Here is a 57,671-nt window from a genome sequence, read left to right as displayed (position 1 = left end):
CACAATTAGATCTGAAACTCCCTTTTCGTTCTTAATAGGACCAGCTAGCAGCCTTGCAATCATGTTCTCACCCGCTACTTCCCAATTAATTATGGAGAGGGAAAGCTTTCGCTCTCCCTCTTTGTTTTATGAACCCGGCTTATAGCCATAAGAACGCGTCTCAGTTTTCAAATTCTCATAGCCATTCTTTATGGTATTGTTCATACCGCTAGGGCCTAAAAACATCCATGTGCATATTCCGATAACGATAATCGCAGTAATGATAATTATTACAGGCTTGTCCATCTCTTAATTACGGCGCCGTGTGACCGGCTCCTGGAGCCGTTCCACCGCTATAATCAAAGGTGGCAACTTTTGAATGAACCTTAGAAGCCCCGCTATCGACACTGCTGCCTAGACCATTCGGGTTATTGAAAGCCCAAAAAAGAAGTCCAATTCCGATCACCACAATAATAAAAATTCCAATTGCCTTGTCAATCATCAGCAAAAACCTCCTTATTTTGTCGCTTCTACAATCTTGTCTTTGACATTCCTTCCACCTTGATCGAGCCCAGGCCCTATTCCATTTGGATTGTTGAAAACCCAGAATGTAAGCCCAATAACAATAATGCACACAACGATGATTGTAATGATTTTCTCCACTGGATCCCCCCTTAAAATATTTGCTGAATAGTCGCTTGGAAACTCATATACCAAGGCAACAGACAGAGAATGCCCGTTACTAAGAAAGGTATCAAAATGACAAAGGTTACACGCAAAGGCGAGGCTTCAATCTTCTTTTTCACTTGAAAATCTCGCATGGTATCAATATTGCGAATCTGTTGGTGAAATAAGTTGATGATTTTATCCTCTGGCGCGTTCCAGCTAGCCAATAATGTATTGGTCAATGGAAGGACTTCATTGATGCCAATCTGTTCTCCAAACTGGTTAATGGCAGCTCTTGGATTGTTCATCCAATCAATGAGCATCTCGTCTACATAAGGCTTGAGGACCTTGCAGGTCCTCCCCGCCCGACGTATTGCATAATAAAGGGGAATTTTATCAGTCATGCAAACAATTAAGCGATGTGAGAACTTAACAATTTCTTCTGCTAATACCTCTCGGCGCTGTCGAGCAAGCATGACTAGAAAGAGAGGGGGCGCCGCATAGGAGAGCAACACGATAACGATAAAGGGAATGATGGGAAAGTTGGTCACATACCCATTCAAACTATTTCTTAGTTCGTACAGCACGAACATTAATAGGATGGTTACCAGCGGCAATGCAAGACGTAGCATATTGTAATGAAACACTTGCATCCCGAACGGATTACCGGCGGTTTTTAATCTTCGTGCGACTTTATAATTAGATTTTCTGACATTTTCTCGAGTTACAGCAGTCGCGTACTTTTCTTGAAAGAGTTGCCTCCTTTTAATCCTCGTAGATGGAATCCTAAGCCTTCTCTTTAACTTGACGGAAAACAACATCGAATACACAATTAAACCTACGCCTACGGAAAAGCCAACGCCAATAAGCACAGATACCATTCATTACTCACCTGCTCATAATTTTTTTCGTCCCATGTACATCGCTCCTATAAACGATATGAAGAGAACGAAGACAGACAACGTGATGATGTTAACCCCGGTTGACGTGTGAAAGTAAAAATCGTAATTCTCCGGATCCATTCTTATATTGAAGTAAACAACAAATGCTGCTAAGCCAATCATGATAAAGGTTCCATACTTGTAAGCCGTCAATAAGGTCAACCGTTTTTCCTCGTTGTATTCGGAGTTTTGCATTTCACCAATCAACTTAAACAGCGAGGGAGTAATGTTGACCCCGGTATCTACGTGTGTAATGATGATGTCCGCGAAATAATGGGCCCAATCGTTCCCAACACGGTCAGCAAACTGAATCAGTGCTTTTTCTGGCCTTTCTCCAGTCTGCAAATCCATAATAAGGCGATTCCACTCATTGGAGATTTCGAATGGTATTGTACGTGCTGCCTTGTAGATAGCACTTTCTAAGTTCTCAGCCTCAGTAAAATATCCAATAAAGTTTTGTACGGTGGGAATCATGACAGATGCCATCGCTATCGTCTTCTTCTGAAATCGTGACCAGCACCAAAGAAGCGGAACGGTACCAAATAACAAGGCAATGATGATGTCATATCCAGGCGCCGGCATCATTTTAAAGCTTACGATGAAGACAAAAAACGTGATGAGTAAACATAAGGCCAAAATGTAGGTTGCAGGTATTGAAACCTCTGCCACGCTCAGGTAATCGTTAAGCTTCATCATGACCGGATGATATCGTGATGCATGGCCTTCCTTAGTATGGTATCGACCATTATTCTTACGCTTTTGGTAAAATCGGCTTCGCTTCATGACAAGAAATCCGACCATTAGCCTGCCGACAATTGGTTCAACGATAAATATGACGCCAATGATAAAAGCGGCCAGAAATGCGAAATTAATCAGTTGCATCCGTATAGCCCCAATGCCGTGAACTCTTCAGCCGATGCACCATAGCTCATCATGTGCTCCATCAGTTCATGACTAATCTTGTGTTCCGTCCTTACCCAATCGTTTTTTTCTGCTTTCCATTCATATAATGGGCGCATGATAATGTCTCCGTTTTCGGTGGGTACGACCTCTGTGATTTCTGTCATCACGCGAAGATTTTTTCGTTCATTCACTTTGACAAATCGCTGATAAATGACAATGTTGAATGCACGGCCAATGCGGTTCTTGAGAAGGTTGTCATCATGTGTTCGCCCATCTTGCTTAACCATGTCCATGATGTCCGTGATAATCATGCTCCGATATTTTGAGTGAAGGGACACCATGGTATCATGTCCGCGTAATGCAGCCTGTACAGCTTGAGAAGCCTCAGGACCTCGAACTTCGCCAATGATTATGCGATCTGGACTTAAACGAAGAAGCGGTAAAAATGCATCCTCCATTGATATTCCTAGTTCAGGAACCGCTTGATATGGCACAATGTTACGGCCTGGAAGACGCTCATCTAACCGCATCTCCATTTCTGTTTCCAGGGAGAGCACACGTTCAAGGACTGGTATTTCCTTGGCAAGTGCGTACAATGTAGTCGTTTTACCGGTTTTAGTTCCCCCAGCTACGATAATAGATGCATGATATTTTACAAACAGGGAAAGCAGCATTGCCATAGCCGTATTCAGCGTACCACGATCAACCAACGTAGAATGCAACTCTGGATCCCGAAGGATGAAATTCCGAATTGCAATTGTCGGAAAGGCTGAATACGGAGACTGCGTCATTGTAAGCCGTGCTTTATTGAACATATAGGTATGACAGATTGGATGCTGCTCGTTGATACGAGCTCGGCCGTACAGTGCAAGCCTTTCCTGAAGACGAATAACCTGATCCATGTTGTTAAACACCCGTGGAAACTTAACTGATACTCCATCTCGCATGATGTATATGTCAATTCCGTTTACTTGGACTTCTTCGATCTCTTTTCCCTTATATAAGTCCTCAATGTAGCCAGCGCCAACCGTGAGGGCAAAGACCGCTTCAGGTAAACTCATTCGTTCTTGTAGCTCGCCAAGCGAAGCATAAAGCATATGATCATAGATGATCTGCTTTATAATCGATTTCACGCGCTCTTGCGCAATTGGATTGCCGAGGCCGGCTTGATGAATCATTTCCTTGTGTTCGTCCTGCTCTTCCGCCGTTCCATCTGTTTTCTTCAATTGATCCTGCACAATCTTCACAACTTCCTCGAGCGTTCGATGCTGATAACCTCGTATGGAGGCTGTTTTTCTCTTATCTTCTTTTTCCTTTTGAAGGTGCTCAACTATGCTGAAATTAATTCGCTGTGGACGGGGCGGCAATGTTGAAACCCGAATCATGGTCTTCCCTCCTATCCAAATAGTTTGAATAGTTTTCGTTTACCTCTTAGCGCTGATTTACTGTCGGTATGTAACGGCAGGAGTTCAATCTTCGCTTTTTTTGCAATCCATGCTGTTAATTGAAGAACATTTTCTCTAAATCCAGCAACATCATTGTCCGAGTTAAGATAAAGGGGTTGACCATAATTAATTGCCTTAATGCCAGCACCCTTTTCAACGTTCTGGACTCGGGTGACGATCTTAGCCCCCACTGCTTTCTCAATTCCGAATCCGTCCAACGCATTTTTATTGTCTCGATTGACGACTAAGTGGAAATCCGATTCCTTTAGGCCATAGTGCTGCCAAACGCTGTTGTACCAATCATTCCAGGATGATTGATAACTCGTTACAATTGGCTGTACCACAATTAGACGGTCATCGGCTTCTTTAATACATTTCAAGGTCGCTGCCTGATCAGGAAACGTGTGTACGTCTGTGATTATCAAATCAAACGTCTTTTTCGCAATGAACAAGAAGTGACTAATTTCCTCGATTGTAATTTTTTCAGCCCATTCGCGACGTTGAATACCGGTGAGAATATATAGATTTGACACATTTTTGAGCTGATCGCACACCTTGAGGAGAGATGTCTGTTCGAGCGTCCCCGATCCACAATCCGCTTGGATCATTTGATAGCCTTTATCAGATTGAAGGTTAAGATGGTCCCTTACTTCAGGACTCTTGAGATTAAAATCTACAAGAAGGACCTTCTTTTCCGGCATTCTCTGTGCTGCACAAATGGCGGTAGAAATTGCGATCGTTGTAGCACCGTCCTTAGGGGAGGCGGCCATTATGGTTATTAGGCGTCCACTGCTATCTGTATGTCCAGGTTGCTTTGTTCCATGGCTATAAAGTCGATTGCTCACCTCATCTGCGATTTCTTTTGCTGTCAGCCCGTTTGGTAGGAGGGAAATACAGAGGTCGATACTAAGGCGTTTAATGATCTCCTTATACAGCGAATCTGTTGTCTCTGCAATTAATACAACAATTCGTGTCTTTGCATTCACGGACATTTTTATTAAGCTCATCCATTCCCAGGGATATTCTGAACGGAAAATATCCTCTTGAACAAACAGAAAATCAAGATCGTTTCCTGACTTGTTAAGTGCTTTCTTTAATTCCTGTTCGTTGAAAGCGAAGTCCGCTTCATCACTTTTCAAAATGATTTCACCAATGGATTCAGACAATGCAGGCTTTGTTGTTGCAATCGTAATCTTCACCTTGAAACTCCTCCTTAATGACTCTCCTGATTTGAAGGAAGAGTGGAATTCGTTAAGTTTCCAGTAGTAGAGGAGTCTTTTGTCGTCTGCTCTACCAACGGTTCCTTTGCTTCACTTTGCAAGCTGGTAATTGTACCAAATGAACTCAATGTATTGGGGAGACCTAACCGGATCGTCCCCTCTTTTGTTCCGGCCGCAAAGGTTTGATACTCTTCCGGTGACATGATAAATGTAATATACGCGGGTACTCCCGTCGCGGTCTGACGATAATGATCCGCGCTTGCCTCGTCACGGTGTGCAGCACTACCTGGGAGCGATATTGGACCACCTAAGTCTGCATCGATTATTTCATTGCCTTCTGTATCTTTTACATAAGCTACGGTAAGATCGTTTAATAATTGCTTTGTGTAAACTTTGGTGAACACAGCCGAAGGCTCCACAGATAGGACAGCTTGCTGCTGAGCCTCGCTTATTTCATGACCACTAACATCTAACACCTTTGGCTGCGCATACTCCACCCATGCCACCACTTTATCCCCACGACGCACCATGTTATTTACCGCACCAACAAAATCAATATTGAAGCCGATATATTCGTCTTCTCCGGAAGGGTAAAGCTTGTCCTCTCCGATCTTCCACGAAAGGAATTCCTCAGTCTCCCCGATTGGTATTAAAGCTCTTTTTCCGATAATCTGACTCTGCTCGACGATCGCGTTATCCATATGTTGAACTGTCGGTATCGACACTTCACGTATCATGCTTGATGTAATAAGTTGGCCTTGTTGTATCATTTTTACCGGCTTCCATGTTTGCATCGTCGTTACATCGGTCTCGATACTATTCATGTATTTCCAAAACCCGATTGAACACCCTACTACAATCAACAGGCCAATTGCGCCGGAGATCCATTTCCGATTCATAACCTACTCCTTTCAGTTATTCAATTGTCTGCAAGGCTTCATCTTCGGGCGTTTTCAATTGAGAGAAGATCCCCTTCAGCTTCGCCTTTAAGCCATGATGTTGTTTCAGTAATGCATATATTTCCTTAGCCATTACTGCTCTTGCCATCGGCTTAAACGGTGAGAATAGCGTGCTTTTGAGTTTGAAGTCATCCCACGCAAGTTTCCCATCCCATGCCAGCTTAATCACAGTACTACCGAGATCCGGAATCAGCGAAAGAGTCGGCAACATTACTGCTTCCCTCCATTCGCTTTGCTTAATGTAGCAGGTCCATTTGTTGCCGATTACTTTCATGGGTTTTCCAGGGTATTCAATTCTTAGTTCGTCGATATGTTGAAGACGGTGATTTAATTGCACAGGATCCCCATCTGTGACTATCCAAATTTCATCTGACATGCTCAAAATCTGTTTGCAGCGTGGCTCTTGGTAATGTGATGAGATGTCACAGAGTGCAACAGGAAATCGCTTTGCTGCTATTAAGAGCTTCATCGTTTGTTCGTCTGTCCAATTCTCAGTTGGTCGTACATTGGCTGGGATCCAATTAACGCCTTGGGAGAGCCACGATTTGTCGTTTGATATGTATCCATTCTTCTGAACTTGCTCCGCCCAGGACTTCCATTCTTTTGGAGCATTCATATCACCGTGCAAAAGCTCGAAGTAGGTTGAACCAATACTCGACAATACTGGTTCAAATACCGCAACTGGCACCTTGTTTTCTCCAAGCATTCTTGCGAAGTTGGAGGTAACGAAAGTTGCACCAGCTCGAGGGTACAAGCTAAGAACAGAAATTAAAATGGAATTAAAATGCACAGGTACATGAATCGTAACAATTCTCTCTTCGATAATGATGCGTTCTTTTATTTTCTGCAGCTTTACTTTCTGCTCTTCTGCTGTACTATTCTTTTTTTTGGTTTTCGCTTGTTGGGGCTTTACAAGAGAATCTATAGGTTCCTCAACAAGACGGTTATCATTTGCTATTAAGCTATTTTCTGAAACTACATCATCTTCTCGGTCTATACTCCAGGGTTCATTCGTTTCTGCTACGGGAAGCGGAGCATCCTCGTCATTTTTCTGGAGGCTCGGCTGAGCTTCAACCTCCTCAGCACCGATATAATCATCGTTCTCAACGAACATGGTTGGGATTTCTGAAATGTGCGGAACCTGGAGTAAATGCTTCCTAGGTATATGATCTACTGTTAGTCCTCGTAAACTCGCTTCAAGCAAGTCGGCGTCTAATTCATCAAAACTTATGCAGACGTTACCTTCTGCCTCAAGCAGCAAAATTAAATCGTCCTTGGTTCTGTAATGAATAAATAGGAATACTGTTCCCGGAGATTCATGACGAACAGATCGATATATTCTTTGGAAGGATTCATCGGATTGAACAACTGTTTCGGGAATGATAATAACATCCGCTGGTGAATCGAGTGAGCTCCATTGAGGAATAAAGAAGTCCAACGACTCTATACTCCGTATCACTCTTCCGTATTCAGCAAGCTCCTCGATAACCCATTCTTCAAAATCAGTATCATCATAAACAAGAAATAAACGATAGCTCATGATTTCACCTGCCCGCATACACTCATATATTAATTAATATACTAATACGTTACTATAGGATTCTGTTCTCCTCTTTTCTTTTGCCGCCCGGAGTGGAGGTCTCGACAGGAAGATTTACTACTAAGAGTAAATAGAATTTATTATCCTGTAAAATAAGATCCGCGAGTCCGCTACCAAGTCGCTCAAAAGAACCTTGCCTGTATTCGACTACACGAAACGGAACTTCAATACGTTTTTCAAAAGTAGCTATAGAAACGTGGTTCATCCATTTAAAAGCAAGTGATCGAGAATCATAAACGACTGATGTAAGTTCTCCGAACCTCATTACTGCATTGAATCCCGATTTGTACGAATCGACAACCTTTCCTATGGCGCGAACTACCATCTGAGAAGGCATCGAATATTCTTCTCGAATGTCGTAATAGCATTGCTTCGAAAGTCTGACTTTACTTCGATGTGTCCTTGTTCGGAACCCTATCTCGCTGATGTGATTACACACTAGGTTGAAACGGGACATTACATTGGTAAGTGTATCATGCTGATGTACATCAGTTAGAAGTTGCAGTTTCATCGTATGAAGCACGCTGGCGGCACTCCTCCCTTCCATCATCGCAAATCGTAATAAATCTTCTGGTTCTCATTGAAGACAAAAAATCCATTTCGTAAATCAACAGTTTCATCGAGCAAGTCTTTATCGGTTACAAACCAAATTCGACCCTTTAGATTCTCCTGCTCAGCAATTTTGCTTGCAAGCAAAGCTCTTTCATCAGAGGATACCAAAACAACGATTGTTGTGTCTCTCTCCTCACTGGTAAAGTACTCCTTAAAGAATCTGGCTTGAAAACGTATTGTTTTTAACCACTTCTCATCTTCTCGCTGACACAGAAGATAAAACGGCATTTCTTTGCCTTTCGGATTACGTAGGACAAACCGAGCGGTTGGAATTACAAGGGCTTCCTTTCGTTTTAATGAAGGATGGAATTCAAAATGAACAAGCTCAAATTGTTCTTTTAACTGGATGTATAGTTCATTCGTGATAACATAACGCATTCGATATATCATGGTGGTTGTTTTTGGGTTACGCGGATCTCGCTGTCCAACCATTATGCCATATTTATATTTAAGTATATCTGCACCGCTATCTCCTAGTTCATAAATGCTTGGTCTATTCTTCTCTGGCAACGAGTAGCTGCTCCACTGGGTTTTTCGTAGTAATCCGTATTTGATAAGACGGTTAATTCGATCACGAACAGATTTCCCCCTATCTACATCAGGAAAAAACAAGCGTTCAATTTGCTTCAGTACAAGCCAGCGATGTACGAATACAAATCGGACAAGCTCAATATCACGTTCTGTTATCCAGTTTCTTTCGATTTTTTCGACAATATAATAATATTCGTGTTTTGGCAGCTTACTCTGGTTTGTAATGAATGCATAAGGGTCATCCCATGCTGGCTGTTCAGGAACCGCTGCATTGCTGTGCGGGCTTATGATTGGCGAAACATTAATGTCCATCAGCTTTCCCCTTTCGTTAGATCTCGTATGGAAAATCTACAATTTTAGACCCAATTCTGCGCTTGTCAGCATTTATATTTTTAATACGTACCGACACTCTCTTTCCCACGAGAATTCCGTCTTTAGGCATTTTATTTGCTGGCGGAAACCAAGCAAGTGATTCAATCCCCGGTGCGAGCTTAATGAAAATCCCAACGTTTTGAACGCAACTTGTTATAATGCCAGTATAAAAATTTTCTACTCCATATTTTTCGTGGATTCTGCTCCATGGATCTTCGAGAAGTTCTTTTCTGGATACACGGACATGATGATTATCACGATCAATGAAAGTGATTTTGACTGTAAGCTCAGTTCCAAGTGGTACAAGGGCTTTACCACTAACTGTCCAATCGTGCTCATAGTCTTGGATAGCTAGGACGCAGATAACGCCTTTTATACGGATGTAGATGCGCTCATTCTCAAATCCGGAGACTTCACCGGTAACAATGTGATTCAACTCAACTGTAGACCAGAATTCCTCTTGCAGTTCATCAATTGCTTGTACACGAGAAAGAAGTACAATTCCTTTCTCTTCATCAAACACATTAACCTTCGTGTCATCCTGTCCTAGCTTTGTGACATCAAGAACCATGAAGTCAATTTTGTGGCCAAGAAAACCAACGAGTGAGCTGTACTTCCTGCGATCGAATTGATCCTCGTAAATTAACCCTTTAAGTCCATAATTCAGTTCTACAACTGCACATTGCATATTCTTCCCAAATGGTGAGTGATTCTCAATACCAATAACCATGCCTTGATGGAGCATTCTCCGACGGGCAGACGTTCTATATTCTTGCATTGGGCTGGTTAGTAATGGTCCATTCATCTACTTGCCTCCTCACGTCTAAATGAGATAGTTTCGAACCGACTTTGCAACGGCTGTGGCATTGAAGCCTGGGTGAGTCAGAACGGAATTTAGCCCTTGAATTAAGTTCAACGTTTCATGTCCCATTTCAGACTCATTCCCCATCTTTGTCAGTATCATATTGAATAATAAACTAATATATATACTAATATACTACTATACGACAATGGGATTGAGAAGGACTATTTTATCCGTCAAGTGCCCCGCTGTCTTGCTGCTTTTCCATGCTTTAATTCTATCAAGTGGCAACTCCTGTGGTTCTATCTTCAATATTAGATTTCTTAGTCGTTCATAATTGAAATTAATATCGCAAATTTGTTTCAAACAGATGATAACCGAGTCATCGTAAAAGCTCGTAGCGTCCATTACTTGATCAAACTAAATGAGCTAAAATTTATTTTGCATGAAGCATTCCATTTCCTCTTCTAGGTGGCTATATAGTTCTGATAAACCTTTTGAATCATTCTTAGACACACCTATGACGGGGTTGAGGATTGCCAAAACATGAGGCTCTGGTAGATTGTTATGGATCTGATATTAACTAATCCATCGCAGTAATCTTCCGGACAAACAATGACTCTTTGTGTTTCTACATCGAGCTAGTATCGAAATTGAGACTAAAGATCCGGTCGTGAAAATTGAGAATCAACTGCTCACCATCCTCGTTGCATTCGTCTGCAATTATGTCCGGATAACCATAATGCTGAAGACCGTTCGTTTGAACATACAGAATGTTCCCATCATCAAGATCAGTTGTAGCTACCGGTAACAACGATGGATCAAAGAATTGTCTCACATTGATTCCCTCCTTCCGGAACTTTAATCTGATTCTACTCAAGACTATTTGAAGCACATAATGTTTCGAGAAAATATCTTGTGTATTTTTGACGATATTCTTCAATAGACTTACACCAAAAAAAGAGGTGGTAGCCCACCATTCTCCATATTGCTGCGGTTATCCGAACTCGATTTCAAGCCGTTCAATAATTGGCACATTTTTTTTTACTGTTTTTATTAAGCGAGTCAATTCCATTCTGGCCAAGTCTATTGCGTTTTCCCTTGCTTCCTCAAGAGTATCGCCGATAACACCAAGACGTAATTCAGGGATATAAACGGAATAATTTCTGTCACTTTGATTACCTTCAAATAGCAAAGTAATTAACACTTTGTTCGAAATTTTTGCTGCTGTTTGCATTTTCAATCTTCCTCTCCATGTTAATTTTGGGTCATTATAACCATTTAACGATATAAAGCACCGTATTGACTAATTCAAATGTACTATTTTTAGTACAGTGGAATTGTACTACGACGTATATAACCGGTCAACATTTTTCTTCCAATTCAGCCTCTATTCGACATTTACAGACAACTTCAATCTTTTCTTCGACAATGCGTCTTCTCTAATTCCCATTTAATCACTGGATAAACTTTATAATCATGCTATATTTTTATTAAGAGGTTGTATGCAGATTGGGCAAACTGCGTGAAAGCGCAGGACGCAAAACCACGGGTCTAAAGATTTTTTCTATGATAGCCGGGTTGCCAACTCTCGCCTAAACCTAAATTAAAGGTGGATATTCCAGTGAGCACAAACAAAATCGGGTCCCATCTTGAATCACTCAGAATCGAACGCAAATTAAGTCTTAGAAAAGCTGCCGAAAAAAGCAGGTTAAGTCATGGCTATATTCGCGATGTCGAGCTGGGAGAAAAACGATGTAATGGAGAGGGAACCGAAATCATTCCCCGCCCTCAAACCCTTAGGAAATTCGCGGAAGCCTACGACGCTGACTTCAATGAATTAATGAGAATTGCTGGGCATGTTGACGATCCCCAGCATTCGCCAAACAAACCTAACTGCATTATTGAAATCAGTCTTGATGATGTCCTGTATGTCCATGTTGACGAGAATAATCAAGTTCAAGTCCATCTTCTCGAACAAGTCTATTATGAAATTATGCATTTGCATGAGTACATGTTGCTTGAGGAGCGATTAGAGAACTCGGACTTTATTCGAGTTAATGTAGGTACCTATGTAAACCTAAGAAGGGTTTATTCTTATGATGAAAAAAATAACCGTATCTTTTTTGATCAAAGAAAGGCCGGTAAATTCGTCGAAATTGCATGGTTAAGGGCAAAGTTATTGAAAATGCTAATTGAGAATGCTGTTGCACGTAATAATGAAAATTCGATCGAATATAAAATCGAAACTAATCAATCCCGTTCGTTATTCATTCGTTCAACAGAGGATTAGGAATAAGGACTACTGTATCTCAAGTCGATAGGATTCTACGAATAGTGTTAAGTTCTCAATGATCATCGAAGCTGTCACTAGGTAAAATGAAAATTCGTTTGGCAATATGATATAGAGGAATCCTAAAGATGATAAGAAGATTAAAATCGAAACACATAATCTACTTAATCCCTGTCCATGTTTGGCCATAATTCTAGGACTTGCTAAGAAGGTAAAATGAATTTTGTTTTTTATCAGTACATTACTCACAGTTGTTAATATGAATGTATTGATTAATTCTTCAACAACCCTGCTTGTAGGATCTCCATAATGAAAAGTTAATGACTGTACTAAGAAGCCAAGACCGCACGTAATGGCCGAGATCTGTATTGCATCCCTGATCTTTCTCCTTGACAAGTAAATTACTGTAACCACCATTGAGCAGATTATTATTGGCCCAATAGCTTTCATATTGTAGACATCAAAAGTTAATGTAGTTACAATCCCAAGGAACGTACACATATACCATATCTACTCCAACCCAGGATGCAAAGTACTCCATATAAGGAGAACTCCATTACAATCCCCCTATTCCATGCTTGTTAAGATCGTTATTTTTAATTAATAATAGTGTAATTATCGACTATTGAGATATGATCTTGAACAACTCTCTGATTTAACTTAATGGAATAAGGTATACTGCAGACTTCAACAGGATATCATTGTTGTATGTCAATTAATAATTCAATGTGATACTATATTAGTTAATTGAGTAACAATCGTAAAGGAGTGCAATGAGTTATGTCTATTGACTTTGAAATCGAAGGCACGCTACAGCCTTACTTGGAAAAAATGATCAGTAACTTGCCTAATGGCCCAAAATTGGTTATGCAGGCATTGTCCAAAAAGGATTATAATAAAGAGGATCTTTCTTTAAAAGCAAGAGTCAGAAGGGGCGAGCTAAACTTCGCCGTTTGTTGGCTTGAAGCTCTAGGGTTTGCTGAATTTAACTCCTCCGGCAGACAAAAATTATATAGTCTCACTCCTCTTGGCCTTGCTGCCTTTGAGAAATTCAATGAATTATTTATGGACATTACTGAGGATGAAGATGCTGATTAACATCAAATTCAACCATAATAAATAATGAAGCCGATGTCTTAGACATCGGCTTTTTTCAATGTTCATCCTGAGTTTCGAGCAGCATCAGCACGCTGGGCAAGTTTCTCTTCAAGATCGTTTAGTGCCCGATTCTTTGATGCCAATAGTGTCCCAGTTTTAACAATTGTTTCGTCTTCTACTACTTTAACTTTACCTTGAGCCACCTTTGGCGTTTCATCATCTTCACTATCCCATGCTGAACTCCTAATCATATTTGGACCAGTTTGCGACTCCTCTCCCCCACTGCTCGTTTCTTTAGCTGCTCTCTTCCCTTTTTCCTTTATCTGATCCAATCGATTTTTGGAACTCTCACTTCGGTCTGGCCCCCCACTTTTGGATAGAACTGTACGCTCTTTTGCTGAACCTACCATCTCGGAATTGCAGGGTTCTACATTTGGTTGATTTGATTCTTCAAGTGGCTCGAATAGTTTTCTTGGCAATGGATAAATCAGACCAATCACTGGTTCCATTCTTACGTTGTTGTGAACGCCTCTAAATAGACATTCACCTGGTTCACCTGTCTCTGGATTGTATCCTTTTAATCCTGTAATCTCGCTCGGCATTACTCGATAACGTTTCTCTTCCTTAAGCTGAGTTTTAAACCCCGTGACCGACATTTCATCGGTTCCGCTACTCTGGCCAATTTTATAATCCTCACCAATCATATCTGCATAATACTCTGCGTCCTCATTATCGAGGCCTGCCAAAATGAATTTCTGAACCGCATTTTGTTTAACCATTCCTCCGAGTCTTTCACTAACATCAGTCAATTGGACATTTCCTTGATGAATGACATTTACATACACTTCAAACTCACGTGCCATCTCCAGAAAAGTTGAAAATTCTTCATCTGCAAACATTTCGATCTCATCTACGGTCAGTTGATGCGGACGTACATTTTCAGTCAAATTTCTTCTGAAGGTACTTGCACGCAATAGATTTAGGAACAGCCTTCCTACAGTGTAGGTTAAAGTCTGCAACTTTCCATATGCACCATTTACTAAGATGACCTCACCATTACGTAACGCATCATCGATATTAAAAGTAGATTTACCACAGAAGATTCGTTGGACGTATTTGCTTTCTGTTAACTCACTTAGATAATCGTATAATCCCGAGTACGTTTGCATAGCATGTTCTTGCAACTTGCCCCCACTCGCCATGTTTCTTGTGTATTCAAGAAGCAATGGAACCTCTGTCTCACGTCCGATAAATTCAGACATGATCTCAGCTCGATAGTCATCATTTATCGGTTGAATCAGTCTATTCAAATGATTGTATGTGCAATCATTTCCCAAAACGATCTTTAGTGCCTTGATACCAATACGCAACAATTGCGTCGACCGACTTTTAAAATATTGTTCTGGATCCGGACCTAAATAGCCGTGAAAGGCAGAGACATTTGCCTCAATCATCGGTTCAATGTCTTCTCCTTCAGGCACAAAGAATGGGTTGAGGCAATCAGTCAATGAATACTCTGGATCTAGTCTTCTATATGGCCTACCGGTCCGATCCATGAAGTTTGCCATTCTTTTTATGAACGAACCTTTCGGCTCTAGAATTGTGGTACCCATAAAATCATTTAGAACATCTTGAGTAACGAGTGTAGTTGCAAGAAGCGTTTTACCAGCACCTGTTCCACCTATCGTTTGTTGATGCTGCGCCCGGTCCCCTCTGTTAAGAACAATCAGTTCACTCCCTCGATATTTAGTAGGTACTGTATGAAAAAGTTCAAGTTTACACTCTTCAGAATAATATCTCAGATGACTTAATGAACCTTTCTTACTTAAGTCGATCTTATCAAGTGTGGCAAAGCCTCCATTCAAGATCCCATTCCATTTACTTAATTTTAATTGACTAGAAGTGTTAATGTTGAGTGTTGATTCCTCAGCTGCTTTAGATAATTTATAAAACACTGTTGACCGTATGTTAATTTGCAATGTATAGAACAATGTCAATGCGACTGAACCAAAAAAGAGGATATACGCAATGGTGAGCCCTAGCCATCCTTGTACATAGTGCATAATTATTTGTCCGGCTGCCAGTACACTTAGTGAATTTAAAAACGTTTGAATAACGGGCTTTGAATACTTACTTTTGAAAATAAGTGGGGATGAATAAATGATATGCCCTAAAAAGCATGAAATAAGGAGCGGAATCGCACGATAAAATACTGGCTCCCCTACCCCATAGAACAAATCCTGGTATTTACCCACTAACCACAAAAAACATAAGATTAAAATCGTCAGAACGCTTATTGCTTGCATGTTCCATATCGCGTTTTTATTTGCTGAATCCATTGCATATCGTCGCACCTGAATGAAAATATTTTTGAACATGAACGCAATCACATGCCCTATTGCTGACAATATTCCTCCAATAACCATGCCTATGTATCTCAATTGTCCCGCTCCTTTTATCAGTATATTAATTTACTAGTATATTAATATATAATAATAGTCCTTGTCATTGTTTGACTTCATTCCCATGTGGCGCTATTCGCTCCACCTCTATTTAATAGGTATTTGTGGTGTACAAACTGTCGATCTTACACTTCTTGTATATAACATGTCGTATACTAAATGTAGTTTATTGAATACAAAATAAATATATGTAGTACACTGATTATAGAATATACGCCACCTGTCTTAAACATCTAAAACACTGAATGTAGTCTGTATAATACTTGATAGAAACATATAGTATACCGTATGTGAGATGTGAAAAACAATTTCTGCACATATTAACTACTTAAAATAGGGTGTATAATATATAAAATAAACATGTTATAGACATAATATCCTCATTGCAGTAATTATTGCGGAATTGTTGTCAACTGAATGTATTATGTTTTCTACAAGTAGCAGTTTTGACTTGGTATTGCTTCGGTGTTTTTCCGCTCAGAAATCGGCTTGTCCACTACATGTGATGACATTATCGCTGTAATTGTGTATGATTGACGTACAAGTATTCTACAAATAAACCACAAACTACTTGTGGTAGACATTTTATAGAGGAGGAGAGTCATTGGAGCTTGAAAAAGCGTGGAAAATTTCGGAATTTGCTAAATTGATAGAAGGCAATCATCACAATACAATCAATCAATGGTTCATTGCATTGGAAGAAAAGAGAATCCATTACGTTAATCGCATTCTTGGGGAAAAGGTTTATGATGAAAAAGACCTTGAAATCGGAAGATACATTAGTGAAGGTAGAGCCAAAAAGTATAACCTACAATTAATATTCGATCAGCTTCCAGATGTTTTTGAGTTACGACCATTTCCGTTAGATTGGGGAACAGGGGAGGGAGGATTAGTCGATCTCGAAGCCATAAGACGGCAAATGGAGGCTACCTTCGAAGAGAAGTTTCAGAAAGCCCAAATTGAAATTCGCAATGAGGTTGTATCCGCTGCTACACAACTCTTGGAAGAACATCGTAAATCGCTACCTGCACCGAAATCCGACGAAGAGATCCGCCTTGAAAAAATTAATGAAAAGATGTCTCGAATGAGGATTGAATGGAAATTAGAAGAAAAGGCCATTGAGGAATGGTCAAAGCTGCCGGAAAATGAACGAATGAAGCGCGTTGGGCTCTTCAGAAAAGACGAGGATTTGGGAAAAAGGTCTACGTTTATCCGTCAGTATGTTCAAGAAAACATGGAGGCGGCTTTAAAAGAGGAATATGGTGTTAACTAGGGACGCACTTGTTGCGTCTCTTTTCTTTATCACAAACAAGACGTTAATAACATGAGTTCACCATATGTACTCCTTATTAATAACATATATATAAAGGTAAACCAAAATTGTACTCAAGTTTGTACGGAGGCTCAATATAATTATAATTTAATCAATCCTTAGTTATAACTTTATATTAATTGGTTCCAACCAAAACGAGCAGAAGATTCATCATAATAGCCCTGATAGTTTAATATCAGAGAGTTTTTGACAAATACGTTACGTTGTTCAAACCGATGGGCAGCTGCTAAACGCTTTTTACCAACTTTCGTTCAGGTGAAGATAGACGATGTGAGTCGCCATCGCTTCAACGTTGACGGCCGCATTACCAAAACGAATAGAACAGAGAGTGAGCCCAGAGCACATATCATCAAGGGAATCCGTAACAGATATCAATACCGGCGGCAATGCCCTAAATATGACGCCCGGGAAACTAGCTATTGAGCTCACAGTTTTATCAGCGAGAGTCCGACACGACTATCAGTACCAGCCACAGTGCCTTATTAGTTGTGCGGCTGTAGAACTGAACATAGATCTCACGGTTGTATCAACAGGGAGACAATATGTTCGTGACAGATGCCAGGACTTAAACTTAAAGGCCATTACGATGTCCGTTACGACGAAACTAAGTGTAGGGCTTCGACAAAGGAGGGAGGAAACAGCGGAAAGAGGGAGAGGCGTTGAACGGCGTATACCTTCGCTGCAATGAACACGATCACGGTACCTGTAAACCCAATTTGGATCTGAGCAATTGAGCGCACGATATATACCAGATAGGAGTCACTCTAGGTTCGCAACGCATGCCAGCAAATCTACAAGGCCATTATGATCCCGCTGCGAAATAAGAAGATGACGACTGAGCCATTCGTTCTTTAACAGGGGAGAGATACTCCGCTACGCATCCTTCGCTTTAACTTTCACCGCACACTACTGGTCACTCCATTGATGATATTTGAGTACGCTGTAAGCGCACAGGCATTCTCGCTACGAGCTACGCGAAACCGAGCATATAATCCCCATAAAGTAATAGAAGAACCCAACATCACTGAAGTGCACCCTTGGATAAACATCCTCGTGTTATGCCGATGAAAACGATAGGGTTTTTTTATAGCGATAATGGGTCGGCCGTTTAACGTATAACCTGGAGACAAAGAAGAAAGCGATTGAACTGGGATTGCAAGGGATGACGAAGCAGAAGGTGGCGGAGGAAAGAATCGTCGATGTGGGCCGACTGAAGGCGTGGATGCGCCATACAACCAGATGGAGGAGAGGAGTTAGGACTCTTAGATACACGGGGGAAACGAGAAACATTCCAAATATGGATCGCTATGTTCGAAGGGTGGAAATGGAGAATGCCATCCTCGATACGTTTTCAAAAGCGTTTGAAAAAGAGAAAGACGTGACGGGGCTGATCGTTCACAGCGACCAGGGATCCGCGTACATGTCCTACGACTACCTCGACATGCTGCCATTTGTTGGCGCCGGAAAGCTTTTTCTATCATCTTAAGAGGGAAGGACTCTTACCTTAACATATCCGATCCTTCAAGAAAGCACAAAGCTGAATTGAAACGTTCATACACTTTTACAAACGATCTTAACGAAAGTAAAACAAACTGACTTCGGTGAAGTACCGAAATCAGTTTACAGGGTAGGGTTTTATTTCATTGTCGACGACGGGGTGTTGACCAATCATTGGGGATCCTTTATTCAGTTTGCATATGAACTCGTAACGTCTGCACCAAAAACTTTCTTTGCCGGTCTTGGGCTAGATCCTGGTGCAACCGTCTGTTTGTCAATCGGGGTATTGTCCGAGCTTTTAGGTTCAAAATCATTTTTTATCACGGAGTCATCATTGCCTGTAACAAGATCCGTGCCTTCAGAAAGTTCATGCTCATGTAGTGAGAACGTATCGACACCACTCACCTCAGGTTCAGTAGTAAGTCGTGTGGTGCGTTCCGCAGAAGTTATCTCTTGTTCCTTTAAATCCGGCTGCAGGTCAATTTGAGTAGCCCCGGGTCCTGATAACACGTTCATGGATTTCAGCGTTTCAACCGTACGATGTTGTGGAATAAAATGCTGCAGATTCCTTAGACCGTTTTCAGCGATTTCTTTTTGTATCAGATAACGGATTGAATCACTATACACGCTTTGCAGATTCAACCATTGTAAGACGCTGGTTTCTTCATCTTCACGCAGTTTCATGACTATTGGTTTACCGGGGACCGCTTTTGTTTTTGTTTTTTTCAAAAAGTTCACCCCCAAGTGAAATCGTTATGATCATGATACTTATTGCTCTTTAGCAGCTGCAATTTGCTTTTTGGTTTTTTCTGCGATCGGAGCTGCTACAGTAACTGCTTGGGATTTTAACGCCTTATAAATATCGCTGCGAACAAAGAAATCAAGGCCTTCGGCATTTAACGTCACAGCATATTTAGCTGGGACGTAGAAGAGCTGAATTCGGGAATCGTCACAAAGCTGTTTCAGTTTTGGTTCCAGGTAATCTCGCATCAAGATGCTTCCACCGCCATAAACAGGAACGATGTCGATTTCATTTGCACCGATTTTCAGAATCTGATCTGCAATGTGCTTAAGGATTTGATTGACCTGATTTTCACAGTGCGGCCTGAAAGCTGATAGAGCCTCTGGCAAGAACTTATGTTTCCGACCAGAATATTGGCTTCTCAGGATATCACTGTATTGTTGACGAGAAAGAGAATTAAAAACATGAGGTGCAAGATCCAGAAGATCATCGATCGAATCTGCAATAGCATGTCCAACACCGTGATTTACACCACTGCAAAAATCCTTATCGACCGAATCTCCTCTTGTAAATGGGTCATCGAGCGTTCCGTCACCCAGGTCAACATGAAGAAGGTTTTTTCCATCAAGATAGCTGCCATCTGTATCGGCAGGGAGGTCATAGATCTTCGCGAATTCACTGAACAGATCATTCTCGCTAGACGCTGGGTTATAGCCGCCAGTTCTCCAATCACCATTTTGGTCCATCTGTAATGCAAAGACCGGCGGCGTTCCTTCTTGAAGAATATGAACGTATTCAAACTTAATTTTAACATCCACTTTCTTCGTCAAACCAAGATGGACGGAAACTGTATGTGTATCATCCATGAATTTTTTCTTCATGGTATCAATATTTGCTGGCATGTGTTGTTTAACTGGGAGGGCAGTGGCCATGTCAACGGTCAATTCAATTTCGTTGACATTTGAACCATTCCGATTTGCTTCTTCAACAGCTTGTGCTGCCAATACGGCCAAGGAGCTCACGTATGGAACCTCTTGATCAGATTTGGCGTTGTTGCCCTTCACATACAAGCTCGTAACGTTTTCACCATATGTCTTCAGAGCATGACGGCCGACCGCATACATATTCGTCCGAACGGCGCCAGAGATGATTGACACTACCATGTTATCGTAAATGTTCGAGAGGTTTTTCTTTACATCTAAATCATCATCAGACCAAGGATTTTTGCCAGCTACAGCAAAAACATTTGGTTGAGCAATCAAGACTCCATTTACGTAAGCATCTAATTCAGAGTTACCAAAATCAAAACCTGCATTAGAGTGGAGTTTCAGTTTCATTCTATTTCCTCCCGAGGATAAAATATCATTCTGTCAAAATTGTATTCCTTTTTTAAATCAGAGTCAAACTAAATAAGTATGAAGGTAAAACTGAATTATAACGTCATTTATATTCGGTATTAATAAGTTGAGTAATTGTTTCTCTCCTGGGTCCTTGTGCTTCGTCATTGAGGCTCATAATCCACGGTCATAATTCCACAATTCCACTTTTCCGGCTAATTCGTTGCCGAACCAAGGCAGCCTATATTAAGATAATTTCTGAATCTGGAATATCCATACAAGCTTTATCCAAGGCGGCTTACCACCCGTAAGAGAGGAGGGCTCATTTTTGTAACCATCTGACAATTTTATAAGGTTCCAATGTGTTTCAATATCTCAATCAGAATGAGTCTACACCGTGTTTAATAATGCGTTTCGTCCTTGCTTACACAATAAAGGTTTTATCGTGCAGAACATTGCAGCCATTAATCTTAATGATCTTCTAAAAAACGTAGCTATCTCAAATACTCACCCGAGTCATGAAATCACGACTAATACGAAATGTTTGTGGTATGAAAATGACTTCCGTCGCCATGAATCCGAAAGGAGTGGAGGCCTTTGAAGGGAGAACTGGAACATGTCCCTACAAGTGGAGAAGGTAAGAAACGAAAGGTTCGTACGCCTGGTGAATCGTCGTTTGGTTCTGTTGTTGATCGATTAAGTTCGAGAGATTGGCGGTTCCTAATCGATCTCTACATTTGCAGATGCATGCCAATCTCGGTTGCTGTTGAACACTACTTCTGGAGTAACCCCGTGGATGATCCGAATTATGCCAGATCCTCAAGAGATAAACAGGAGGAGATGCATGCTAAAAGTTTGAAATCAGCCAAACTTCGAACACAACGGAAACTCTTTGATCTTTACGCTAAGGGTGTTTTGGAAAAGTCTAATGCACTTCCCGATGAACTAGATAAAGCGCCTAAACTTAGGACAAGGGTGAAAGGGGAGACTTGGTATTATTTGACCACCCGGGGACTAAGACTTGTAGAGATGAGGATTGGCGTATTAGAGGAGTCCAAGCTCTCGAAACTCGAGCTCGATCTAGAACGGGCAAAGAAAGAACACTTCTGGGAGCTGGCCAAAGTGTATCTTGAACTGAAATACAACCAGTTGGAGCAAATCGGTGCGAAGCAATTTATCGATTGGGATTGGTATCCCTCACTTTCGATCTTGGGAAACAAGGACTTTTATATCGAGGTGCGACCAGATGCTGTCTTTAGATTGGACGAGCAAGTGTTCTACATCGAACTCGACCGATCTACAGAACCCGTGCAGCGATCTCCATTCGTCAGCGCCAGGAACCAGCAGGTATCGATTGAAAACAAGCTGCAGCGCTACAAGCAAGTCATGCATTATAAGGATGCGCCCCTTATCCAAAAGAACGGCATAATTGCCTTTATAGTCCCAGAAGCGAGATATGAGGCTCGTCTGAATAACATTAGAGCGGCAGCAAAGACGGTATTTAAGGGATTCGATACGCAAGTATTCGTTGGCCGCACCATTGGCGATGTATTATCGCAACGATTCGCCGCGGCAGGGAGGAAGGATGGTTAAGTGCATATAAACAAAGTGAAGACGTAACAGAATAAGGTTATGGATTTATTAAGCCTACAAATTTACCAATAGTCGTATATTAATTAGTATAGTGATATGTTATATTATTGATCATCTAATAAGCTGATTTCTATTCTGAGAGGAGGTGAGCGATTGCGTAAAAACATGAAGGTCGTCTTCATAAGTGTTGGAGCGTTACTTGCCTTAATCATGGCGGTGCTAATGATTCGGGATCCGGCACCAAGGGATGAACAACATTCCACGGAAATTGAAAGACCAGTGACAACGTCAAAGCCCGCTCCTGAGGACGGTACCCCCAAAGAAATGGACGGTTCACATCAGTTCGTTGCCGGAATCATAGATGATGCATCCCATGCTGTAGTTGACAAAGCACCGGGTGTCTGGAGCCGAATGGTGGATTATTGGAACTGGTTGATGGAGTTTGATGCTAAATATGCAATCATATTAATTCTCGTGGGAGTAATGGTTGTAGGCGTCCTCATCAACGGTAATAGCGCGAGCAAGAGCAAACGCAAAACACACTAGGTAGGTGATAAAGGTTTGCCGTTATTAAAGAAAAAGAATACGACCGATGACGATTTATCGGAGGAGAAACAAGAACTCAAGAAAAAGAAACAACTTAAACCGAAGAAAGACAAATCAAATAGGCCGCGAGCGCCAAAAGCAATGGCCGGTAAGAAAGTTTTACGTATGTTCTTTTGGGTATTCGCAAGCCTACTGCTCTTGAAAGGTGCTATCGCTTTTGCGCAAGGTAACCGGACAGTTAATCAGACAATCGTTGAAGGAAACACAACACCTGTCATCTCGGATTCCGTTAAGGGCTTTGCGGCTGACTTCGCGACGGAATACTTCTCTTGGGATGCAAAATTCGTTAACGACCGGACAACGCGACTAGCCAGCTTTATTAAGGGGATTGATCCTGCTATGGGATTAAATAGTCTTGACGTTAAAGGTTCAAGCAAAGTCACCTCCGCCGAAATATATGACACCCATCAACTTGATGCAAATCATGTGGATGTGACGGTTGTTGTTTGGCGTGACGTTCAACAACTCCCGGATCAATTGCTCGATGCACAAGGAAAAGCGGTGATGCCGCCCATCTTGAAAAAGAAGACGTACATGGTTGTCCCCGTTACGTTGGCGCAGGAAGGACCCGTCATACAATCCTACCCACGATTCGTTTCTGAACAACCACGAGGGGAGACGGTAGACGACACGTCGATGGGAAAGCTAGTCGGAAACGAAGAGCTAGTAGTGAAAAGCAAGGAGCTCGCTGATAGTTACTTACGGTCATGGTATGAAGGGAATGCGGGCCAGCTTCGTTACTTCTACTCGGACAGTGTCAAAGCGCCAAATGAAATGAAAAAGTCCGAATTCACGTATCAAAGCCTCGATAAGCTGTCTGTGTATGAGCTACCGTCTGGGCTAGCCGAGCTGACAAAGTACCGAATCGAGGTGATTGTTCTGGTAAATAGCGATATGGGTGAACCTTTCGCTAACTCCTGGAACCTTGAGGTTGTTCAACAAGAGGGCCGCTTGTATGTGCTCTCAGATGGCATCACGCCTACAACAGATTCGCTAAGTCATACCGCCGAGAAGGATCCTCTCGCTTCTGAAGATCGGGATGATGCATCCAGTGACAACCTAGATGGACCAACAACAGACGAATAGTTGTATATTAGTATATTGATTAATATGTATTGATGAATCGAAGGGAGATCCAAAAGAATGAAACCCACTAAAGCACAATTAGCTCTCCGTATTGTCGTGCTTTCCTTAACGATTTTTGTCATTATTGCTCCTGTAGCATTTGCTGAAACGCCGGGAGAAAAGCTGGGGCGTTCCATTACCACGAACGTTAACGCCTTAATTCCGGCTGTTCTCGGCATTATTGCGGTCTTTTTCCTGATTAGCCGTGACTGGTTCAAGATGATTAGCGCATTTGCCATCGCATTGGTTGTAGCTGTTTTTATGAACTGGACCTGGGTAGGGAATATCGCTACAAAACTCTACAACGCCTTCATCGCTTAAGCCATGACCGAGAAGAACGAAACGCCCCGTGTCACCGTGTCAAATTATACGCGGATTTGGAACCTTGATTTTGTCATTTACGCGTTAGAAGGGAAGAAGCTGCCGATTCCGGCCAATCTGAAGGTCGTCGGTATCTTCTTCGTATGCGAGTTCATTTTCTGGATGCTTGGAAAAACCATCTTCTTCTTTCTGCCATTTGCGTACAACCATATTCTGTTCCCAATCGGAGCCACCTGGCTCATCGCAAAGCAGAAGCTGGATGGAAAGGCACCACACAAATGGCTGCTGGGAATGATCTTCTACTGGATGCGCCCTAAGCGGCTCCATCGGTACCGGAAATTCGAGCACTTAAAGCGTTATACGTATGGAAGCAAGGTTGTGTATCGCAAGGAGAGGGAGCGTGCTTAGCGCGCTCCTCTTTTTACTAGGAGGTTTGGACATTGGCGATAACCGTTAAAAAGAAAGTCAGCAAGGTGAAAATCGAATTCCCGATTGGCTACTTTGAGGGGAATCTCATCTTTAATCACGATAAATCCGTATGGGCCATCTATGAAATTGATACATTCGTTTATGATCACCTAAGTGATCAGCAAAAAATTGATAAACTGATTGCGCATACCTCATTTCTAACGCTGCTCACCGATCGTTTTCATATTCTTTGGCTGCCTCGCACCCATGACATAACCGAACACCACAGCCGCCTCAAAGAACGGCTTCAAGGCCCATTAAGAAATTGGAGCAAAAAATTCATTAACACCCTGGACAGTTATTTAAACGAACGATATAACGCGGTATCCGGAACCAATAATGCGGATTACCGTGCCTTTATTGCCGTTTACCTCCCCAAGAATGAAGCGAAGGACCTCGTGGATCAACTGGGGACCATTGCAAGCGAAGTGAAGAAACTTTTTTTACATCCGAAGCGAACGATTGAACATTTTACTGGCCTCAATGAACCAGAGGTTTTTGAACACGAGTGGCAAGCCTACACCATCAAAGAGAGGCAAATCTTTGATCGTCTCTCGCGAAAACTGAAAGTCGAGCGGGTCGACCACGAAAAAATCGAATGGTTGATTAAGCGAAATTTCTGGTGGGGGATCGCGGAGCCTACCCTTCGTTCATCCGACATCGATGGCTGGAGTCCGAAGAAGACAAAAGGGCTGCGAGGCGGACTTAAAACCTTCCTATACGATCCCCGCCAAGTCCTTACGCTCACCGAAGGTGACATCGATACCAGCCGTGCACGCCGGGTTACGATAACCCAGCCACATGATGGAGAGGACAAGAAAATTCATCATGCGTACCTTGCCCTCTCAGATCTTCCGGACAATATGGACCACCCTGGCAGCGAATGGCTGTACAGCGCCGCAACCTTACCGTTTCCGGTTCAAATGAGTATTAAAGTCGACGTCCTAGAGTCCAGGGATGCCATCAAGAAGCTCAGTCGCAAGAAAATGGATATCGATAACCAGGTCAAGAATATCAACGAAGCCCATGCTCAGGTTCCGCTCGATCTTCAGGAAAAGCAAGAAAAGGCGTTGTACTTAGAAGATGAGTACAAGAAGCGAAAGAACCCGACGTTCGTTACGCATGTCTCGTTTGGGCTATACCATGCCGACCTCAATATGCTGAAAAGTAACGTGAAGATTTTTCAGGACCACTTCCGCGATATGGGAAACATTCAAATTGAATTGCCTGCCGGCGACCAGTGGCTCTTATTCAACGACTTTATCCCGGGCTCTCCCCGTTACGTATCCGATTATATTCAGCGGATACCGCCTGAGACGCTTGCTGCCGGCATGATTGGGGCCACTCAAAGCTTGGGAGACGGGAAAGGGCTTTATATTGGCACAACCGGATCGAACCAAAATCCGGTCTATGTGGATCTCCGTCATGCCAGTCAGATTAACCGCTCGCCTTCGTTTAGCATTACAGGTACATTGGGCGGTGGTAAATCGGTACTCTTAAACTTGCTTGGCTATCAAAACACGATTAACGGCGGCAAGACCTTGATGTTCGATCCAAAAGGCGAACGATCGCATTGGCCGGACATGCTGCCCGAACTCAAAGGTCATATTCAAGTCGCCACCCTTTCATCGGCACCAGAGGATGTCGGTAAGCTCGATCCGTTCGTCATGCTGAAGAACATTGAAGACGCTAAGGAAGCCGCCATGGACATCCTGGCCTATCTCAGTTCGGTCAAGACGGACACGATCGGATACAGTTACATTTCCCAGTCAGTCATGCGCGTCGCCTCTGAGCCTAAGCCCTATCTCACCAAGTGTATTGACGTCCTCCGTACAATGGGCGAGACGCGCCATGAGGCAGCAGTCATTGCGGAGGTTCTGCATAGCTTTGCAGATTTGTCATTCGCAAAGCTGCTCTTCGGCAAGGGGGACCATAAATCGATTAACATGGATTTCGCCATGAATATTCTCCAGGTTCAGAACTTGAAGATGCCGCCCGTCGAGAAACCGCCGGCCAACTATTCCTTAATCGAGAAGATGTCGATTGCAACCATGTACTCGATTGGTAGTTTCATGGATTCCTTTATCTACTTCGACCGAGGTGTCTTCACGCTTGCCAATATGGACGAAGCCTGGGCTATTCTAGCCACGCAAATAGGCAAGGAAATGGCGAACCGCGTCATCCGGACGGGACGCTCCTTGAATGGTGGACTTGGCATTGCAACGCAAAATGCGACCGATATGGCCGGTGACCTCGCCGGGAATATCGGCATGAAATTTGCCTTCCGAGATCAAGACAGGGAGAAAATAAACAACACGTTAGCCTATTTCGGCTTAGAACGCACGCAGGATAACATTGATTTGATTCGAAACCTAGAGAATGGGCAATGTCTCATGCAGGACATCTATGGCCGAGTTGGCGTGCTTTCGGTCGATGTGGTGTTTCAGCATCTTTTCGATTGTTTCGATACGAGACCGCCTGAAACAGCGGAGGGAGAAGAGGTGCCTGAAGAGGAACATGAATTTTCCATCCTAGCGCGATTTGCGCAGTATCAGGCGGAAGCGGGAGGGGAGGATCCGCATGATCTCGATGATGCAGATGCCGAGGATTCGGATGATTAACCTCCGTTCGCGCTTTATCTTTAGCATCGTCCTAACGCTTCTCCTTGCTTTCGTGGTATCCGCAACGGTCGTGTCCGCGGATGCGATGGATGAGATGATTCCAAAAGATACATCGACGAACACGTTATACAACACGTATCCTTCCTCCCATTATTCGTTTCAAACGGTTTCCCCCGAGCGGCATTTCTGGCAGATCGGCGCGAAGGCTAATGATAGTGTAAGTCGCATTTACGATCAGATGCTGTCTGGGGGCTTCTTAATCGGGGTTCAAATCACCCGCTTCTTCAACTTTATTGCTCGAGAAGCGTTTACCTTTTCCTACATGAATAGCCTTATCGACGGTGCAGAGGAAATTATTCAAAATATCTCCGGCATCCGTTATGGCACCCTCGGCAATGGCCTTTGGAGCGGGATGTTTGGCGTCTTTGCATCCATTACGCTGCTTGCCGTGCTCTGGCAAATCGTCCGATTCAGGTTTCTGGATTCTCTACAGACCATGATCTCCTTTCTCATTGCCCTTGTCGTCGCATTCGCCTTCTTTACACAGGCAGGGACCTTCCTCACGTTCTTGAATGACACGGGCAACGAGGTGGCCGCGTCGATGTATGCCGGGCTGGCCAAACCAGGCGGATTGAGCTCGTCCACCACGACAGGCGTCGAAGCGATTAGTGAACAAATCTGGATGGAGCTCGTCATGAAGCCGTATGGCATGCTGCAATTCGACGACGCGACAGCCTACGAGACGCATACGACGGAAGTCGATAAGGTGCTGAGGTCGCAGCCATGGTCAGACGATCGAGACGTGGCCTTAAAAGCAGCGGAATCCGACTTTCCTGCGGTTAACGATGTGCGTTCAGACGAACAGATGATCGTCCTATTATGTAATGCGGTATTCGGCTCCATCATTATCGGCCTATTAAGCTTTTGGTCGCTAGCCACGATCTATGTTCGACTAAAATTGCTGATTCACGCCATGGTCATGGCGGTCACACTGCTCGCTTCCCTGTTGCCCGGGAGGGAAGCGGGGCTGTCTGTGGTCCGGTCTCAATTTCTCAAGCTAATTGGCCTTATGCTCATGTGCGTGTTCACCATGTTCTTCCTTGATTTATCCTTAGTGGTCGGGCATATGGTTTATAACCTGGTGGCCGTTAAGGCGAAAGCGGGATGGTTCGCGGGCATGTTGCTCGAGTCCGTTGTCATCTTTGTCGTCTTCAAATACAAGGACGAACTAGGATCCGTCTTCTCCAAAGCCGCCGGCCATATCCCAATGCCGGCAAAAGCAAAATCTACGATGGTCGATGCGGTTCAGCGTAATGTAACCCGCTCCCTGTATAACAAAGGCCTTTCGAAAGTAAGCGGCATGTTCAATAAGCAGGAGACTGAAGGGGTTCCGAGCTCGTTTAATCCGAGTGCCCTGTCCAAGTCGAACGAGAACCTGAACGACGCGACAACGGCGAGCATGCAGCTGCGCTACCAAAGACAAAAAGAAGCCGCCGAGCAGATCGCCGCAGAGACGGGGCAGCCCGTGCAATATACGCCGTTTGTATCGAGCGTCAACACAAACCTCCGGACCAATACGAAGAATCCTTTCCGTGGGATGGACAAAGAGTGGAAGGAGGAGAAAGGAAGACTGTTCGCGGTTCAAAAAGATGGGGGAGACGTCCGCCAAGCCATTCTCTCGCAGGGCATTTCCGAGGAAATGAACGACCAGCAAGTGGCGGCGACGATGTATGCCAACGAAAACGCGATACGACAGGCATCCACCTTCATGGTCAACCGCCCGAAAGCGGTCGTGGGTCAGCTGCAGCGGGCCGGTACGCTGAATCAGAACCGGAAACTGGAGACCAGCGTGAACGATTTCGTCATGGTGGAGCTGTTCCAGCGATATAAAGTGGAGTATAAAACGGCGATTGACACATCGGCAGCCTTGGGCGAGTCCGTCAAACACTCCGATTTTGTAAAGAAGATGGACGAGCGTTTCATGGAAGCGGGATTAACGAGCACGAATCAAATCAACCAGGTGATGACAACGCGCAAAGGCCGGATTTCGTATGCCTCGCGATTTGAATCGATGCCGGAGTTCGGAAAGAAAAAGGACGATTTGCTTCGAGCGAATGAGGCATTCCGGAAGGCAACCGGAACCGTTGAGGAGGTGCATCGACCCGTTGCACCGATTCGTAATCCTGCTCCGAGTAGCACAGCGTCTGTTTTGAGAAACGCCCCAGCACTGCCTACAGCGACATCCAGGCGTGAGGCTCCGATCGCGCTAACGACCATTCCGGTGGTGCAAAACAAGCTCGATATGAGCCAGGTGAAGCTTCCTAGCGAACTGAAGAAGTCCATGGACGCCGCGCAAGAGAAGCTGTCGAAAACCGCGCGTATGGAAGTGGGAGATCGGCTTGAACTGAAAGCCGAGACGAACGTCCACGTGTTCTCGACGTTAAAGCAGCGCGTAACGCCTGAAGTATCCACCAACCTATCCCATCTAAACCAAGAGCTCGAGGTCATGCAGCGGGCAAAGGTAGGGAAGCAAACGGCGAAGGTAACTAAGGATACGAATCAAGTCGTAAAGAAAAACACGATGACAGCGCAGCAAACCAGAAAGAACCTGCAGCGCCCCATTGTGGAATAGGGGGCGCTGCACATTGGCTTCTCTTAAACTACCACGCTTAGACTTGAAGATTGCGAAGAGAGCTATGAAGGAGCAGTTGAAGAGAGAAGCCATGAGGCGGCTGAAAAACAAGCTGCGCTCCGCCTTCATCCATCACTTGGCAGGATTCTGGTGGGTGTATGCTATCCTGTTCGGACTTTTTGTTTTTCTGTACTTCATGGCTGCCGTAATCTCTTCCAGTCAGTCCCTTGCTGCAAGCGCCATTCTTACGGAAAGGTTCCTTCCGCCTCAGATCTATCATCCGGATTTAGAGAACCTAATTACCGATGGATTTGGCGAGCGCGTTCACCCGGTTACGGGTGAACGGAGCTTTCACACGGGCATCGATATCGGGGTACCGATCGGCACGCCCGTATCGAGCTCTCAGGATGGTGTCGTAACGTCCGTGATCTACCCGAAGGCTACCGATCCGGACGCGCTTAATACCGGCGGCATTAACGTTGCCATTGAAAGCACGGATGAAGAGATGCCTGGCACGACACGCTATCTGCATTTAAGCAATGCGCTTGTCGGCCCCGGGCAGACCGTAAAGAAAGGACAGATCATCGGGCTTTCGGGCAATACGGGCCGATCGACAGGGCCGCATCTTCATTTTGAGTACCTGCCGGATGGGAAGGAAGGGACTGATCCGTCCCCTTATGTGCTTTTCATAAGCAAGATTACCGATATAGCGAGTGAAGCCGCATTTAACGCGGTTGGTGACGTCAATTTCTCTGAAATGAACGGGTACGATTTTAAGACCAACCCGCTCCTCTATATCAGTCATGCCTACATCGAGACAGCAGCACCTTCTTTTAACGAATCAGGCACCCTCTATACGCGCGATATGAACACAGGCACGGTTCTTGGCTCTGGCGCTGGAGGCGGCTATGAAGGGGGTGGAGGACCGGTTATAAAGGTGCCAACCACGATAGGGGTCCTGCATAATCCGTTCTTCATCCAGTGGGCGCCCTATGCCATGGATACCGAAAAGCGAACGGGGATTAAAGCCAGCGTGACGCTCGCCCAGATGGCACTTGAGTCAAATTGGGGGAGCGTAGATATCTGCAATAATGTGTTCGGGATCAAGGCCAACTCTTCTTGGAAAGGTCCTGTCTGCTACTCGGGAACGAATGAAGAAGACGCGAACGGTACCCATCATATCAATGCCGCGTTTCGCGCCTACCCGAGTTACACCGCCTCTTTTGATGACCATGCTTTGTTTCTCATTCAAAATCCGCGGTACACCGTCACCCGTTCTAAAAGGAATCCTTTTGAATGGGCAAACGAGCTGCAGCGCGCAACCTATGCAACCGACGGGCAATACGCAAATAAGCTGAAAACCCTCATGATGAACGATAACTTGATGAGTCTCGATCAGGATCGCGGGATCAATCCGGAAACGGGTGAGCCCTGGAAGGACGTACCCTATGATGGGTTTGTCCCGCTTCCGCCTTCTGCGCCATCAACACCGACGACTCCATCTAAGCCGGAGACGCCAATAAAGGAGAATACATCGGAATCCATTACCATTACGTTTGGCATTGAACAGCTCTATGGGACGTATGGCCGTCAGGTACATCGCACGCAGGTGAAAAAGCCCAAGCCTCCTGCCATTGGCACGGGTAGCGAGGACGATTCTGAAACCGAAGAGCAGGTAAGTTATACGAATTTAACCGATCCTTACACGGGAAGGCCGGTCATTAATTTGGAGAACTACAAGAACGTGGTACCGTATTATTCAGGAGAACTGGAAGCACCAAATGTCTATGTAAAGGATCTTCCGGACGCTATTGCGGTAACGCTGGAGTCTAGCTCCGCCGATGACCTACACGTAGCTCACGTCGATTTTGTAAAGGGGCAATACTAAAACGCTCAATTGATGGGGAATCTATTTGTTCGATGTGACGTATTTTTTCAAGTGAATCGGATGATAGCGATAAAGCAGTTCATCCGATTCAAACCTGTCCATCAGCTTCTTCGGATGGCGTTATTCTACAAAAATAGTGCCGCACTTGAGAATGACTCCATTTTGCCCCTTTAATAAACGTATTTGCTCCGCTTGTGGCAGCTTTGACTGACTCGAGTATGCCACGACGATGGCATACTCGAGTTTCGATTCATTCTCAAGTTCTACCATCAGGTCCCCTAGTTGTTAGGTGCTTGCTGCTTGCAGGATTGCCTCGGGTAGCTTCGTCTTTCATCAACGACTACGTTGTTCCCGGCTCCCCTAATTATAGCTGTTCGGTTGAATCACGTCTGAACATACGGTGATGCGTCATACCGTCGTTCCTAGCGCTTCTGCTTTATGTTCTGCCCACTCCTGCATGATCAACGCTCCCATGATTCGTATTTTGAGTGCCGCTGTCCGATAGCGGCAGGTACATGGGGCGTCGTCTTCCCCAGGGACTTAGACTTGTTCCAACTGTGAATTATGAACTGGAATCTGAGTCCTAATTTTATCTTGACGAGACTGGATTACACTTGTAATATTGAATCAAAGATTACATGCGTAGTCCAAGGAGGGGTTCTATGTTGCAATTTCCAAAGATCTCTGATTCGGAATGGGAAGTTATGAAGGTACTTTGGTTGGCCTCTCCTAGAACGGCCAATGAAGTGATTGAAGTTCTACAGGATCGTAAAGATTGGAGTCCCAAAACGGTTCGGACACTTTTGAACAGGCTTGTTGAGAAATCAGCGGTAGCTTATAACCAAGTGCAGCGAGTATATTCGTACTACCCGCTTCTGAAGGAAACAGAATGTATTCAATCCGAGACACAGTCGTTTCTAAGCAAAATATACGGAGGAGCGTTGAAGCCAATGCTCGTCAACTTCCTTAAGGATGACAAATTGTCAAAAGAGGATCTAGAGGAGCTTAAGGGCATTTTGGAGCAAAGGAGGGATTGATAATGACCACCTTAATTGCAAGTGCATTTAACTGGATTCTTGGAACAACGATCATGGCCTCGGTATTAACCTTGATTATTTTCGTATTAAAAGCTGTTTTTAAGGAAAAAATTAATCCCCGCTTAATGTATTTGTTCTGGGCCTTACTTTTTTTTCGACTAATAATGCCGTGGTCTCTTGTAAGTTCATTTAGTTTCCTTAACTTTATGCACTTGGAAACCTCAACGAGCTTATCCATTCTGCAACCTGTCCGAGAGATACCAACATCAGCTATTTCAGTAATTAATAATCTGAGCAACGTAGAAAGAGTTGCACTTTCAAGTAACTCAATGTTGCAGATACTGCCCTATTTTTGGATGAGCGGTACAGTACTACTAATTGGAATGATCATGTTAAATAATATTCGGTTTATGTTAAAGATTAAGCAACTATCAAGGGTTAAAGATAATGACACATTACTTTTATTAAAACAATGCAAAAACTTACTTAGAATAAAACGTGACGTTGTATTATTGGAAACCAACTTAATTTCGAGTCCAACATTGGTTGGGGTTTTGCGCCCTAGACTTTTATTACCACAAGATGCGTTACACACCCTATCATATAAAGAATTAAAATATGTATTTTTGCATGAACTATCACATATTAAACGGAATGACATTTTATTTAATTGGATAACGAGCATTGTTCTTACTCTGCATTGGTTTAATCCACTTATGTGGATTGCCTACAATAAAATGCGTGAAGACCAGGAAATTGCGTGTGATTCACAGTCCCTATCTTATCTTAGTCTTACTGAGTCAAATGATTATGCTTATACTATTATTAAATTGTTAGAAAATACTATATTCCCAACTCGATTTATCCAGGTCGCTAGTATCTCAAGTAAGAAGAACCAGCTTAGGAGGAGACTCATTATGATTACAAACAATAAGAAGAGTTCTTATAGATTATCGTTTGCAGGTATTGCTGCTGTATTGCTTCTCACCGGTTGCGGCTTAACGATGCAAAAAACACATGAACATCCAGTAGCTAATGCACAACATTCTGGTACCTATTCTTCAAGTTCCGAGATGTTGTCCAAAGATGATTACAAACGAATGAGTGATATTATTATTGCAGTCAATAAAGGGGAACTGCCTGTATCCGCACTCAAAGACGCTGAACCCCTCCTTAAGCGGAATCCAAATTACATCTCAGATAAAACATGGGCAGAATATAAGGCCTTAAATAAATAGATATTTACACTGGGACATAAGTTAATAAGAATAAATATGTCAATTCAACTAAGGATCCGTCATCACGGATCCTTTCTTTTTCTCAAAGACAGTACATATACTGTAAAGGATTATTCTATAAGGATAGAGCTGTACTTAATAAGTTGCGATTATTAAAGTTTTATGCAATTTGTGATCATAACACTACCGACATTAAGCGACAGTAATCGACATAAGTGAGGAAATAGTCGGATGAGTGTAATTTTATTGTAATTTTATTGTAATATCCATTTTTTTAGGAATCAGGCAAAATAAATAAATAAAATTGAGCTAATATAATAAAGTTAGAAACTTTAAATAGAGAATGAAATGAGTTAAAATGATATTTTTTACATATTATAATATATTTATTATTTATATTCTAAATAAAATTTATGTAAATTTTTATAAGACCAAGGATATATTGTTAGTGTTAAGTAATAAGACTAAGATTATATTGTTCAAAAAAAATCAGAATAGGAGATGTTATTTAATGGTTACAAAAAAAGCACTATTGTCTACATTAATTCTAGGATTTAGTATCACGCCAAGTCTAGCTCTAGCCGATCCGTCACCGAGTTCAAATGAAGTTCAAATGGTTAAACATGTTGTTAACGATTTTTATAAGAGTCTAAACAACAATGATAGTCAATTGTATCTTCAGTCAATCGCAGATTCTAGTTCCCCAGCAAACAAATATGCCGCAGAGCATTTGGAAAATATCAATGTCAATTTCACTATTGTCGATGTAAAAAAAGTCTCTACCTCAAAATACGAGGTCGACATTCTAAAAAATCAAAATGGTGAACAATATCCAGTAATTCCGTATGATGTTGTTTTAGAAAATGGCGTCTGGAAGTATGACCCATCAGCAATTGTAATTTATCCAAAGGTTACAATGAAAAGTCTCGCAAAAGCCAATTCAACGCCTATTATCTATAACGCACCAATTATTAGCCAAAATGAAAATTTTGCAGTAGGTAAAGTAGATGCTGGCAATTCTGGGTTAGATTCGAGTTTTGCACCTATGTCTTTCTTAACTTATAATTTCAGTAATTATTCTACGGATATTTATGTCCCAGGTGCAATTCGAGTAGAGTCAATGCCTGGTGAAAACGACTACCCAAATGATACTTATAACTTTGTTGCAGCCGAAATTTATGAAAAGGATAGTAATGGCGATTTGGTATGGCTTAACTCAGCAATTTTAAGTGCTTTCGATAATCAGAATTATACATTTTCGGGGTATTACGGATACCATAAAATTTGGTGTGGAAATTATAACTATGGTACCCCAGGTAAATACAATGTAGTTTGGTAAAATATCAATATTTTGCTTATCCTAATACCCAGATTACCTTTATGTTAGAGGTAATCTGGGTATTATTACCAAAATGGTATCGTCTCTTTCCTAGAAAATCTTTAAAATTAAAAACGGGGACCGATAACACAATCGCATAGAAGTCGCCAAAAAAAGCGAAACGGGTTTATCATCATTGGCCATACTGAAACACCTGACGGACCAGCTCTTCGGATGCGCCTAGATGTTAAGTTGCCGTTCATTTAAAGAGGAATGTTAATTTATAAAAACAGTGATTGTCTGTTACTTAATTTTCACGTCTTTAGTGGTCTCTGTATTGAGACATTTAATCTAAGATTTCTGCTTCGCGTATGCATTGGAAGGCATCGTATTGGAATGATTGCCCAGTTGTGAATTTTAGAGTATAATCGAGACATAACAACTAACGATTATTATTTCTTCGCCGATTCATTTTCAGCGAAGCAGGAGCGTTGTCTTTCGACAACAATTGGAATATGCCTTGGGATTAGAAGTGCATGCCTTTTATTTGGCTATGCCCTTTTTTATTCCCAGGGCTTTTTTTGCGTTTTATTTACGAGTCGCAAAGGGGGGATATTGGAAGATGCACTATCGTCAGGTCAACTGGCCCTACGAACTGGAGTGTATTCGCAAAGGCATTACAGGAGAAGATGGTTTTTCAACTGACATTTCCAGACACTACATGGACGATCGACTTGATCTGCGTGGCTATGACCGTACGGACATTGCATGCGCGATTCTGACCGGCACCATCGTCGAAGGCTACTCCAGCGAGGCTAATCGAATGCGTTGTTCGCGTTCTTCTGGTCTGGTAACCCCTTCGCGATGCATTCTCGGCAGGAGCTTACAAGGGGAATGGTTCATTGTTGTGATTGGGCTTGTCAGCACGAGAAATTTTCGAGTAATTACCTGCATGCTGACGTCTTTCCGGCATCAGCAGTTGATTACACCATTGGAAAATGCTTTGGGGGTTCATTAAAACGATGGTACAATGGTGTCATAAGGAGCGTGATTTTATGACGCATTGTGACCGGTGTAAAGGGGAGTATAAGGATATGCTGACGACGGAGGTTGTCTCCTTCGAGGGAGGTATTCTGAACGTTCTGGACGTCCCGTTTCGAAAATGCGAATGCGATACGATCATCGCGCTTGGCGATGGCGTTATTGTAGACGGGTACAAGGGGTTGCTTGAGAAGAACGGGATTATCGGTGCAGTTACCGTATCGTTTGATAAGCTGAAGGAACGGTTTGGGCCGATGGATTTTATTCGTCCGCACCTCCAATCCTAGCAGCCGGAGGCAATTCGTATAGGTGAATAAAAGGGAGAATGACTTGCAGCCTATGGCCGCATGGTCATTCTCTCTTTTTTTATTGGAGCTCATTAGGAGGAGAAGCGCTATGTTTATCAGGATCTTGCGTCATTACAAGGGCGGAACGATTACGATTTCGGATGTACCTTTACCCAACGGAAACATGGAGATTGCAACAGAGGATCGTCAGTTCGTCGACAAGTACATTCGTGTACTGGAGGAGCTGAACATTCTCGGAGATATCGAAATTACCTTCGCTGAAGTAAAGAGCAAGTACAACCACTAGTCGGGGCCCTACATATGACAAGGGGTAATTCGAAAGAGAAAGGGATAATGTGAAATGCTACGGCCTTCCAATAAGGTGACGGTGCTTTTGTACATCTGCTACATCGTTGGGGCATTCGTCATGCTTGATCGGTTCTTAATTTACGGTCCATGAGTGACTCATTCCTTCCAAGGAGGATAATGAAAAGATGCCATCGGGTGAAGGATTTGATCCAGATTAACCAAAAAGCTCAATGTGGTGGTCAAACTCTCGTATTGAGTTGAATGGCTAACTGGTCCAGGGGTAATTCGAAGGTTCCAAAAAACCATAATGTAGGGAGGAAGACCTCAGCCATTGGCGCAGGGGGCGATCCCCCACGCTGTGGTAGGGGCGATATTCGGATGAAAGATTATTATTTGAGCAAGATCCACTTGATGAAGATAGCCTTTCAGCAGCAGCAGCGACAGGCGTTGAAAAGCAATACTGTCGTTGGAAAACTGTTGTCTCGATAAGGCTGGATGGGGGGTGCGAAAGCACCTCTTTTTCATTCCATACACACATCAAGGAGGAATTGGGATGTCAATGAAGGAGCTTAACGCACTTGCCGTTCAGGAGATCCGTAATAACTACTTCCTGACCGGTCAAATTTTATCACTCTCCACACGCGACCTTTTAGTGCTCATGATGGAGCCCATCACAAGTGGGCGATCCTTGTCGTTGCTCGCCGACGAATTGCTTCAGCATGGCTTGCGTAGCTTATCCGAGCTTTCAGAGTTTGAATTGTCTATGCGCTATGGGCTAAATGAACGTCAGAGCTTTTTTCTAGCTTCCTTGCTCGAGCTTGGCCGTAGACAGGTTGTCTCTCGAAAGGAAGATCGTGTAACCATCCGGTCCTCGGCAAACGTCGCGGCCTTCATGATGGAGATGCGTTATTTGGAAAAGGAACATTTTGTCTGCCTATTCCTCGACACCAAAAATCACGTAATCGCCAGAGAAACGATATCTATCGGTACGTTGGATGCAGCGATCGTGCATCCCAGGGAGGTATTTAGTGCCGCTATTCGGCATCGCGCATCCTCCATCGTAGCGGTTCATAATCATCCTTCTGGGAATACTACTCCTTCTCCAGCAGATATCGATTTGACGAAAAAGCTGACAGAAGTGGGGGAGTTGGTAGGAATTGAGCTCCTCGATCACGTCATCATCGGGGATGGAGTCCATAGCAGCCTTCGTGAACTTGGACTGTTCTAGGGGGAATTCGTATGCTGCTTGAAGCTAGTGAGACATTCATTTATACCGTCCTTTTGATATTGATCGCGATCCCCGTATCCTCGGTGTTCGTATCACTGTATGCACATCTCCAAGGTCGTTACTTAAATCGGTATTTTATTATTCAACCTCGGAAAAATGGGGGTTATGAACTCCATCATCAGCCCCTTCTTGGCTTTTATTATGCCAGAGAACGGAAGTTCCACAGAATGATTGTGGAAGCAATTCGGATTTTTCAAATGAACAATCCGGATTGTATGCTTGTTGCAAATACGTTGACGTTTGTATCCCGCTCCCGCGGCAGTATGCTGGTGCAAACACCTCGTTCGCTGCTGACGTTCCTGCGCTTTATGGCAGATTTCCTCGTCCTTTTAAACCTTGCGAATTATCGCCGGGTAAAGAGACAGTGGCAAATTGTCCAGCTCATTCGCAACGTGCATCAGAGTAGGCCGGTGTATTACGTGGTGGTAGCGGAACAGCCAGGAGAGCTTTACAACTGGAGTAATTGAAATGGGTTGATGAACAAAGGGAGGGGGGTAGTAAATGACTGCTGCCGGGTTTCACAACCCTTTGCATTATTGATGGCGAGTTGCTAACTACAAAGGCGGTGAATCTGAACACAGCGAGTAATTGGAGAAACTGAAGATGCTGCTCCTCACAGGGAGTTCGCATTTCGTTCTCTGTGCTGAAAGAGGCTTGTACTCATCGCTTGGAGCGTCAAACCTATGAATTTTTCATCGTATTGATGTATGATAGTTTGGGGTGATGAAATAGGAATGGTAATTAAATCCTTGCAGGTTCAGAATCTTAGTTACCTCAACGAGATTAAGGGTGACCTCGATCCGATTATTAATACGATGCGAAAACAAAATGGGGAAAAATGGCGGGGCACGGCTTGGAGAGGGCCTTTCACAACGATTCGGGGCTATTTTAAGCATGCTAAACTGCTAAAAGGGATCTCCTGGTCTACACTGCCGGTTATTGGACCCATTGTAGTCGGGGTTGGAGCGGGATACTATGCGCAGTGGCCACTGTGGGTCGGTCTGACTGGTGCTGTTTTGCTTATTTCAGGCATTTACTTTGCTTTCGTCCAATCCTATATCTCTAAAATGGCGACAATAGGGCGGCGAGAGTTTCATGTGGAAGCCTTCAAAGCAAAACGGCCTCAGGAGTTCGAGCAAGCATGGGCGCCTTTTGTAAAGAAGCCTGACTTTACCTTTGACGGCTTATATAATCTTGTGAGTGTGGTATTCAGCCAAAATGACCAAGATCCGTCTAGTGTCGCATATGTTGTAGCCTATTCGCAAAGTCAGCATGACGCAATGCAAAGCAGCATCACAGAGCTAAAAACTACCATCTCCGAGCAGGAAAAAGCCATCGCTACGTTGGAAGATGAGCTGGAGGAGTCTGAAAATGCGGTTTATACGCTAACCAAAGTACTTAGGTCAGTGACAGAGAATCAATATCGTTATGTAAATGACTCATTAGTATTTACGGACTTGGATTTTGTTTCAGGTTTCTCGTTATACCGTAAGGAAGGCAATACGCTTAAAATGATCATGAACAAGGGAACTTCAGGTAAGAAGCGTGACCTTGATCTGGATGAAGATATTAATTTTGTTGCGGTAGCAGCAGCGAAGGATGAGGCTGGACAAGCCTATTCCAACAATCCTTACCCGGGAAGGCATGTTGTTGCGTTTCGCATGGACATGCTAGAGGATGAAACGTGGGTGTGGTGTTTCCATTTTGATGATGACGATGATCGTGCGTTGTCTCTCATTAAAAATAATGATATTATTGATTCAAGCCAGATTCGTAGAGTGATTCATGCATTCTGTCTCACAATTCAGAAGAGAATGATCGCTCAGAAGGAGGTTGACTTAAATGCCGGAGCAAAATAATCTTGTGAGTTCGATTCAAGTGATAAAGGATGTCCCTCAACAAACCATTATCCAGAAGCGCCGAGAACAGCGGGAGCAGTTGCTGAAACGGATTGGTCAGCTGACTTCTACTTCGGAGCAATCCATCGAGCGTCTTTATGAGTTAACCCGATAATGTACCTTAAGCCCCTTGGGAAACCAAGGGGCTTTTTATTGTTTATTTGATCTGTTCTTTGGCGACACTTGTTACTATTCTCGCTAGAAAGGAGAATAGTATGGGTAAGAAAAAGATCGTTCCATTCTGTCCTAGACCCTTGCCTATCAAAGATCGGACGCAAGAAGAAATTTTAGCTGATCGTCGGGGTAAAAGAGAAGCAATGCTTGAAAAATTAAGACAAAAAAGCAAATAATGTGCTGCATGTAGAAAATGTAGAATATGGAGGACCTTTATAAGTTTGACTTGTAATGCTGCACAGTCGAGCGACTTATTTTTTAGTATGTACATAGGAGAAGGCTATCCTCTTTGGAGGATGGCTTTTTTAAATGAAAAAATAATATATCGTGAAGTTCGTGGCGACTACAAGGGGAGGTCGCCTTTAATTATTACGTAATACTTAAGGCGTCTCCAATTTCACCGAACTTGCATTTTTTTATTGTTTTATAAGCTGGCGATTTGAGATTCATGTCGAATACGCAAATTTGTTTTTTGGTTTGATAAGAAGGTCAAAAAAATGAGAGGGTTAACAGAAACATATTGAACGTAAAAAAATGTAAAAAAATATCAAGTAATAGGAAGGAAAAAACAGGAATTGTGTCGAAATATCCGTCTTTAGTAAGACATTTTAGTGCTTAAAGAGGAGAGGTTTTATGAAGGATAAGGTTAAAGGTTTAGCGGCGGGACTTCTAATTGGTACTTTAATAACGGGCTCGGCGGCCTATGCAGCGGGGTCATCAACAAAGATCGAAGTGGCATTCCAATCAGTGAAATATATGTTTGATGGCGTTCAAAAAACAGCACCTGACAATGCAATCGTATATAAGGGTCAAATGTATGCTCCTGTAAAATTCATTGCTGAATCGGCAGGTAAAGGATTTTCATACGATAGTAAAAACCATACTGCATGGATTGGAAAAAAAGAAGGTGCTTTTAAATATTTAACCGATATTAGTTATGCAAGGGTGAATGCAAAGTATGAATCATTGATTGATTTTAACCAAAACTACCAACGTCAAAAAATAACCATTGCCGATAATACGTATCAAAAGGGGATCAACTTTGCTTATTATTCATATGATACGCTTGGTAAACAACCATCAATTGAATACAATTTGAATGGTAAATACAACAAACTAACTGGTTTTGTAGGTATTGACGATTATACAAAAAACAGTAATGGTTCAGTTACGTATCGATTTATAGGTGATGATAATGAGCTGCTTACAGTAGAAAATGTTCGTGGTGGCGACAATCCTAAACAAGTAACTGTAGATGTAACAGGAGTTCTTAAGCTAAAGATTGAAGTGGAATTTGTAAGCGAAGATTATCAGGATATTTTTGCTGCTTTTGCTGAGCCAAAGTTATTCCAATAATGAATCCAGGGCGCTACAGAAATGTAGCGTCTTTGGTTTACATTTGGTTTGTGAAAGAGAAGATTCAAAAAGTTTCCTGTGCCCGAGGATATCATGCATTCGGGGTTTGCTGAGGATACGTTATTGGAGGGAAAAGTGGTAATACACAAAAAGGCGTTTAATCAGATGTAGATGTAAAAGTTATCCACAGACTATAAATCTCTCACCTCTATGTTTCTATTTCTGTATACTATATTTGTAATGTTTATAGATGAATAAACTTGTTAAGAGAGCGAGAAAACGAAGCCCTATCTAGGATTAACGTGCTTAATGTCCGTAGAAACGGGACCAAATGTCCGTAATAAGGGAATAACCTGTCCAAAGGAACGGGACCGAATGTCCGTAGAAGAGGGATGAATTGTCCGTAGAAACGGGGCTTTATGTCCGTACGAACGGAATTATGTCCGTACAGACGGGGCGATATGTCCTTAAAAACGGAACGCGGTACATCAGCTGCTTTTTAATGTCCGCAAAAACGGAATGAAGGCAAGTTTGTCCGTAGAAACGGGGCAGTGAAGGGGCTTAAGGTTAGCGAAATGTCCGTACAAACGGAATTTGGAGGTCTTGTGCTAGCTCTTTTATGCCATATATGTCTGTAAAAACGGAACGAACGGTACCCGTAGCCTGGCTTCGTATCTGGAATGTCCGTAGAAACGGGACCGATCCAGGGAAAGTTTCTCGTAGTATCCATGCTATGTGCCTCGACGTAGAGTTAGAACCTTGGAATCGTATGTGTACCGATAACCCGCGTCACGGCTGGGTTCCGTTTCTACGGACATATAAATGCCCGGTAGTGGGGGATGGCTGAAAAAATAATTTTCGTTCCGTTTGTACGGACATATTCAAGACTGTTCGTTTCCCCAGATTGTTACTTCCCGATGACATCGGCGTTTAGCGGCATTGACCCATTCGGATGTGGTTCCGTTTGTACGGACATTACGAGTCCCCAGGAAAAAGCCCCTTTTTCTACCATTTCACCTCTGAACAAAATAGGCTATATTAGGATTGGAAGGGGGATTAAGGCTATGGTAGAGCAGGTCACGGACCAAGAAGAGTTAGATGTAGAGCCTGATGGTCAATTGGCCCTTACAATGCCTGAATCGGTTGAGGCGAACATTAAGGACTACTACTGGGTCAACCAGTCCAGGGAAATCATTAACGCGCAGCAAGACCTTGACCTTACAGAACGGCGATTAATCTTCTCTCTTGTTTCTCTGGTTCAACCGGATGATGAAGAGTTTAAAACATATACGGTTTCGATTAAGGATCTAGCCAATCTCATTGGGGTTGAAGGAAAGTCGTTTTATGAGCGGGTTGAGCGGGCGATCGATCAACTGCAGTCAAAGCAGTTAAAGCTGTCCCATGAAAACACGCGTCAAAAGATTACGTGGGTACAGAGTGCGACCTATAAGGACGGCGAGGGCCGCGTTACGATAAAGCTATCGGAAGATCTCGCGCCATTCTTCCGGAACCTTAAACGAGCGTACACGAAATTTCGATTGAAGAATGTACTGAAATTGAAATCGGAATATAACTGGCGCTTGTACGAATTGTTGAAGGAACGGGAATTTCGTAAAGAGCGGATCTTCAAAGTGAAGGAGCTGCGGCATCTCCTCAACATTCCGGATGACAAATACAAAATGCTGAAGCATCTTCGCGAACTGATTGACCGGGCGAAGGTGGAGCTTGAGGAGAAGACGGACATCAGCTTTACGTACGATATCCATAAGCGTGTCGGCCGGTCCGTGGAGTCGTTCATTTTCCGGATCAATAAAAACACGAATAACCAGCATAGCGATCAGGAAGAAATTAATTACGATGCGGAGAACCTGCTGCAGATGCTGCTTGAAAACGGCATTCACCGTAAAAAGGCGGTTCAGCTCGCGAAAGCATATCATCCGTTCTATATCGAGGAGAACATTCGCCACGTTCGCTCCATGAATGCGGGACAGTCGATTCGGAATATGGCAGGCTATATCGTGAAGGCCCTCGAAGAGAACTATGCTAACTCGCTGTATGACACCCCCATCGATGACCCGATGTTTGGTCTCGAGCTGCGGAATGTGGAGCAAGGGCTTGAAGAAGCGTCGAACACCGATATTGAAGTGTTTAATGCGATCGTCGCCAACTTTAAGGGCATGCTTCATCGGTTAAGTGACCCCACACCTGAGCGTCTGAAGGAGATTGCCGAGGAGCGGGATCGTATGTTGATTGAAGCACTTTCTACCGTTCAGAAGAAGCGCAAGGCACAGCGCAAACCGCCCTTGCTCTATGATGATATTGCGGGGGATCCGTACATGAAGGCCATCTATGAAAAGTGGGAAAATTCATCGTTGCCGTTCTAGCAAAGAGGCCCGCCTCAAGCGCGCGGAAAGGTAGTCAACGTTCGCTCTTGCCCGGGCCTGGAAGTCATTGTATAATTGAAGTATGACGAATCAACAATGATTTTCTTCGTTTATTTCTTTAAGCGAAGACGGAGCAACGCTTTAGCGAATAGGTACGGTACATAAACAGGAGACCATTAGAACATGCGTGAGACGTGTGTTCTTTTTTGCGTCTCCTGTTTTTTTGTGCCTAAAAACGAGGAGGAGATTGGGATGAAGGTTGAACGCATCATACTTCTTGATGGAGGACTCTCCAAGTACTTGCTTACTTCATGCGGTCGGCGTTTTATTCGGTGTTTTACGGAAGCGGACGGCAGCTATGCGGAATACTTTCTTGAAACCCCGGATGAGCTTCATGTATTCACGTCTAGCGAGATGTTGTCCGTCACGAGGCAGGATGGTTTACATGTCGGAATCTATGAGGGAAGGTTGTTCCCAGAGAGTGACTTCCGTTCAGAAGGAGGTAATTGGAGCGGACCGTTTTTCCTTCATTGATAGTAAGAGCAGGTCAGCGCGAAATGGGCTGCGCGTGATCATGGTTTGCGTGTGATTGGGATCTGGAGATTGATTGGTAGCTGCTATAGTGATTGACGAAGGATGGATAAGGAACTATCGCAATTGGGAGCCCCATACGTACTCCGGCTGAGCGGAGATGAGATGAATGTTGTCTCTCGCTCAGCGCGGGAGACCTATGGAGGTAATTTGAAGATGGCCTTAAATCCATTATCCTTGGTGGACTATTTTTCGGATACGTTTGCCGGTACGGGCGAGCTTTCGGCCGTTATTTTGCCCCGTACTGCTGCTTTGCCGGATACAGGACGCAAACAATATTCCTACGATGTGGGGGAAGAACTTGCTGGAGCCCGTAAGCATACTGCCTCGTTGTTGAAATTCACCGCTGAATGGTATGTGGCGCTTGAACAGGATCCCGCACATGCTTTCGAAGCCATTTGCAAGGATGAACTCCTTGGTGCCTTCCCCGTCCAAGCGTATCGGGAGAAGGGATTTACGTCAGAGGCTGCGTACGCGATCAAACAAATTTGGGATCGCGTTGGCCAACGTCCGGATGACCATGCTATTGCGCGCGAGCACTTTGTAAAAGGGATTGCAGAGCTGAAGCGGGTCTTTGCCGAGGCGTATTCCAAAGAGGCCTTTCGTAGCGCGTTTTACGCGCTTCAGGCGGATATGAAGAAGGCAACATGGTCGCAGGAAGACCGACTGCTGCGCAAGGAACCATCCGTTGCCAATTACGCTTTTTGGTTAGCGCTAGGGGATCGTTTCAAGCGGACGTTCATATCTGCAGGCCCTGGAAAGGAAGCGGCGTACCGAAAGATTTTCGATAAAGCCTTCTCCTCCATTGAAGGTCAGGATTGGAAATGGACAGAGCCTAAAGCTCGAGCTGTGAGGAGCAGATCGAAAGACCGCTGGGAACGGCTTGTGCCGAAGGAGGTTGTCCGTCTTTCAATGGAGCCTTCCGGCGTAGAGAAGCCGGAGAACCTCATGACGTACTACGGTTACCGTGGGATACAGTTTGGAACGTGGATGGAGGATGCAGCCGGCCGTTATCACGTGCTTTGCAGCGGAAACGCCCATGCGGACCTTGCAGCCATATTGAACATTCCGCGTCGAGCCATCAGCTTTTACGGCGCTACAGGACTCGCTTTTGGAGCTAGAGGGGCTGGAAAAGCAAGTGCTCATTTTGAGCCGTTTCTAAACGTAATCAACTTAACGAAGATGAATGGTGGTGGGGCGCTCTGCCATGAGTGGGCGCATGCACTCGATTTTAACCTGTATTCGTGGTCGCATGGATTTGCAAACGGAATGAAGGCGCCGATGTCTGCTTGCGAAGCGAATGGCTCCCAGACGTCCCATTCGATCAGGTCCGCGTTTGTTCGTTTGATGAAGCAAATCAAAGAAGGCAATGGGAGGATGCGGTATGCTGTTCCTGCCGTATTACCACCGCGACATGGAAGATACGGCTGGGAGATAAACCGGAATCTTGCACTTGCTGGCTACGACGTATCCAGCGCACTCTTATCTCTCAAAGGGACTTACCGGATCCGAAGCAGGAGCAAGTGGATTGCACTTGGCCTGTATTACTGTCAGCTGCTTAAAGAGGCCGGCATGGAGATACCGTCCGAATTCTTCATTCCAACGGACTTTAGTGCCTATTATCTTGATGCGAAGGCACGCGGCGCGTACTGGCGCCGTGATCACGAGCTCTTTGCTCGCGCGTTTGAAGCTTGGATAGAGGACGAGCTAGTCGAACGTGGGATGACAAACAGTTACCTGGTCAGCGGTACCCGCTCCGAAGGTCCATATCCTCAGGATGCAGAGCGAATGGCGATTAACGCGGCTTTTCGCGAATGGTGGGGGGTTCTGCTTGCCTCCGGCGTCCTGCAGGACGAGCAGAATTGGAGCAGAGGCTAACTGTTGATAGGGGGAGGACATCGTGCCAGAAACTAGACGCGCTCAAATCCGAAGCGAAATTGAACGCAAGCGCGAAGAAATGCATCGGCTCAGCGATCGGTTTGGGATGCAATCCGAGATCGTGATTCGAATATCTCAAGAACTCGATGGTTTACTGAATCGCTATGGTCAATTGGGGAAAGTAGTGAAAATGTAATTCGAACAGCAGGCTGCTAATCAGAGCAGCCTGCTTATTTTTTTATCAGCTTGGGCCCGCCCATTTTGCTAGAAACATGCATCATAATGGAGGCCAGTTTCTTCGCTTGTTCCGGGGTCATCTCTTTTCTTGCAGCCATTCCTATCACTCCTCTGAATTGGTTACTATTCATCATCGACCGTTCCTGAAGCGAATATACGCCGGACGAGCGTTCTATTCGCAATAGGACTACTCATATACTTGTCTCAAATGGAATTCTGGAATTTTGACCGTTACGCTATCAGGAGAGGGAGGCCAGACCCATGGTAAGCAGTCTAAACGGCATTTTTAGGCCGGCAAGCGATAATCCCGCTACACCGGACAAAGCACAGCCTCTCAAAGCGCAGAAGCCTGCTGTGGCGCCAAGCACACCACCGGCCGCGCAGAAGCGGGCTACACCGCCCACAGCGGCCGCAAAAGAGAAGCCGAAGGTACGCACGCGTAAAGAGCGTTCTGATAAGAAGAAGGACATGAAGTTCCCGGTTACGCCAGAGCAAAGGGAAGAGCTGCGAAAGCGCGCAAGCGAATTAAGAATCGCCGATCGCAGGCCTGAGATTAAATATGAAACGATCTCGAATACGGAAATTCTGAAACAGGCTTTGGAGCATTATTCGATCTTCCCCGAGCGGTATCCACCGCTTGTTTATAAAGATACCGGCCAATACATGCACGCTGAACTTTTGCTTCCGGATTATACGGAAATCGAGGTACTCGCCAGGAAGTTGAATCTCTCTATACGAAAGACCGTCTACCGGTTGATTATGAATTACATTTACCGTGGGGATGTGGATATACATGCGTATCGAAAGAGTCAGCAGCAGCCATCTGAACGTATCTGAGAAGCTGCGGGGCTTAAACGGCGGGTTTACGTGGAGCGATTTGTTTACACGGTCGAAGCGGGTAATTCGCCTAAAGGTTCGAGCAGAAGAAATCGATTTTACCCGAGCGGAAGTATTTATCGGCGACATAAATAAGAAGACCAAAGGGGCATTTGCCGAGTTGACGGTGGAGCATCTCGTCCATATCCTGTACGCGGACTTTTTGCTGCACATCCGTGAGAACCTCAGCGAGCGCAAGGAGACAAAAGATAGCGTGACCATGGAGGATACCGTAAAAAGTCTGCAGCAGAAGCGGCTCTTCTATTTCCCGCGGCAGCGAAGCGGTGAGGCAGTTAATCAATTTGCAGCGCCAAAGATGTGGGCATTGATGGAGGTTCAGTTTTTACGCGAAAATGTCAAGCGGGGCGAAGTGTTCTTATATGACGCCGAAGCGACGTTTCCTCCATTTCAAATGGAAGTCGATGAGTTGATCTCAATCTTGTTTGTCGATTTTATCGCGCAGCTGCGCCGCGGGAATCAACAGGTGTTAATCAATGGGCTTATCGATCGATTCCTATCGCATGACTTTGATTGATGATGATATAGAAGTTCTTAAACCTTCGTTCTTCTTAAAGATTGTATTTATTTGGTCTCAATTATTGAGATAGCCTATCTCAGACTTTGACTGAGGCTGTCTCAAAATTTGATACCTGGGTTTCGCCTATAGATTTTTAATCCCCCTATCTCAAAATCTGATAGGCGGGATTTTAGCCTCATTTTCGGGTATCAAAAATTGACAGAGGGTGCCTATCCACATTTTATACGCTGGGTGTCAAATATTGAGATAGGGGTATCTGTTTTTTATAGGCAGCCTATCAATTATTGAATTCTAATTAAACGATGTATCAGTTTCCCTAGGCTTCTTTTATTGGCGGATAGTTGCTAAACGCCCATACATCTATGTGTAGGTATTGCATTTATAAATCTGATCGAGCATAGTTCGCGGCTTCAACAATGGTCACACTTGCATTAAAACGGCGTATCCGGAGCTTAGCCGGGGCCGTCTGATGGACCAGGTGCTTGGAGTGGATTTGAAAGTATGAAAGCAGATTCTTTGTTCAATTAATTCCAATGGCCCTATAACAGTCGACGGAGTACAAAATAGTAAGTGCAAATAACCCAACTCGTTTAGCCTGAAATCTCAACCACTGAGAATTCAGGCTATTTGCTGTTCTACTTTCTCTTGAATATCAACACGAGTCCAATCAATTAATAGAGTAGCTTCATATGATGAAAATGTTTCCAATTTTATCCAATTTGAGGAGGGAGTGCATGCCGAATATCGCTTATGTTGCAAAAAGCGACGAAACTATCGCAGTAGTGAATGTTGATACGAATGTTGTTCTGTCAACCATTCCAATTGGATTCGTTACCAACTGGATTGCACTTACTTCGGATGCAAAAAAGGCATATTTAGCAAATCAATTCAATAATACTATCAATGTTTTAGATTTAACCAGCGAAACAATTGTCGCTGTAATTCCGCTTGGATCTTTCAACAATCAAGCAAATCAACCAAAACAGATTTTTGTTCATCCTAATGGATTGGCGTATTCGGCCAATGTCAGCGGTACGGTCTCAATTATTGATACAACATCAGATACGCTTATCACTACCGTACCTGTAGGGCAAGGTATATCAGACATGGAGTTATCTCCGGATGGAAATTATTTTTATATTGTACATGATTTAGCAGTATCGCAATTTAGTACGATTACAAATGGCGTAACAAATACAATTCTAATATCTAATATCGCCGGTGATCTCACAGTTAGCCCTGATGGTCAATTCGTATATGTAGCGATACCTGGAAACATCTTTTTTCCCAATAATTTAGTAGTTGTTGTAGACATCGCACTGAGCATGCAAACAGCAACAGTGACTGTAGGTAATAGACCAGAAAAAATAGACATAAATTCAATCGGCAGCCGGGTTTATGTTGCAAACGCCGGTAGCGGTGATGTTTCAGTTATTGACGTTCCCACAAATACCGTTATTGCTACTATTCCAGTAGGAACCACTCCGAACTTTCAAGTAATTACACCGGATTTTGGAAGCCAAGATTATGTGGCAAGATCTGGAGGCATCACCGCGATAAATTCAACTACTTTTACACCCAGTCCCGTGGTGATTAATGCTACACCCATAAGAATGGTGATTACGCCTGATGGCTCAAAATTAATTGCAACCGCCGCAAGTACTTTCCTTGCAATTGTCAATACTCAAACTAATACCCTGATAACTGAAGTCGAGCTGGGTGCTAGCTCAGGTTTTATAGCACTAGCTCCGCAGGTCTCGCAAACCCAAGAATTAGTTTACACCACAGGCATTGTTATGAATCTTGAAGATGGGCTTAGTTTAGCCCAAACGGTTTCTGTCAACGTCCTAAATGAGAGTTATTTACGCGATGTAATCGTTGAAGTACTAGCATTTGCTATCCCAACTTTAGGTTCTAAAACCCCCATAGGTCATCATTTATTTTTAGTTCCGTCAGATGCAGCAGATATGAAAGCAGTAGATGTATCGGGAGTAGCAAATTACGAAATTCAAGTCAAGATCTCTGGACTAGACTTAGCTAATGTTGTTCTTTCAATCTACGGGCTCAATGCAATGGGAAATGTCATTTCGGATCAAATAGAACAACAAGGAGTCCTAATTGCAATGCCAGGATTGTCCTTTGCTCCGTAATATGAATTTAATTCATCATCCCTCCTTAAAAAATAATATGCATGGATTCATAGTTTTGATTAGACCAATCAAAACTATTTCCATTTATCGGTAAGCTTGTCCAATCAGAATCTTTCCAAAACTCATAGAATAGAAGCATGTCGGACAAGAAGGTGGTGAAGAAGATGCCTGCTTATTCAACAGGTGTTGTAACCAATACCCGGGATTTTGGCACTGCCGCTTCAAATATTGTTTTAAACATCAGTAATATTGATCCGGCTGACACAACGGTGCTCATTAAAATTGTTGCTTCGGTCGACTCGGACGTTTTTTATATTGCTTACGTCGATGGTTTTGTTGTACCAGCTGGTGGTTATGAGGTGAGAACCTTCATGATTGCCGGCAATGTTGCTTATGAAGTCCAAATCTCCACTTCCTCTGAAAGCCTTGGCCCAAATGCATTAGTTTCTGTATATGGCATTGATGAATTCGGTAATTTGGTTGACAATCAACGCTTTGCTCCAGAAGAATTGAGCAGTATCCCGGGGATAGACCTCGGCTCATAATTAAACAAAAAGACTGCTGAATTTGAATTTCAGCAGTCTTTTCATATCTGTGTCGCGTAAGATTCTGCCCGCTGTAGTACCAGCTTCCGGACTGGCTGCTGTAAACGGTTTATGTGGCATCGATAGTTGTGTTTGTACTAGGCTCAATTTGGGGAAACGGGTCACTTAAGCAACACATAGCCATTTAAAAAATGCTGCCTCATCAATTGGCGAGGCAATCTATTATTAAAGGAAGATTAATGGGAATATCTGAAAGCAAAGGAGAATGTCTGAATATAATATTCTATAAAGGGGGAGATCATATTCATAAAATATCGATTCAAGCCTACTGCCCGATATGCCAACAACTGCGTTGGATCACTGCTTTCCCAGGGCAATACAAAAAGTATGGTTCAAATCAATACCCTGTCGCTGTTTGTTTAGAGTGTAAGGAAGACGTGGAGAAAAAATTGAACGATTACTTCTGGAGTGATCGGAATGAAACAGATCATTCCTAAGTGTCGAAGAGTTTATAAAACAGTCCCTACCGTGACCAACTAGTAAAGAATCCATCATCGGATGGGTTCAAGTTAGTAGTGAAGTTGGGAACGAAACGGAATTAAGTTCAAATATTCCAACTATTATCTAAGATATGAAATAAACAAACCCCTTGATATTACTGGATTTTCACAACTTCTTGATTAGCGAGTAAGTACGAATTGTATCGGGCGAGCCAATGACCACCAGTCAGCCTTTAATTAAGAAAAGAAGCCGTTGCCGGCTCCTAAATAAGTGCTTCAAGCGTTTCAATTTTAATATCCATTAATGTTTCATCAATTGGATGGAGTGCCTCCAAAATCTTGACTCTATACCGATTCGTTAGAAAGTCGGTCACCATATCGTGTGGCGTATAGATCGTCAGAATATCATTCCGCTTAATGGCAAATGTTTTTGAAAACCAGTTGTCATAGGTACGGCTTAGAGATCTTGTTTCTCATTTCTGATAAAAACGCCTGCCAGCGCACCTTGTCAGCTTCCGATTGCTCGCTTTCGAGGATCCGCCGTTTGAGTGCAGCCTCCTTATCTATCTCAAACAAGGAGAGCTGCCTTGTTTTACGTCGGACGTTCCCTTTTTCAATGAGATCATCATAAAGGCTGCTATAATCGACACTTGGATCGAGATCGAGTTCGTGTTCGCAGGTCGTTAAGAGCTTAGTTAAGTATTTTTCATGATCGACTTGCAGCACTTGAGGGAGCTGGTCGCATAGCTCTTGCGAAAGGAGCGGGACCTTCTTTCGTACCTTAAACAATGGGCTTTCGTTGGTATTGTTTAAGTCAGCGTTTTGGACGTTAAAATGATAAACGAAGCCATGATCCTCTAGGATGCTGAGATACTTTTTTACAGTGTTACGGCTCATTTTCATCTTATACGAGATGAGCTCGAGATTCGGCCAACAGAAGTCTTTTTCACCGTAGCAGTATCGCTTCAGGTGCGCATAGAGTGCGATCGCTTCTGCTCCAAGAATGTAACCCCAGTAGTCAAACATGTAGTTATTGATGATCGTCATATGGCCGTCGACATAAGGCACATTCTGACCATGCTTGTCCAATGAGAATTTGCGTATATCTTCTTCGTTAAAGTAGATCCGCTCCAGCTCTTCTTCAAAATAGGCTTGGGGCTTACCTTTGACTATTCGTGTCTTCGGGGTTCGGTTTCCCGTAGGACGTTCACGATAGTAAAGGAGACGAGCAGAACCTTCCTTCAGGTTTTTCATCTCTGACATAAAAAAGTCTCCCTTGCGCCACCAAAAAAGGCAATACTCAAGAGAGAGAAGAGGCTTTATTTTTCAAAAACGATATGCTAAAATAAGCTCATACCGAGTTTGTGTAATAAAGCTTCTACTCCTGAACTATTCATTGTCTAAACGCTTGGCGGCCGGAAGACAATGAATATAACCTGGTAGGGGCTTTTTTTATTTGATTTTGAGGACATTCGGCTTTCTTTCGTGCTGTAAGAAGGCGAATCGTATACTAAAAAACACACATGAAATGTGTGCAATAAGTTAAAGGTCAGCAATCAACATCCGTAGAGGTTGACTTGACCTCGGTAGCACGCAAAAAGATTATAACCTACTTCTTTAATTTGGGTAAAGCGAAATATGGCGAATCATGGCGTTGTCGGGGAACTGGTCTAGGCATGCTGCATGTTAACATAGGATTATGGCGTGAGCACACAACACCTCGCTTTAGTTTTTTAGCTGAAGAGGGGTTTTGTGTTTCTATAGAAGCACAAAGCTGTCGCAGGCATACTTTACCTATTTTCTGTCTAGTGCTATAATTCTAGTATTACAGCAACACTCGCTTTATTTTCTTCGTTGTTAGACTTTCGACGAGGATGGAGAAGCCTTAAGGGATTTAAAGTATGCAAATGGAAGCTCAAGGACTTACACTACACGTATGTCCTTTTTTTGTTTCCATTCCATTGAAGACGCATTCGATTGTTGAATGCGTCTTTTTTATTGGCAATTTGAAGCTGATGGTCTCTGCAGCACAGGGGTAATTCGAAGATGAACAATGGAGGTATGTAGAATGGGGAACCAAGGACAAGAGCGAAACGGCTTTCCTTTCTTGGCGGGTGAGGAGGCCGAACACGTTAAACGTATCGCACTTGAGAAGAAGGCACGTGCACATTCGACAATACAGTCGGTGTATCAATTGATGGCAAATGAATTCCATAAGCACATTCGGCTGCTTCCGCAAAAGGAAAAGGTGATGGACAAGCAGTATACTCTTACTGCCGAACAAAGGCAGTTTGGTCTTTACTCCTACCATGGGAAAACGTATGTCGAAACATTCCGGCCGTATGTTGAGGTGGAAGGCCGAATCGAGCAGATGATCGCTGTTCACAAAGCCCATGAAAAGAGTTACGTCATTCATACCTTTCCTGAGCAAATCGGTGAGCAGTGGGTCATGACATGCCAATTTGAAGGGTTGAATAAATACGGTCAGCCTTTTAAAACAATTGAGCGTTCCATCATTGGATTTGGCGCAACTTCGGGCGTAGATTCCACCAACCCGATAGAAAATGCTTCGACAAGCGCGGTTGGTCGCGCGCTTTCGCATGGGGGGTATGGAAATATTGGCGGAGGTCTCTCTTCGTACGAGGACATTTATATGACGGATGCCCGGCAGAGCGCTCATGAAAAGCTGAAGAACGAAGGCCGTCATTCCGATCCGGTCCAAGGGCAGCCATTTGGTCAAAACGGAACTCTTACTGACGAAGAAGGACAACCGCAAGGAAGCGAGCAACAGTCGCATGGAGGTGAACAATCTGCGTCGCATGGGAATTCCGATCGTTCGCAAAGCCAGAGCAACGGCAGCCGAGGCTCGTCTTCTTCGAACAATGGGTACCCAACCCAAGGACTTACCGGGCAGCATGAGAAGAATCGTCAGCGGGAGAAAAACAAATTTGTCAGCCGTTTTTTGAATAGCACCAAGAACTGGGATAAACAGGACTTGAAGAACAAGGTCCAGGCTGTTCTCCAAATTACTTCTTGGGACGGCAAGTTTACGTCATTCTCTCTTGATCAATTGCAGCTCCTTGAGGAGCGCATGGGCACGATTCTTCAAGCATCATAAGAAAAGGAGTTGGGGCATGAAGCTACGCAGAATAAAGCACGAGGGATGGTACGAGCTCCAGTCCCCATGTCCGATTTGTGGACATAAAGGTTGGTGCCGGATAAACCTCGAGCAAACGGTTGTTTATTGTATGAGGGTGCCAAGTGATGATTATTTCGATTCCATTATTGGCCGTCAATTCCGGCATGTTTTAGATTCCAATGCCGTACCGAAAATAAAGGTTGAAATTAATGTGAATAAGGCTGTCGATAAGAAGCCCGATCATCACCTCAACCGCGTTTATCGTGCCTTACTGAAGGAGCTCTCATTATCCCCTGAGCATTACTCCCATTTGATTCATGATCGCCTCCTTGAAGAGAAGGTTATTCAGCTACGCGAGTATCGTACCATGCCCGTTCAGGAACGTTATAAAATTGCCAAGAACGTCATTAGCCGACTGAGCGACAATAGCGATCTATTGGGGGTGCCGGGTTTTTTTTGCCAAGAAGGCCAATACGGCCCCTACTGGACGATGGCTGGCGGTATGGGTCTCATGATCCCGTTCCGTACCATCTCGAATGAGATTACCGGCTGGCAGATCAGGGTAGATAATCCACCCCTGGAACTGGATATAAAGGGTGCCATGACGGGCGAAATTTTGGAGGAACTTCCGCGAGATCAAAGCGGGAAGCGTCGCGCGAAGTGTTCAATCATGGTTCAAGATAAGCCGTTAACTGTCGAGCTCACCGAAAAGAATAAAAAAGAGATTTCTTCAGCATCCGGCCAATTTGTCTTTAGCGTGGAGCTCAAGCAGGGACAGCGATATTGGTGGTGGAGCAGCGGTTCAAAGGATAACGGCGCGTCCATTGGCGGCCCGCTTCCGGTACATCTCGCGTTGCCAAGCCCTTGTTTGAAATACTGGAACGTCGGGGATACCGCGGATACCATAGTTGATTGTTCGGAAGTCTGGGTAACAGAAGGGGCACTAAAAGCTGATAAGGCTGCGGACGGGCTAATTAAACCGGTCTTCGGTATACCAGGTGCCGGTGCGTTCTCGCTATTGCTTGAACCGCTGAAGGCACTAGGTTGTAAGCATATTATCTTTGCTTATGACGCGGATGTTGTAACTACGAAGGAAGTTGAGATGGCCCTCGGGCAGTGCGTTGAGTATTTCGCAAAGGAAACCGAAATGCAGCTCAGCCTTGCTATGTGGGACATTTCGCTCGGAAAAGGCATTGACGACTTGCTAGACCATGGGTATCTGCCGCAAGTGTCCACGCTTCTAAGGTGAGTAAAGGATTATTAATGGTATAGTAGGAAACTGATGCCCACCTTTTAGGTTTGCTAAACGTTTCCCAAAGTTCCAATGGCTGAAGCGGGTAGGCATGCCGTATGCGCCAAGGTGTCGATAATTTCAGCAATGGCACTTCCAGATCTCTTGAATCAGTGGACGGCATATGTATACCTCCAATCGTAAGTTCCAAAACTGAGATTAAGCAGGGAATTATGTTATAATTCGGGTATTAGCAACTTGATTTTACTTCAGACATACGGCAATCGATCGAACAATTCGATACGGATATAATCAACAGATAATGAATCCGAAGGAGGTGGATCCCGGTGTCGAATCCGGATGAGAAGAAGCTGAACACCTATCAAGACTGGTTGTCGTGGGACGGAGTATGGGAACTAATTAACGGTAAAGCCTACAATATGTCGCCTGCTCCAAATGCGCTGCATCAGTTCATCGTTGGAGAGCTGCATTTCGCACTGCGAACGTATTTTCAGAATCAGAGCTGTTATGTGTTCGTTGCGCCGTTTGATGTGTTCTTCAGCGAAAGTGACCAATATGATACTCCCGAACATGTGACGCAGCCGGATTTGTCTGTCGTCTGCTCTAAGAATCAGATTTCGAAGAATGGCTGCCACGGGGCGCCAACAATGATTATCGAAGTGTTGTCGCCATCAACAGCGCTAAAGGATTTTAATGAGAAGTTCAATCTTTATCAGAAATACGGAGTCCAAGAATATTGGATTGTCGATCCCGGAAATCGCACCGTCCATGTGTATGCGCTGCAGGATGGATTGTATCAAGTGCGGAAATTATATACGGAACAGGATAACGTGCAGTCGAACGTGTTTAAGGAGTTGCAGATTCCTCTCAGTAAGCTGTTCAGTCTGGAGACTTAATTTTATTAAGCCGATTCCTACAGGAGTCGGTTTTTTAATGCTCCGAATTAAGCACCTTGGCGATACAAAGCACAATTCGTTTATGATGTGCTGATGATTACTCTTAGGGACAGGATAGCGCAACTTTAGCTTTATCCATTGCGTATTAGATGTGGATATATTTGTAAATCGAACGAGAGAGCTAGTACATTTTAGCTTAAGAAGTAGCTTGTTCATGCTATTACCTGTGGCATATGTGTATTATAGATCAGTTTTGTTAGGAGGCATTTCCCTAGATGCAATTCACAAGACAAAAACAACACATATTAAGATAAGGAGTGGTCGTTTTGAAGAAGCTGATTTGTACAGTTGTTGTGTTAAGCGTGATGATTTTTGCAGCATCCGCTAACGCCGCTGAACCGGTGAAAATACTCATGAAAAATCAAATCGATGGCGCACCGATTGCGATTTCCTCCGATGTAAGTCCCGATATCAAGAAGAATCGAACAATGTTACCTCTGCGCGTTATCAGTGAAAACTTGGGAGCAACAGTCGACTGGTCGACTTCGGAAGTCGTGCTCACTAAGAGTGATGTAGAGGTAATATTACAACTGAATAGCAATAAAGTAGTGAAAAACGGTAAGGCGATGCAGTTTGATGTCGAACCCTATCTGAAGAATAATCGTGTGATGGTTCCACTTCGTTTTATTGCAG

At 43.7% G+C, this 57,671-nt stretch carries 52 protein-coding genes and 1 riboswitch (2 of these 53 cut by a window edge); of the genes, 36 read left to right on the top strand and 16 right to left on the bottom strand.

All coding sequences use genetic code 11. The features are described 5' to 3' along the window. From I8J29_RS16540 to I8J29_RS16485, 12 genes are all read right to left on the bottom strand, one after another. Positions 1 to 63: the start of a hypothetical protein gene (locus tag I8J29_RS16540; RefSeq protein ID WP_208848644.1), read on the bottom strand. It extends 399 nt beyond the left edge of the window; only the first 63 of its 462 coding nucleotides appear in the window; its start codon is at positions 61 to 63; its stop codon lies off the left edge, out of view. Between the two features lie 229 nt (positions 64 to 292). Then, entirely contained in the window at positions 293 to 481 is a 189-nt protein-coding gene (locus I8J29_RS16535; protein ID WP_090647720.1) for a hypothetical protein, read from the bottom strand. A gap of 14 nt (positions 482 to 495) precedes the next feature. Further along, positions 496 to 642: a hypothetical protein gene (locus I8J29_RS16530; RefSeq protein WP_208848643.1), complete on the bottom strand. Its 147-nt coding sequence runs from the start codon at positions 640 to 642 to the stop codon at positions 496 to 498. An 11-nt stretch (positions 643 to 653) separates the two neighbouring features. After that, positions 654 to 1,526, bottom strand: coding sequence for a hypothetical protein (locus I8J29_RS16525; protein ID WP_208848642.1), 873 nt, complete (start codon positions 1,524 to 1,526; stop codon positions 654 to 656). Between the two features lie 15 nt (positions 1,527 to 1,541). Continuing rightward, positions 1,542 to 2,468, bottom strand: a complete 927-nt coding sequence (locus I8J29_RS16520; protein WP_208848641.1) for a type II secretion system F family protein — start codon at positions 2,466 to 2,468, stop codon at positions 1,542 to 1,544. Then, on the bottom strand, positions 2,459 to 3,874 hold the full coding sequence (locus tag I8J29_RS16515) for an ATPase, T2SS/T4P/T4SS family (RefSeq protein WP_208848640.1): 1,416 nt from the start codon (positions 3,872 to 3,874) through the stop codon (positions 2,459 to 2,461). The genes I8J29_RS16520 and I8J29_RS16515 overlap by 10 nt, the downstream gene beginning before the upstream one ends. Before the next feature lie 11 nt (positions 3,875 to 3,885). Next, positions 3,886 to 5,133 (bottom strand): CpaE/TadZ family protein, encoded by a 1,248-nt coding sequence (locus tag I8J29_RS16510; RefSeq protein WP_208848639.1) that lies wholly within the window; start codon positions 5,131 to 5,133, stop codon positions 3,886 to 3,888. 14 nt (positions 5,134 to 5,147) lie between these two features. After that, positions 5,148 to 6,053: an SAF domain-containing protein gene (locus I8J29_RS16505; protein WP_208848638.1), complete on the bottom strand. Its 906-nt coding sequence runs from the start codon at positions 6,051 to 6,053 to the stop codon at positions 5,148 to 5,150. Between the two features lie 16 nt (positions 6,054 to 6,069). Further along, positions 6,070 to 7,653: a CpaE/TadZ family protein gene (locus I8J29_RS16500; protein WP_208848637.1), complete on the bottom strand. Its 1,584-nt coding sequence runs from the start codon at positions 7,651 to 7,653 to the stop codon at positions 6,070 to 6,072. A 606-nt stretch (positions 7,654 to 8,259) separates the two neighbouring features. Further along, complete coding sequence (locus tag I8J29_RS16495; protein ID WP_208848636.1) at positions 8,260 to 9,168, bottom strand: replication-relaxation family protein; 909 nt, start codon at positions 9,166 to 9,168, stop codon at positions 8,260 to 8,262. A gap of 16 nt (positions 9,169 to 9,184) precedes the next feature. Beyond that, the gene (locus I8J29_RS16490) at positions 9,185 to 10,033 is read right to left on the bottom strand and encodes a hypothetical protein (protein ID WP_208848635.1); all 849 of its coding nucleotides are present in this window, start codon (positions 10,031 to 10,033) and stop codon (positions 9,185 to 9,187) included. A 994-nt stretch (positions 10,034 to 11,027) separates the two neighbouring features. Further along, positions 11,028 to 11,267: a type II toxin-antitoxin system HicB family antitoxin gene (locus I8J29_RS16485; protein ID WP_208848634.1), complete on the bottom strand. Its 240-nt coding sequence runs from the start codon at positions 11,265 to 11,267 to the stop codon at positions 11,028 to 11,030. Between the two features lie 268 nt (positions 11,268 to 11,535). Continuing rightward, positions 11,536 to 11,619: riboswitch (cyclic di-GMP riboswitch) on the top strand. A 35-nt stretch (positions 11,620 to 11,654) separates the two neighbouring features. Between I8J29_RS16485 and I8J29_RS16480 the strand changes: the two genes are divergently transcribed. Together I8J29_RS16480 and I8J29_RS16475 are read left to right on the top strand one after the other, a co-directional pair. Then, complete coding sequence (locus tag I8J29_RS16480; RefSeq protein ID WP_208848633.1) at positions 11,655 to 12,323, top strand: LytTR family transcriptional regulator DNA-binding domain-containing protein; 669 nt, start codon at positions 11,655 to 11,657, stop codon at positions 12,321 to 12,323. Positions 12,324 to 13,103: 780 nt separating this feature from the next. After that, entirely contained in the window at positions 13,104 to 13,421 is a 318-nt protein-coding gene (locus tag I8J29_RS16475; RefSeq protein WP_090647748.1) for a hypothetical protein, read from the top strand. A gap of 62 nt (positions 13,422 to 13,483) precedes the next feature. Here the strand turns inward: I8J29_RS16475 and I8J29_RS16470 are convergent, their stop codons facing one another. After that, a complete protein-coding gene (locus I8J29_RS16470; protein WP_240546246.1) occupies positions 13,484 to 15,862 on the bottom strand; it encodes a type IV secretory system conjugative DNA transfer family protein in 2,379 nt (792 codons plus the stop codon). Positions 15,863 to 16,487: 625 nt separating this feature from the next. Here I8J29_RS16470 and I8J29_RS16465 point away from each other — a divergent pair. Together I8J29_RS16465 and I8J29_RS16460 are read left to right on the top strand one after the other, a co-directional pair. Beyond that, positions 16,488 to 17,156, top strand: a complete 669-nt coding sequence (locus tag I8J29_RS16465) for a MerR family transcriptional regulator (protein WP_208848632.1) — start codon at positions 16,488 to 16,490, stop codon at positions 17,154 to 17,156. 1,222 nt (positions 17,157 to 18,378) lie between these two features. After that, on the top strand, positions 18,379 to 18,702 hold the full coding sequence (locus I8J29_RS16460; RefSeq protein WP_208848631.1) for a hypothetical protein: 324 nt from the start codon (positions 18,379 to 18,381) through the stop codon (positions 18,700 to 18,702). 200 nt (positions 18,703 to 18,902) lie between these two features. Here the strand turns inward: I8J29_RS16460 and I8J29_RS16455 are convergent, their stop codons facing one another. After that, positions 18,903 to 19,442 carry a hypothetical protein gene (locus I8J29_RS16455; protein WP_208848630.1) on the bottom strand — a complete coding sequence of 180 codons (540 nt, stop codon included), beginning with the start codon at positions 19,440 to 19,442 and terminating at the stop codon, positions 18,903 to 18,905. A gap of 39 nt (positions 19,443 to 19,481) precedes the next feature. Continuing rightward, entirely contained in the window at positions 19,482 to 20,792 is a 1,311-nt protein-coding gene (locus I8J29_RS16450) for a ParM/StbA family protein (RefSeq protein ID WP_208848629.1), read from the bottom strand. A 597-nt stretch (positions 20,793 to 21,389) separates the two neighbouring features. Between I8J29_RS16450 and I8J29_RS16445 the strand changes: the two genes are divergently transcribed. The 28 genes from I8J29_RS16445 to I8J29_RS16315 all read left to right on the top strand — a co-directional run bounded on the left by I8J29_RS16445 (position 21,390) and on the right by I8J29_RS16315 (position 51,191). Beyond that, positions 21,390 to 22,385 carry a replication-relaxation family protein gene (locus I8J29_RS16445; RefSeq protein ID WP_208848628.1) on the top strand — a complete coding sequence of 332 codons (996 nt, stop codon included), beginning with the start codon at positions 21,390 to 21,392 and terminating at the stop codon, positions 22,383 to 22,385. 153 nt (positions 22,386 to 22,538) lie between these two features. After that, complete coding sequence (locus I8J29_RS16440; protein WP_208848627.1) at positions 22,539 to 22,931, top strand: hypothetical protein; 393 nt, start codon at positions 22,539 to 22,541, stop codon at positions 22,929 to 22,931. 15 nt (positions 22,932 to 22,946) lie between these two features. Further along, positions 22,947 to 24,077, top strand: coding sequence for a conjugal transfer protein (locus I8J29_RS16435; protein WP_208848626.1), 1,131 nt, complete (start codon positions 22,947 to 22,949; stop codon positions 24,075 to 24,077). 57 nt (positions 24,078 to 24,134) lie between these two features. Further along, the gene (locus tag I8J29_RS16430) at positions 24,135 to 24,437 is read left to right on the top strand and encodes a hypothetical protein (protein ID WP_208848625.1); all 303 of its coding nucleotides are present in this window, start codon (positions 24,135 to 24,137) and stop codon (positions 24,435 to 24,437) included. A gap of 3 nt (positions 24,438 to 24,440) precedes the next feature. After that, entirely contained in the window at positions 24,441 to 24,845 is a 405-nt protein-coding gene (locus tag I8J29_RS16425) for a TcpE family conjugal transfer membrane protein (protein ID WP_208848624.1), read from the top strand. A 32-nt stretch (positions 24,846 to 24,877) separates the two neighbouring features. Then, positions 24,878 to 27,526, top strand: coding sequence for an ATP-binding protein (locus tag I8J29_RS16420; protein ID WP_208848623.1), 2,649 nt, complete (start codon positions 24,878 to 24,880; stop codon positions 27,524 to 27,526). Beyond that, positions 27,486 to 30,158: a CD3337/EF1877 family mobilome membrane protein gene (locus I8J29_RS16415; RefSeq protein WP_208848622.1), complete on the top strand. Its 2,673-nt coding sequence runs from the start codon at positions 27,486 to 27,488 to the stop codon at positions 30,156 to 30,158. Before I8J29_RS16420 ends, I8J29_RS16415 begins: the two co-directional genes overlap by 41 nt. A gap of 13 nt (positions 30,159 to 30,171) precedes the next feature. Beyond that, the gene (locus tag I8J29_RS16410; protein ID WP_208848621.1) at positions 30,172 to 32,046 is read left to right on the top strand and encodes a glucosaminidase domain-containing protein; all 1,875 of its coding nucleotides are present in this window, start codon (positions 30,172 to 30,174) and stop codon (positions 32,044 to 32,046) included. Positions 32,047 to 32,708: 662 nt separating this feature from the next. Next, positions 32,709 to 33,083: a BlaI/MecI/CopY family transcriptional regulator gene (locus I8J29_RS16405; protein WP_208848620.1), complete on the top strand. Its 375-nt coding sequence runs from the start codon at positions 32,709 to 32,711 to the stop codon at positions 33,081 to 33,083. 2 nt (positions 33,084 to 33,085) lie between these two features. Beyond that, positions 33,086 to 34,321, top strand: coding sequence for a M56 family metallopeptidase (locus I8J29_RS16400; RefSeq protein ID WP_208848619.1), 1,236 nt, complete (start codon positions 33,086 to 33,088; stop codon positions 34,319 to 34,321). A gap of 511 nt (positions 34,322 to 34,832) precedes the next feature. Further along, positions 34,833 to 35,660 carry a hypothetical protein gene (locus tag I8J29_RS16395; protein ID WP_208848618.1) on the top strand — a complete coding sequence of 276 codons (828 nt, stop codon included), beginning with the start codon at positions 34,833 to 34,835 and terminating at the stop codon, positions 35,658 to 35,660. Positions 35,661 to 36,261: 601 nt separating this feature from the next. Next, positions 36,262 to 36,657: a DUF4258 domain-containing protein gene (locus I8J29_RS16390; RefSeq protein WP_208848617.1), complete on the top strand. Its 396-nt coding sequence runs from the start codon at positions 36,262 to 36,264 to the stop codon at positions 36,655 to 36,657. 76 nt (positions 36,658 to 36,733) lie between these two features. Further along, the gene (locus tag I8J29_RS16385; protein WP_240546245.1) at positions 36,734 to 36,967 is read left to right on the top strand and encodes a hypothetical protein; all 234 of its coding nucleotides are present in this window, start codon (positions 36,734 to 36,736) and stop codon (positions 36,965 to 36,967) included. A 109-nt stretch (positions 36,968 to 37,076) separates the two neighbouring features. Continuing rightward, on the top strand, positions 37,077 to 37,274 hold the full coding sequence (locus I8J29_RS16380) for a hypothetical protein (RefSeq protein WP_208848615.1): 198 nt from the start codon (positions 37,077 to 37,079) through the stop codon (positions 37,272 to 37,274). 555 nt (positions 37,275 to 37,829) lie between these two features. Further along, positions 37,830 to 38,504 carry a RadC family protein gene (gene radC / locus I8J29_RS16375; RefSeq protein ID WP_208848614.1) on the top strand — a complete coding sequence of 225 codons (675 nt, stop codon included), beginning with the start codon at positions 37,830 to 37,832 and terminating at the stop codon, positions 38,502 to 38,504. Between the two features lie 11 nt (positions 38,505 to 38,515). Beyond that, the gene (locus I8J29_RS16370; RefSeq protein WP_208848613.1) at positions 38,516 to 39,031 is read left to right on the top strand and encodes a hypothetical protein; all 516 of its coding nucleotides are present in this window, start codon (positions 38,516 to 38,518) and stop codon (positions 39,029 to 39,031) included. Between the two features lie 267 nt (positions 39,032 to 39,298). Beyond that, complete coding sequence (locus I8J29_RS16365; protein WP_208848612.1) at positions 39,299 to 40,423, top strand: hypothetical protein; 1,125 nt, start codon at positions 39,299 to 39,301, stop codon at positions 40,421 to 40,423. Beyond that, a complete protein-coding gene (locus tag I8J29_RS16360) occupies positions 40,407 to 40,577 on the top strand; it encodes a hypothetical protein (RefSeq protein ID WP_177222418.1) in 171 nt (56 codons plus the stop codon). The genes I8J29_RS16365 and I8J29_RS16360 overlap by 17 nt, the downstream gene beginning before the upstream one ends. A 100-nt stretch (positions 40,578 to 40,677) precedes the next feature. Further along, on the top strand, positions 40,678 to 40,812 hold the full coding sequence (locus I8J29_RS34220) for a hypothetical protein (RefSeq protein ID WP_276316294.1): 135 nt from the start codon (positions 40,678 to 40,680) through the stop codon (positions 40,810 to 40,812). Between the two features lie 457 nt (positions 40,813 to 41,269). Further along, positions 41,270 to 41,992, top strand: a complete 723-nt coding sequence (locus tag I8J29_RS16355) for an NPCBM/NEW2 domain-containing protein (protein ID WP_208848611.1) — start codon at positions 41,270 to 41,272, stop codon at positions 41,990 to 41,992. Positions 41,993 to 43,056: 1,064 nt separating this feature from the next. Further along, a complete protein-coding gene (locus tag I8J29_RS16350) occupies positions 43,057 to 44,376 on the top strand; it encodes a replication initiation protein (protein ID WP_208848610.1) in 1,320 nt (439 codons plus the stop codon). Between the two features lie 252 nt (positions 44,377 to 44,628). Next, positions 44,629 to 44,910, top strand: coding sequence for a hypothetical protein (locus I8J29_RS16345; RefSeq protein WP_208848609.1), 282 nt, complete (start codon positions 44,629 to 44,631; stop codon positions 44,908 to 44,910). Between the two features lie 213 nt (positions 44,911 to 45,123). Further along, entirely contained in the window at positions 45,124 to 46,845 is a 1,722-nt protein-coding gene (locus tag I8J29_RS16340) for an LPD1 domain-containing protein (RefSeq protein WP_208848608.1), read from the top strand. A gap of 22 nt (positions 46,846 to 46,867) precedes the next feature. Beyond that, the gene (locus I8J29_RS16335) at positions 46,868 to 47,041 is read left to right on the top strand and encodes a Spo0E family sporulation regulatory protein-aspartic acid phosphatase (protein WP_338113187.1); all 174 of its coding nucleotides are present in this window, start codon (positions 46,868 to 46,870) and stop codon (positions 47,039 to 47,041) included. Between the two features lie 302 nt (positions 47,042 to 47,343). Next, entirely contained in the window at positions 47,344 to 47,919 is a 576-nt protein-coding gene (locus tag I8J29_RS16330; protein WP_208848607.1) for a hypothetical protein, read from the top strand. Next, complete coding sequence (locus I8J29_RS16325; protein WP_208848606.1) at positions 47,876 to 48,493, top strand: hypothetical protein; 618 nt, start codon at positions 47,876 to 47,878, stop codon at positions 48,491 to 48,493. Before I8J29_RS16330 ends, I8J29_RS16325 begins: the two co-directional genes overlap by 44 nt. A 737-nt stretch (positions 48,494 to 49,230) precedes the next feature. Further along, positions 49,231 to 50,646 carry a beta-propeller fold lactonase family protein gene (locus I8J29_RS16320; protein WP_208848605.1) on the top strand — a complete coding sequence of 472 codons (1,416 nt, stop codon included), beginning with the start codon at positions 49,231 to 49,233 and terminating at the stop codon, positions 50,644 to 50,646. A 164-nt stretch (positions 50,647 to 50,810) separates the two neighbouring features. Next, positions 50,811 to 51,191 (top strand): hypothetical protein, encoded by a 381-nt coding sequence (locus tag I8J29_RS16315; protein WP_208848604.1) that lies wholly within the window; start codon positions 50,811 to 50,813, stop codon positions 51,189 to 51,191. A gap of 944 nt (positions 51,192 to 52,135) precedes the next feature. Here I8J29_RS16315 and I8J29_RS16310 read toward each other — a convergent pair. Continuing rightward, positions 52,136 to 52,954 (bottom strand): helix-turn-helix domain-containing protein, encoded by an 819-nt coding sequence (locus tag I8J29_RS16310; protein ID WP_208848603.1) that lies wholly within the window; start codon positions 52,952 to 52,954, stop codon positions 52,136 to 52,138. Between the two features lie 805 nt (positions 52,955 to 53,759). Between I8J29_RS16310 and I8J29_RS16305 the strand changes: the two genes are divergently transcribed. The 4 genes from I8J29_RS16305 to I8J29_RS16285 form a co-directional block, all read left to right on the top strand. Then, the gene (locus I8J29_RS16305) at positions 53,760 to 54,809 is read left to right on the top strand and encodes a hypothetical protein (RefSeq protein WP_208848602.1); all 1,050 of its coding nucleotides are present in this window, start codon (positions 53,760 to 53,762) and stop codon (positions 54,807 to 54,809) included. A 16-nt stretch (positions 54,810 to 54,825) separates the two neighbouring features. Then, positions 54,826 to 56,079 (top strand): toprim domain-containing protein, encoded by a 1,254-nt coding sequence (locus tag I8J29_RS16300; RefSeq protein WP_208848601.1) that lies wholly within the window; start codon positions 54,826 to 54,828, stop codon positions 56,077 to 56,079. 329 nt (positions 56,080 to 56,408) lie between these two features. Next, complete coding sequence (locus I8J29_RS16290) at positions 56,409 to 56,978, top strand: Uma2 family endonuclease (protein WP_208848599.1); 570 nt, start codon at positions 56,409 to 56,411, stop codon at positions 56,976 to 56,978. A 326-nt stretch (positions 56,979 to 57,304) separates the two neighbouring features. Then, positions 57,305 to 57,671, top strand: the start of a protein-coding gene (locus I8J29_RS16285; protein ID WP_240546244.1) for a copper amine oxidase N-terminal domain-containing protein. It continues 491 nt past the right edge of the window; 367 of the gene's 858 nt are visible here — the first part of the coding sequence; the start codon lies at positions 57,305 to 57,307; its stop codon lies off the right edge, out of view.

It is taken from the genome of Paenibacillus artemisiicola (assembly GCF_017652985.1).
GTDB classification, from domain to species: Bacteria; Bacillota; Bacilli; order Paenibacillales; family Paenibacillaceae; genus Paenibacillus_Z; species Paenibacillus_Z artemisiicola.
The sequence above is the reverse complement of the archived record's forward strand: the minus strand, read 5'-3'. Positions and strand labels throughout refer to the sequence as shown.

Bases quoted from the DNA above. Each gene is read 5' to 3' on its own strand.
- I8J29_RS16535 (WP_090647720.1), bottom strand. From the start codon at position 481: ATGATTGACAAGGCAATTGGAATTTTTATTATTGTGGTGATCGGAATT.
- I8J29_RS16525 (WP_208848642.1), bottom strand. From the start codon at position 1,526: ATGGTATCTGTGCTTATTGGCGTTGGCTTTTCCGTAGGCGTAGGTTTA.
- I8J29_RS16520 (WP_208848641.1), bottom strand. From the start codon at position 2,468: ATGCAACTGATTAATTTCGCATTTCTGGCCGCTTTTATCATTGGCGTC.
- I8J29_RS16515 (WP_208848640.1), bottom strand. From the start codon at position 3,874: ATGATTCGGGTTTCAACATTGCCGCCCCGTCCACAGCGAATTAATTTC.
- I8J29_RS16505 (WP_208848638.1), bottom strand. From the start codon at position 6,053: ATGAATCGGAAATGGATCTCCGGCGCAATTGGCCTGTTGATTGTAGTA.
- I8J29_RS16500 (WP_208848637.1), bottom strand. From the start codon at position 7,653: ATGAGCTATCGTTTATTTCTTGTTTATGATGATACTGATTTTGAAGAA.
- I8J29_RS16495 (WP_208848636.1), bottom strand. From the start codon at position 9,168: ATGGACATTAATGTTTCGCCAATCATAAGCCCGCACAGCAATGCAGCG.
- I8J29_RS16490 (WP_208848635.1), bottom strand. From the start codon at position 10,033: ATGAATGGACCATTACTAACCAGCCCAATGCAAGAATATAGAACGTCT.
- I8J29_RS16485 (WP_208848634.1), bottom strand. From the start codon at position 11,267: ATGCAAACAGCAGCAAAAATTTCGAACAAAGTGTTAATTACTTTGCTA.
- I8J29_RS16475 (WP_090647748.1), top strand. From the start codon at position 13,104: ATGTCTATTGACTTTGAAATCGAAGGCACGCTACAGCCTTACTTGGAA.
- I8J29_RS16460 (WP_208848631.1), top strand. From the start codon at position 18,379: ATGACGAAGCAGAAGGTGGCGGAGGAAAGAATCGTCGATGTGGGCCGA.
- I8J29_RS16450 (WP_208848629.1), bottom strand. From the start codon at position 20,792: ATGAAACTGAAACTCCACTCTAATGCAGGTTTTGATTTTGGTAACTCT.
- I8J29_RS16430 (WP_208848625.1), top strand. From the start codon at position 24,135: ATGAAACCCACTAAAGCACAATTAGCTCTCCGTATTGTCGTGCTTTCC.
- I8J29_RS16425 (WP_208848624.1), top strand. From the start codon at position 24,441: ATGACCGAGAAGAACGAAACGCCCCGTGTCACCGTGTCAAATTATACG.
- I8J29_RS16415 (WP_208848622.1), top strand. From the start codon at position 27,486: ATGATCTCGATGATGCAGATGCCGAGGATTCGGATGATTAACCTCCGT.
- I8J29_RS16405 (WP_208848620.1), top strand. From the start codon at position 32,709: ATGTTGCAATTTCCAAAGATCTCTGATTCGGAATGGGAAGTTATGAAG.
- I8J29_RS16400 (WP_208848619.1), top strand. From the start codon at position 33,086: ATGACCACCTTAATTGCAAGTGCATTTAACTGGATTCTTGGAACAACG.
- I8J29_RS16395 (WP_208848618.1), top strand. From the start codon at position 34,833: ATGGTTACAAAAAAAGCACTATTGTCTACATTAATTCTAGGATTTAGT.
- I8J29_RS16390 (WP_208848617.1), top strand. From the start codon at position 36,262: ATGCACTATCGTCAGGTCAACTGGCCCTACGAACTGGAGTGTATTCGC.
- I8J29_RS16385 (WP_240546245.1), top strand. From the start codon at position 36,734: ATGCTGACGACGGAGGTTGTCTCCTTCGAGGGAGGTATTCTGAACGTT.
- I8J29_RS16380 (WP_208848615.1), top strand. From the start codon at position 37,077: ATGTTTATCAGGATCTTGCGTCATTACAAGGGCGGAACGATTACGATT.
- radC (WP_208848614.1), top strand. From the start codon at position 37,830: ATGTCAATGAAGGAGCTTAACGCACTTGCCGTTCAGGAGATCCGTAAT.
- I8J29_RS16370 (WP_208848613.1), top strand. From the start codon at position 38,516: ATGCTGCTTGAAGCTAGTGAGACATTCATTTATACCGTCCTTTTGATA.
- I8J29_RS16365 (WP_208848612.1), top strand. From the start codon at position 39,299: ATGGTAATTAAATCCTTGCAGGTTCAGAATCTTAGTTACCTCAACGAG.
- I8J29_RS16360 (WP_177222418.1), top strand. From the start codon at position 40,407: ATGCCGGAGCAAAATAATCTTGTGAGTTCGATTCAAGTGATAAAGGAT.
- I8J29_RS34220 (WP_276316294.1), top strand. From the start codon at position 40,678: ATGGGTAAGAAAAAGATCGTTCCATTCTGTCCTAGACCCTTGCCTATC.
- I8J29_RS16355 (WP_208848611.1), top strand. From the start codon at position 41,270: ATGAAGGATAAGGTTAAAGGTTTAGCGGCGGGACTTCTAATTGGTACT.
- I8J29_RS16350 (WP_208848610.1), top strand. From the start codon at position 43,057: ATGGTAGAGCAGGTCACGGACCAAGAAGAGTTAGATGTAGAGCCTGAT.
- I8J29_RS16345 (WP_208848609.1), top strand. From the start codon at position 44,629: ATGAAGGTTGAACGCATCATACTTCTTGATGGAGGACTCTCCAAGTAC.
- I8J29_RS16340 (WP_208848608.1), top strand. From the start codon at position 45,124: ATGGCCTTAAATCCATTATCCTTGGTGGACTATTTTTCGGATACGTTT.
- I8J29_RS16330 (WP_208848607.1), top strand. From the start codon at position 47,344: ATGGTAAGCAGTCTAAACGGCATTTTTAGGCCGGCAAGCGATAATCCC.
- I8J29_RS16325 (WP_208848606.1), top strand. From the start codon at position 47,876: ATGCGTATCGAAAGAGTCAGCAGCAGCCATCTGAACGTATCTGAGAAG.
- I8J29_RS16320 (WP_208848605.1), top strand. From the start codon at position 49,231: ATGCCGAATATCGCTTATGTTGCAAAAAGCGACGAAACTATCGCAGTA.
- I8J29_RS16315 (WP_208848604.1), top strand. From the start codon at position 50,811: ATGCCTGCTTATTCAACAGGTGTTGTAACCAATACCCGGGATTTTGGC.
- I8J29_RS16310 (WP_208848603.1), bottom strand. From the start codon at position 52,954: ATGTCAGAGATGAAAAACCTGAAGGAAGGTTCTGCTCGTCTCCTTTAC.
- I8J29_RS16305 (WP_208848602.1), top strand. From the start codon at position 53,760: ATGGGGAACCAAGGACAAGAGCGAAACGGCTTTCCTTTCTTGGCGGGT.
- I8J29_RS16300 (WP_208848601.1), top strand. From the start codon at position 54,826: ATGAAGCTACGCAGAATAAAGCACGAGGGATGGTACGAGCTCCAGTCC.